The sequence below is a fragment of the Streptomyces sp. NRRL S-337 genome (genome assembly GCF_000720175.1).
Classification (GTDB): domain Bacteria; phylum Actinomycetota; class Actinomycetes; order Streptomycetales; family Streptomycetaceae; genus Streptomyces; species Streptomyces siderophoricus.
In genome coordinates, this window is sequence record NZ_JOIX01000036.1 from 1 (window position 1) to 56005 (window position 56005).

Annotated in this window: 54 protein-coding genes and 2 pseudogenes (1 of these 56 cut by a window edge); 18 read left to right on the forward strand and 38 right to left on the reverse strand. The window is 72.5% G+C overall.

Annotation, left to right across the window (positions count from 1 at the left end):
* The coding region (locus tag IG62_RS48940; protein ID WP_051798499.1) for an Ig-like domain-containing protein at nt 1–3441 on the reverse strand (3441 nt) is incomplete at its 3' end.
* Between the two features lie 244 nt (nt 3442–3685).
* Nucleotides 3686–4036: pseudogene (locus IG62_RS49905) on the reverse strand (Ig-like domain-containing protein); the annotation flags it as partial.
* A 26-nt stretch (nt 4037–4062) separates the two neighbouring features.
* Between IG62_RS49905 and IG62_RS47330 the strand changes: the two are divergent.
* Nucleotides 4063–4212: a hypothetical protein gene (locus IG62_RS47330; RefSeq protein WP_158795080.1), complete on the forward strand. Its 150-nt coding sequence runs from the start codon at nt 4063–4065 to the stop codon at nt 4210–4212.
* A gap of 23 nt (nt 4213–4235) precedes the next feature.
* On the opposite strand, the pseudogene IG62_RS50220 reads toward IG62_RS47330, so the two are convergent.
* Nucleotides 4236–4748, reverse strand: a pseudogene (locus IG62_RS50220) (Ig-like domain-containing protein); the annotation flags it as partial.
* A gap of 432 nt (nt 4749–5180) precedes the next feature.
* Here IG62_RS50220 and IG62_RS0123795 point away from each other — a divergent pair.
* On the forward strand, nt 5181–5726 hold the full coding sequence (locus IG62_RS0123795; protein WP_037839160.1) for a GNAT family N-acetyltransferase: 546 nt from the start codon (nt 5181–5183) through the stop codon (nt 5724–5726).
* 84 nt (nt 5727–5810) lie between these two features.
* Here IG62_RS0123795 and IG62_RS0123800 read toward each other — a convergent pair whose 3' ends face one another.
* Nucleotides 5811–6356: a hypothetical protein gene (locus tag IG62_RS0123800; RefSeq protein WP_030806820.1), complete on the reverse strand. Its 546-nt coding sequence runs from the start codon at nt 6354–6356 to the stop codon at nt 5811–5813.
* A 71-nt stretch (nt 6357–6427) separates the two neighbouring features.
* Complete coding sequence (locus IG62_RS0123805) at nt 6428–7852, reverse strand: PLP-dependent aminotransferase family protein (protein ID WP_030806822.1); 1425 nt, start codon at nt 7850–7852, stop codon at nt 6428–6430.
* A gap of 47 nt (nt 7853–7899) precedes the next feature.
* On the opposite strand from IG62_RS0123805, the gene IG62_RS0123810 reads away from it, so the two are divergent.
* Genes IG62_RS0123810 through IG62_RS0123820 form a run of 3 tightly spaced genes read left to right on the forward strand, consistent with a single transcriptional unit; the run spans nt 7900 to nt 9579 of the window.
* On the forward strand, nt 7900–8385 hold the full coding sequence (locus IG62_RS0123810; RefSeq protein ID WP_030806825.1) for a carboxymuconolactone decarboxylase family protein: 486 nt from the start codon (nt 7900–7902) through the stop codon (nt 8383–8385).
* Nucleotides 8386–8389: 4 nt separating this feature from the next.
* Entirely contained in the window at nt 8390–8839 is a 450-nt protein-coding gene (locus IG62_RS0123815) for a carboxymuconolactone decarboxylase family protein (protein WP_030806829.1), read from the forward strand.
* Nucleotides 8836–9579, forward strand: coding sequence for an isocitrate lyase/PEP mutase family protein (locus tag IG62_RS0123820; protein WP_030806832.1), 744 nt, complete (start codon nt 8836–8838; stop codon nt 9577–9579). Before IG62_RS0123815 ends, IG62_RS0123820 begins: the two co-directional genes overlap by 4 nt.
* Before the next feature lie 135 nt (nt 9580–9714).
* Here IG62_RS0123820 and IG62_RS0123825 read toward each other — a convergent pair whose 3' ends face one another.
* Nucleotides 9715–10245 carry a carboxymuconolactone decarboxylase family protein gene (locus IG62_RS0123825; RefSeq protein ID WP_051798500.1) on the reverse strand — a complete coding sequence of 177 codons (531 nt, stop codon included), beginning with the start codon at nt 10243–10245 and terminating at the stop codon, nt 9715–9717.
* A 46-nt stretch (nt 10246–10291) separates the two neighbouring features.
* Here IG62_RS0123825 and IG62_RS0123830 point away from each other — a divergent pair, with 46 nt between their 5' ends.
* Entirely contained in the window at nt 10292–11719 is a 1428-nt protein-coding gene (locus tag IG62_RS0123830) for a PLP-dependent aminotransferase family protein (protein WP_030806837.1), read from the forward strand.
* 29 nt (nt 11720–11748) lie between these two features.
* Here IG62_RS0123830 and IG62_RS0123835 read toward each other — a convergent pair whose 3' ends face one another.
* The 3 genes from IG62_RS0123835 to IG62_RS42185 all read right to left on the reverse strand — a co-directional run bounded on the left by IG62_RS0123835 (nt 11749) and on the right by IG62_RS42185 (nt 14184).
* Nucleotides 11749–12918, reverse strand: coding sequence for a trypsin-like serine peptidase (locus IG62_RS0123835; protein WP_030806840.1), 1170 nt, complete (start codon nt 12916–12918; stop codon nt 11749–11751).
* 322 nt (nt 12919–13240) lie between these two features.
* A complete protein-coding gene (locus IG62_RS0123840; protein WP_030806842.1) occupies nt 13241–13666 on the reverse strand; it encodes a hypothetical protein in 426 nt (141 codons plus the stop codon).
* A 236-nt stretch (nt 13667–13902) separates the two neighbouring features.
* Nucleotides 13903–14184 (reverse strand): response regulator transcription factor, encoded by a 282-nt coding sequence (locus IG62_RS42185; protein WP_267887910.1) that lies wholly within the window; start codon nt 14182–14184, stop codon nt 13903–13905.
* Nucleotides 14185–14672: 488 nt separating this feature from the next.
* On the opposite strand from IG62_RS42185, the gene IG62_RS0123850 reads away from it, so the two are divergent.
* Complete coding sequence (locus IG62_RS0123850; protein ID WP_030806849.1) at nt 14673–15407, forward strand: hypothetical protein; 735 nt, start codon at nt 14673–14675, stop codon at nt 15405–15407.
* A 21-nt stretch (nt 15408–15428) separates the two neighbouring features.
* On the opposite strand, the gene IG62_RS45030 is transcribed toward IG62_RS0123850, so the two are convergent.
* From IG62_RS45030 to IG62_RS0123880, 7 genes are all read right to left on the reverse strand, one after another.
* The gene (locus IG62_RS45030; protein ID WP_078872199.1) at nt 15429–15683 is read right to left on the reverse strand and encodes a hypothetical protein; all 255 of its coding nucleotides are present in this window, start codon (nt 15681–15683) and stop codon (nt 15429–15431) included.
* Between the two features lie 154 nt (nt 15684–15837).
* A complete protein-coding gene (locus IG62_RS0123855) occupies nt 15838–16830 on the reverse strand; it encodes an ABC transporter substrate-binding protein (protein WP_030806853.1) in 993 nt (330 codons plus the stop codon).
* Nucleotides 16831–16832: 2 nt separating this feature from the next.
* Entirely contained in the window at nt 16833–18836 is a 2004-nt protein-coding gene (locus IG62_RS0123860) for an ABC transporter permease (RefSeq protein WP_030806855.1), read from the reverse strand.
* A complete protein-coding gene (locus IG62_RS47335; RefSeq protein ID WP_158795081.1) occupies nt 18833–19006 on the reverse strand; it encodes a hypothetical protein in 174 nt (57 codons plus the stop codon). Before IG62_RS47335 ends, IG62_RS0123860 begins: the two co-directional genes overlap by 4 nt.
* Nucleotides 19006–20127, reverse strand: a complete 1122-nt coding sequence (locus IG62_RS0123870; RefSeq protein ID WP_030806857.1) for a quaternary amine ABC transporter ATP-binding protein — start codon at nt 20125–20127, stop codon at nt 19006–19008. The genes IG62_RS47335 and IG62_RS0123870 overlap by 1 nt, the downstream gene beginning before the upstream one ends.
* Entirely contained in the window at nt 20127–21668 is a 1542-nt protein-coding gene (locus tag IG62_RS0123875) for a GMC family oxidoreductase (RefSeq protein ID WP_030806860.1), read from the reverse strand. The genes IG62_RS0123870 and IG62_RS0123875 overlap by 1 nt, the downstream gene beginning before the upstream one ends.
* A gap of 84 nt (nt 21669–21752) precedes the next feature.
* Nucleotides 21753–23261 carry an aldehyde dehydrogenase family protein gene (locus tag IG62_RS0123880; RefSeq protein ID WP_030806863.1) on the reverse strand — a complete coding sequence of 503 codons (1509 nt, stop codon included), beginning with the start codon at nt 23259–23261 and terminating at the stop codon, nt 21753–21755.
* A 284-nt stretch (nt 23262–23545) separates the two neighbouring features.
* Here IG62_RS0123880 and IG62_RS0123885 point away from each other — a divergent pair, with 284 nt between their 5' ends.
* The 3 genes from IG62_RS0123885 (at nt 23546) to IG62_RS0123895 (ending at nt 25318) form a co-directional block, all read left to right on the forward strand.
* Nucleotides 23546–24346, forward strand: a complete 801-nt coding sequence (locus IG62_RS0123885; RefSeq protein ID WP_030806866.1) for a hypothetical protein — start codon at nt 23546–23548, stop codon at nt 24344–24346.
* Between the two features lie 113 nt (nt 24347–24459).
* Nucleotides 24460–25098 (forward strand): Uma2 family endonuclease, encoded by a 639-nt coding sequence (locus IG62_RS0123890; protein ID WP_051798501.1) that lies wholly within the window; start codon nt 24460–24462, stop codon nt 25096–25098.
* 10 nt (nt 25099–25108) lie between these two features.
* Entirely contained in the window at nt 25109–25318 is a 210-nt protein-coding gene (locus IG62_RS0123895; RefSeq protein ID WP_030806872.1) for a DUF5988 family protein, read from the forward strand.
* A gap of 34 nt (nt 25319–25352) precedes the next feature.
* Here the strand turns inward: IG62_RS0123895 and IG62_RS0123900 are convergent, their stop codons facing one another.
* From IG62_RS0123900 to IG62_RS0123920, 6 genes are all read right to left on the reverse strand, one after another.
* Nucleotides 25353–26273 carry a hypothetical protein gene (locus tag IG62_RS0123900; protein ID WP_030806875.1) on the reverse strand — a complete coding sequence of 307 codons (921 nt, stop codon included), beginning with the start codon at nt 26271–26273 and terminating at the stop codon, nt 25353–25355.
* Between the two features lie 2 nt (nt 26274–26275).
* Nucleotides 26276–26650, reverse strand: a complete 375-nt coding sequence (locus IG62_RS0123905; protein WP_030806877.1) for a hypothetical protein — start codon at nt 26648–26650, stop codon at nt 26276–26278.
* Nucleotides 26637–28424: a hypothetical protein gene (locus IG62_RS0123910; protein ID WP_078872200.1), complete on the reverse strand. Its 1788-nt coding sequence runs from the start codon at nt 28422–28424 to the stop codon at nt 26637–26639. The genes IG62_RS0123905 and IG62_RS0123910 overlap by 14 nt, the downstream gene beginning before the upstream one ends.
* A gap of 84 nt (nt 28425–28508) precedes the next feature.
* The gene (locus IG62_RS0123915) at nt 28509–28772 is read right to left on the reverse strand and encodes a DUF397 domain-containing protein (RefSeq protein WP_078872205.1); all 264 of its coding nucleotides are present in this window, start codon (nt 28770–28772) and stop codon (nt 28509–28511) included.
* A gap of 26 nt (nt 28773–28798) precedes the next feature.
* Nucleotides 28799–28942: a DUF397 domain-containing protein gene (locus tag IG62_RS48955; RefSeq protein WP_234326712.1), complete on the reverse strand. Its 144-nt coding sequence runs from the start codon at nt 28940–28942 to the stop codon at nt 28799–28801.
* Nucleotides 28884–29846, reverse strand: a complete 963-nt coding sequence (locus IG62_RS0123920; RefSeq protein ID WP_030806885.1) for a helix-turn-helix domain-containing protein — start codon at nt 29844–29846, stop codon at nt 28884–28886. The genes IG62_RS48955 and IG62_RS0123920 overlap by 59 nt, the downstream gene beginning before the upstream one ends.
* A gap of 160 nt (nt 29847–30006) precedes the next feature.
* Here IG62_RS0123920 and IG62_RS47340 point away from each other — a divergent pair, with 160 nt between their 5' ends.
* Both IG62_RS47340 and IG62_RS45040 read left to right on the forward strand, forming a co-directional pair.
* Nucleotides 30007–30243, forward strand: a complete 237-nt coding sequence (locus IG62_RS47340; protein WP_158795082.1) for a hypothetical protein — start codon at nt 30007–30009, stop codon at nt 30241–30243.
* Nucleotides 30240–30422 carry a hypothetical protein gene (locus tag IG62_RS45040; protein ID WP_078872206.1) on the forward strand — a complete coding sequence of 61 codons (183 nt, stop codon included), beginning with the start codon at nt 30240–30242 and terminating at the stop codon, nt 30420–30422. Before IG62_RS47340 ends, IG62_RS45040 begins: the two co-directional genes overlap by 4 nt.
* A 76-nt stretch (nt 30423–30498) precedes the next feature.
* Here IG62_RS45040 and IG62_RS0123930 read toward each other — a convergent pair whose 3' ends face one another.
* From IG62_RS0123930 to IG62_RS0123945, 4 genes are all read right to left on the reverse strand, one after another.
* On the reverse strand, nt 30499–31488 hold the full coding sequence (locus tag IG62_RS0123930; RefSeq protein ID WP_030806889.1) for a malate dehydrogenase: 990 nt from the start codon (nt 31486–31488) through the stop codon (nt 30499–30501).
* Between the two features lie 433 nt (nt 31489–31921).
* Entirely contained in the window at nt 31922–32524 is a 603-nt protein-coding gene (locus IG62_RS49630; protein WP_051798502.1) for a helix-turn-helix domain-containing protein, read from the reverse strand.
* 273 nt (nt 32525–32797) lie between these two features.
* Complete coding sequence (locus tag IG62_RS0123940) at nt 32798–33703, reverse strand: helix-turn-helix domain-containing protein (protein WP_051798503.1); 906 nt, start codon at nt 33701–33703, stop codon at nt 32798–32800.
* Complete coding sequence (locus IG62_RS0123945; RefSeq protein WP_030806898.1) at nt 33700–34635, reverse strand: peptidoglycan-binding protein; 936 nt, start codon at nt 34633–34635, stop codon at nt 33700–33702. Before IG62_RS0123945 ends, IG62_RS0123940 begins: the two co-directional genes overlap by 4 nt.
* 331 nt (nt 34636–34966) lie before the next feature.
* Here IG62_RS0123945 and IG62_RS0123950 point away from each other — a divergent pair, with 331 nt between their 5' ends.
* A complete protein-coding gene (locus IG62_RS0123950; RefSeq protein WP_030806902.1) occupies nt 34967–35374 on the forward strand; it encodes a peptidase inhibitor family I36 protein in 408 nt (135 codons plus the stop codon).
* Nucleotides 35375–35457: 83 nt separating this feature from the next.
* Here IG62_RS0123950 and IG62_RS0123955 read toward each other — a convergent pair whose 3' ends face one another.
* Complete coding sequence (locus IG62_RS0123955) at nt 35458–35886, reverse strand: DUF3017 domain-containing protein (RefSeq protein WP_030806905.1); 429 nt, start codon at nt 35884–35886, stop codon at nt 35458–35460.
* A gap of 95 nt (nt 35887–35981) precedes the next feature.
* A complete protein-coding gene (locus tag IG62_RS0123960) occupies nt 35982–36836 on the reverse strand; it encodes a bifunctional methylenetetrahydrofolate dehydrogenase/methenyltetrahydrofolate cyclohydrolase (protein ID WP_030413985.1) in 855 nt (284 codons plus the stop codon).
* A gap of 306 nt (nt 36837–37142) precedes the next feature.
* Between IG62_RS0123960 and IG62_RS0123965 the strand changes: the two genes are divergently transcribed.
* Nucleotides 37143–37871, forward strand: a complete 729-nt coding sequence (locus tag IG62_RS0123965; protein WP_030806909.1) for an RDD family protein — start codon at nt 37143–37145, stop codon at nt 37869–37871.
* A 122-nt stretch (nt 37872–37993) separates the two neighbouring features.
* Nucleotides 37994–38554, forward strand: coding sequence for a hypothetical protein (locus IG62_RS0123970; RefSeq protein ID WP_030806912.1), 561 nt, complete (start codon nt 37994–37996; stop codon nt 38552–38554).
* Nucleotides 38555–38621: 67 nt separating this feature from the next.
* Here the strand turns inward: IG62_RS0123970 and purH are convergent, their stop codons facing one another.
* Nucleotides 38622–40184 (reverse strand): bifunctional phosphoribosylaminoimidazolecarboxamide formyltransferase/IMP cyclohydrolase, encoded by a 1563-nt coding sequence (purH, locus tag IG62_RS0123975; RefSeq protein WP_030806915.1) that lies wholly within the window; start codon nt 40182–40184, stop codon nt 38622–38624.
* Nucleotides 40181–40846, reverse strand: a complete 666-nt coding sequence (gene purN, locus IG62_RS0123980) for a phosphoribosylglycinamide formyltransferase (RefSeq protein ID WP_030806917.1) — start codon at nt 40844–40846, stop codon at nt 40181–40183. The genes purH and purN overlap by 4 nt, the downstream gene beginning before the upstream one ends.
* A 260-nt stretch (nt 40847–41106) precedes the next feature.
* Here purN and IG62_RS0123985 point away from each other — a divergent pair, with 260 nt between their 5' ends.
* Nucleotides 41107–42015: a hypothetical protein gene (locus IG62_RS0123985; protein WP_030806920.1), complete on the forward strand. Its 909-nt coding sequence runs from the start codon at nt 41107–41109 to the stop codon at nt 42013–42015.
* Between the two features lie 29 nt (nt 42016–42044).
* Here the strand turns inward: IG62_RS0123985 and IG62_RS0123990 are convergent, their stop codons facing one another.
* Nucleotides 42045–43592, reverse strand: coding sequence for a DUF6350 family protein (locus tag IG62_RS0123990; RefSeq protein WP_030806923.1), 1548 nt, complete (start codon nt 43590–43592; stop codon nt 42045–42047).
* 108 nt (nt 43593–43700) lie between these two features.
* Between IG62_RS0123990 and IG62_RS43355 the strand changes: the two genes are divergently transcribed.
* A complete protein-coding gene (locus tag IG62_RS43355; RefSeq protein WP_051798505.1) occupies nt 43701–44549 on the forward strand; it encodes a hypothetical protein in 849 nt (282 codons plus the stop codon).
* Between the two features lie 146 nt (nt 44550–44695).
* On the opposite strand, the gene sucD is transcribed toward IG62_RS43355, so the two are convergent.
* The 7 genes from sucD to IG62_RS0124030 all read right to left on the reverse strand — a co-directional run bounded on the left by sucD (nt 44696) and on the right by IG62_RS0124030 (nt 54897).
* Nucleotides 44696–45580 (reverse strand): succinate--CoA ligase subunit alpha, encoded by an 885-nt coding sequence (sucD, locus tag IG62_RS0124000; protein ID WP_030413993.1) that lies wholly within the window; start codon nt 45578–45580, stop codon nt 44696–44698.
* A 23-nt stretch (nt 45581–45603) separates the two neighbouring features.
* Nucleotides 45604–46779, reverse strand: a complete 1176-nt coding sequence (gene sucC, locus IG62_RS0124005) for an ADP-forming succinate--CoA ligase subunit beta (protein WP_030806928.1) — start codon at nt 46777–46779, stop codon at nt 45604–45606.
* 632 nt (nt 46780–47411) lie between these two features.
* The gene (locus IG62_RS0124010) at nt 47412–48440 is read right to left on the reverse strand and encodes a hypothetical protein (protein ID WP_030806931.1); all 1029 of its coding nucleotides are present in this window, start codon (nt 48438–48440) and stop codon (nt 47412–47414) included.
* Between the two features lie 93 nt (nt 48441–48533).
* Nucleotides 48534–49619, reverse strand: a complete 1086-nt coding sequence (locus IG62_RS0124015) for a hypothetical protein (protein ID WP_158795083.1) — start codon at nt 49617–49619, stop codon at nt 48534–48536.
* Nucleotides 49620–49787: 168 nt separating this feature from the next.
* The gene (locus tag IG62_RS0124020; protein WP_051798510.1) at nt 49788–50921 is read right to left on the reverse strand and encodes a VWA domain-containing protein; all 1134 of its coding nucleotides are present in this window, start codon (nt 50919–50921) and stop codon (nt 49788–49790) included.
* Between the two features lie 251 nt (nt 50922–51172).
* A complete protein-coding gene (locus tag IG62_RS0124025; protein ID WP_030806939.1) occupies nt 51173–53758 on the reverse strand; it encodes a DUF5682 family protein in 2586 nt (861 codons plus the stop codon).
* Nucleotides 53755–54897: an ATP-binding protein gene (locus IG62_RS0124030; protein WP_030806942.1), complete on the reverse strand. Its 1143-nt coding sequence runs from the start codon at nt 54895–54897 to the stop codon at nt 53755–53757. The genes IG62_RS0124025 and IG62_RS0124030 overlap by 4 nt, the downstream gene beginning before the upstream one ends.
* A gap of 171 nt (nt 54898–55068) precedes the next feature.
* Here IG62_RS0124030 and IG62_RS0124035 point away from each other — a divergent pair, with 171 nt between their 5' ends.
* A protein-coding gene (locus tag IG62_RS0124035; RefSeq protein WP_037839164.1) for an SWIM zinc finger family protein crosses the window boundary here: on the forward strand, nt 55069–56005 show its 5' portion. It continues 446 nt past the right edge of the window; the window shows 937 of its 1383 coding nt (coding positions 1–937); the start codon lies at nt 55069–55071; its stop codon lies beyond the right edge, outside the window.

The following is a 56005-nucleotide window of genomic DNA, read 5'->3' on the forward strand; positions in this document are numbered from 1 at the left end:
CTCACCGAACACCGACGGGTCCGGAGACGTCGTGACCGACGTGGTCGTCGACGCCTGCGTCACCGTCTGCGTGTCCGTACCGCTGGAGCCGGTGAAGTTGCTGTCACCGCTGTACGTCGCCGTGACGGTGTGCGTACCGACCGGCACCGCGCTGGTCGTGACGCTCGCCGTGCCCCCGGAGAGGGTGCCGGTCAGGGTCGGGCCGCCCGTCACCACGAAGGTGACCGTGCCGGTGGGAGTGCCGGCGCCCGGGGACACCGGGGCGACCGTGGCCGTGAACGTCACCGGCTCACCGAACACCGACGGGTCCGGGGACGAGGTGACCGTCGTGGTCGTCGAGGCCTGGGTCACCGTCTGGGTGTCCGTACCGACGGAACCGGTGAAGTTGCCGTCACCGCTGTACGTCGCCGTGACGGAGTAAGTCCCGGCGGTCACCAGCCCGTTGGTGCTGACACTGGCCGTGCCACCACTCAGTGTCCCGGTCAGACTCACGGTCGTGACACCGTCGGTGGCGACGAACGTGACCGTGCCGGTCGGCGTCCCCGCGCCCGGCGACACCGGCGCCACGGTCGCCGTGAACGTCACCGTCTGCCCGACCACGGACGGATCCGGCGACGAGGAGACCGACGTGGTCGTCGATGCCTGGGTCACGGTTTGGGTGTCCGTACCGCTGGAGCCGCTGAAGTTCCCGTCACCGCTGTACGTCGCCGTGACGTTGCTGGTCCCGACCGGAATGGCACTGGTGGTGACACTTACCGTGCCTCCGGAGAGGGTGCCCGTGAGCGTCGGACCACCGGTGACCACGAAGGTGACCGTACCGGTCGGGGTACCCGCGCCCGGCGACACCGGGGCGACCGTGGCCGTCAAGGTCACCGGCTCACCGAACACCGAAGGGTCCGGAGATGTCGTGACGGACGTGGTCGTCGATGCCTGGGTCACCGTCTGGGTGTCCGTACCGACGGAACCGGTGAAGTTGCCGTCACCGCTGTAGGTCGCGGTGACCGAGTAAGTCCCGGCGGTCACCAGCCCGTTGGTGCTGACACTGGCCGTGCCACCACTCAGCGTCCCGGTCAGACTCACGGTCGTGACACCGTCGGTGGCGACGAACGTGACCGTACCGGTGGGCGTCCCCGCGCCCGGCGACACCGGCGCCACGGTCGCCGTGAACGTCACCGTCTGCCCGACCACGGACGGGTCCGGGGAGGAGGAGACCGACGTGGTCGTCGAGGCCGGGGTCACCGTCTGGGTGTCCGACCCGCTGGAACCGGTGAAGTTCCCGTCACCGCTGTACGTCGCCGTGACGTTGCTGGTGCCGACCGGAATGGCACTGGTGGTGACGCTGGCCGTACCGCCCGAGAGCGTCGCCGTCAGCGTCGGACCACCGGCGACCACGAAGGTGACCGTACCGGTCGGGGTACCCGCGCCCGGCGACACCGGGACGACGGTGGCCGTCAAGGTCACCGGCTGGCCGAAGACCGACGGGTCGGGAGAGGTGGTGACCGTCGTGGTCGTCGCCGACACGCCCACGGTCTGGGTGTCCGTGCCAACGGAACCGGTGAAGTTGCCGTCGCCACTGTATGTCGCGGTGACCGAGTAAGTCCCGGCGATCACCAGGCCGTTGGTGCTGACGCTGACCGTGCCGCCGCTCAGCGTGCCGGTCAGGCTCACGGTGGTCACGCCGTTGGTCACGAGGAAGGTGACCGTGCCGGTGGGGGTGCCCGCGCCGGGCGCGACGGGGGTGACCGTGGCCGTGAAGGTCACCGTCTGCCCGACCACGGACGGGTCCGGCGACGAGGAGACCGTCGTGGTCGTCGATGCCTGGGTCACCGTTTGGGTGTCCGACCCGCTGGAGCCGATGAAGTTACCGTCACCGCTGTACGTCGCCGTGACGGTGTGCGTACCGACCGGAATGGCACTGGTAGTGACACTCGCCGTACCGCCCGAGAGCGTCGCCGTCAGCGTCGGACCACCGGCGACCACGAACGTGACCGTACCTGTCGGGGTACCCGCGCCCGGCGACACCGGCGCGACCGTGGCCGTCAAGGTCACCGGCTGGCCGAAGACCGACGGGTCGGGGGATGAGGTGACCGTCGTGGTGGTGGAGGCCTGGGTGACGGTCTGGGTGTCCGTGCCGACCGATCCGGTGTAGTTGCCGTCACCGCTGTAGGTCGCGGTGACCGAGTAAGTCCCGGTGGTCACCAGGCCGTTGGTGCTGACACTGACCGTGCCGCCGCTCAGCGTGCCGGTCAGGCTCACGGTGGTCACGCCGTTGGTCACGAGGAAGGTGACCGTACCCGTCGGGGTGCCCGAACCCGGGGACACCGGGGTGACCGTGGCCGTGAAGGTCACCGTCTGCCCGACCACTGACGGGTCCGGGGAGGAGGAGACCGTCGTGCTTGTCGAGGCCGGGGTGACCGTCTGGGTGTCGGTGTCGCTGGAGCCGGTGAAGTTGGCGTCGCCCGCGTAGGTCGCGGTGACGGTGTAAACGCCCGTGGTCACCAGCCCGTTGGTGGTGACGGTCGCGACGCCGGCGCCGTCCAGGGTGCCGGTGAGGTTCACCGTGGTGACCCCGTTGGTGACGGTGAACGCGACGGTGCCGGTCGGGACGCCGCCGCCGGGGGCCACCGCGCCCACGAAGGCGGTGAAGGTGACCTGCTGTCCGGTCACGGAGGGGTCGGGGAAGGAGGTGACCGTGGTGGTGGTCGCTGCCTTGTTCACGGTCTGGGTGTCGGTGCCGCTGGAGCCGGTGAAGTTGGCGTCACCGCTGTAGGTCGCCGTGACGGTGTGCGTACCGACGGTCAGTGAGCTGGTCGTGACGGTCGCCGTACCCGCCACGACCAGCGCCGTCAGGGTGCCGCCCCCGCCGCCTCCGATGACGAAGGTGACCGTGCCTGTGGGTGTGCCCGCGCCCGGGGACACGGGCGCGACCGTGGCCGTGAAGGTGACCGTCTGCCCGGAGAGCGACGGGTCCGGGGACGAGGAGACGACCGTGGTCGTCGACGCCTGGGTCACCGTCTGGGTGTCCGACCCGCTGGTGCCCGCACCCGGGGGGACCGGCGCGACGGTGGCCGTGAAGCTGACCGGCTGGCCGACGACGGACGGGTCCGGGGACGAAGTGACCGTCGTGGTGGTCGACGCCTGGTTCACGGTCTGGGTGTCGGTGCCGCTGGAACCGGTGAAGTTGGCGTCACCGCTGTAGGTCGCCGTGACGGTGTGCGTACCGGCGGTCAGTGTGCTGGTCGTGACGGTCGCCGTACCCGCCACGACCGGCGCCGTCAGGGTGCCGCCCCCACCGCCCCCGATGACGAAGGTGACCGTGCCCGTCGGGGTGCCCGCGCCCGGGGACACGGGCGCGACCGTGGCGGTGAAGGTGACCGTCTGCCCGGAGAGCGACGGGTCCGGGGACGAGGAGACGACCGTGGTCGTCGACGCCTGGGTCACCGTCTGGGTGTCCGACCCGCTGCGGCGCCGTCAGCGTCGGGCCGCCCGAGATGACGAAGGTGACCGTCCCGGTCGGAGTGCCCGCACCCGGGGAGACCGGCGCCACGGTGGCTGTGAAGCTGACCGGCTGACCGACGACGGACGGGTCCGGAGACGAAGTGACCGTCGTGGTCGTCGAGGCCTTGTTGACGGTCTGCGTGTCGGTGCCGCTGGAGCCGTTGAAGTTGCCGTCGCCGCTGTAGGTGGCGGTGACCGTGTGCGAGCCGACACTGAGACTGCTGGTGGTCACGCTCGCCGTACCGCCCACCAACGGCGCCGTCAGCGTCGGTCCGCCCGAGATGACGAAGGTGACCGTCCCGGTCGGAGTGCCCGCACCCGGGGAGACCGGCGCCACGGTGGCCGTGAAGCTGACCGGCTGACCGACGACGGACGGATCCGGAGACGAAGTGACCGTCGTGGTCGTCGAAGCCTTGTTGACGAGCTGGGTATCGGTGCCGCTGGAGCCGTTGAAGTTGCCGTCGCCGCTGTAGGTGGCGGTGACCGTGTGCGAGCCGACGCCGAGGCTGCTGGTGGTCACGCTCGCCGTACCGCCCACCAACGGCGCCGTCAGCGTCGGACCGCGTGTGCGAGCCGACGCCGAGGCTGCTGGTGGTCACGCTCGCCGTACCGCCCACCAACGGCGCCGTCAGCGTCGGACCGGACGTGACCGTGGTGGTCGTCGACGCCGTGCCCTGGACGGTCTGGGTGTCGGTCCCGGAGGACGCCGCGTAGTTGGTGCTGCCGTTGTATGTGGCGGTGATGGGGTGGGTGCCGACGGTGAGGGTGTTGGTGGTGACGCTGGCGTTGCCGCCCACGAGCGGTGCCGTCAGGGTGCCGCCCCCGCCGCCTCCGATGACGAAGGTGACCGTGCCCGTCGGGGTGCCTCCGCCCGGCGCGACCGGCGCGACATGGGCGGTGAGGGTGACCGTCTGGCCGAAGAGCGAGGGGTCGGGGGACGAGGTGACCGTGGTGGTCGTGGAGGCCTGCACGACGGTGAGCGAGCCGAAACCGCTGGAGGGGGAGAAATTGACACTGCCGTTGTAGTTTGCCGTGACGGTGTGGAACCCGACGCTCACGTTGTTGACGGTGGCCGTCGCGGTGCCGCCGACGAGCGGCGCCGTCACGGTGGGCCCGCCGCTCACGGAGAAGGTGACGGTGCCGGTGGGTGTGCCCAGTCCGAGCGGGATCACGGTTGCGGTTAAGGTCACGGGTTGCCCGAAGACCGCCGGATTCGGCGCCGCGGACACCAACGTGAAGGTAAATGCCATGGTGCGGCCCTTCGATGGGTGTGTGGAGGGCGGCGGGCCGTTCGCCCCCACCTAGCCCGGAAGGCTGCGGTGAGCGACAACTTCCTGTACGCGGGGGTGGGCGGTCAGGGCAGCCGGCGTCCCGGACTGCCGCGTACCGGTGTCCTCCCCCGACAGGTGGCAAACCGCCGATCGATAGCATCAGTAGGCGCGCCGTTCACTCGTACGCGCCATAGCCGCTCCCCCGTTTCCCCCGGATAGCGCAGCGCTCGGCGGCCGCGCGTCACGCACGGCGCACTCCGCGGGCGTGGACGGTTCGTGGACCACACCGGGGGCACATGCGGTCGGTACATTTCGTTGCCGGGGCCGCCCCCGGGCAACGAGGCGGGCCCCTCAGTCGGAAAGCTTCGGAACGCTTCGGAAAGGTTCTGAGAGGTTCTGAGAGGTGACGCCATGACCGAAAGCACTCCCGTGCCCTCGCCCGGCGCGATACCGGGCGGCCTGACGCTGCGCCATCCCGTACCGTCGGACCACCCGCGCCTCCAGGTGGCGCTGGCCGACTGGTGGGGCGGCCTGGGCGGTGAAGCGGGCGCGCTGCAGCGGAAGTTGCTCGTGCCGCGTCTCTTCCTGCAGCACTTCGCGGGCACCAGCTTCCTCGTCGAGCGCCCGGACCGGACCCTGCACGCGTTCCTGATCGGCTTGCTGTCCCAGACGGATCCGCGGACCGCGTACATCCACTTCGTGGGAATCTGCCCGGACGGCAGACGGGACGGCCTCGGCAGGGCGCTCTACGAACGGTTCTTCGCGCTGGCCAGGGAGGCCGGCCGCAGTCAGGTCCGCTGCATCACCAGCCCCAACAACCGCGACTCCGTGGCGTACCACACCCGCCTGGGCTTCCGCCTGGAGCCGGGCGACCACCTCGACGAGCACGGCACACCGGTGCACGTGGATTACGACGGGCCGGGGCTGGACCGGGTCTCGTTCGTGCGGGAGCTGTAACGGGCACCGTCCGCCCGGGCGACGACCCACCTGCCCCGGCCGGTACCGGTCCGGGCCACCTGGGTGGCCCGGCGCAAGGACCGTTCAGAGGCGGGGCACTTCAAGGAGTTCGAGGCTCTCGATGACGAGGTCGGCGGCGTCCTTCTCCCCCACGCTCAGCAGCCAGTCGGCGAAGCGCCAGCCGTGCTCCTCCATGGGGCTGCGGTCGTAGGTGGGGGGTGTGGGGCCGAAGTTCTGCTGGAGCCAGGTGTGATACGCCCGGCGGGTGGTGCGGTACTCCTCGCGGTCGGGGGCGGGTTCGCCGGAATCCTCGTCTAGGAGGTCCCAGAAGAGCTCCCGGAGGTCGTGCGCGGTGATGTAGAGGTCACCTTCGTCACCGAGGAAGAGGACGGGGAGGGTGGGGAGGTCGGCGCGGTCGTCGCAGCGCCACAGGGCGTACCGGGAACCGGACGTGGTGGCCTGGGCGAAGGCGAGGACCCGGTCCTCGAACTCCGGGTTGTCCGGGTCGGTCCAGCCCACGCCGTGGTGGAACGGGCGCAGTTCGAAGCCTGGTGAGTAGAAATCCGTGCAGGTGTCGTCGAATGCCTTGAGCAGGTTCAGCTCGGGTATCGGCGAGTATGCGTCGCTCATGGGGTCAGGTCACCTGGGGCAGGGGTGGGTGGATGAGTGGGTGAGGAAGTGGGTGGGTGGGTGACGTGAGCCTATGCCTCCGGGGTCGGTGGCAGGGCTCTGATCAATGCCTCCAAGGCGCCGTTGAAGGCGTGCTCCGGTGGAGTGCCGTAAGCGACGACCAGGGCGTCTCGGGGGGTGTCGGGGGCGGTGGGGGCGTGGAAGCGGGTGAGGCCCTCCAGGGCGAGGCCCTGCCAGCGGGCGGCCTGGACGATGGACTGCTCGGTGCCGGGCGGGAGTTCGAGGACGGCGTGCAGGCCGGCGGCGATGCCGGAGGCGTGGACGTGCGGCGCCCGCTCGGCGAGGGCCGTGACGAGCTGGTCGCGGCGGCGCCGGTAGCGCAGCCGCATGCCGCGCAGGTGCCGGTCGTAGGCGCCGGAGGAGAGGAACTCGGCGAGGGTGAGCTGTTCCAGCTGGCCGGACGGCCATTCGCCGGCGCGTTTGACGGCCAGCAGCGGGTCGACGAGGCGGTCCGGCAGCACCATCCAGGCCAGCCGCAGGGCGGGGGCCAGGCTCTTGCTGGCGGTGCCCAGGTAGACGACGTGGTCGGGGTCGAGGCCCTGGAGGGCGCCGACGGGCTGCCGGTCGTAGCGGAACTCGCCGTCGTAGTCGTCCTCCAGGACGTAACCGCCGGTCGCCCGCGCCCAGTTGACGGCGGCGGCGCGGCGGTCGGGGTGCAGGGGGACGCCGGTGGGGAACTGGTGGGCGGGGGTGAGCAGCGCCGCGCGGACGTCGTCGAGCCCGGCCAGGTCCTCGGTGCGGGCGCCGTGCGCGTCGACGACGAGCGGGACGGTGCGCAGTCCGGCGCGGGTGATGACGTCGCGGTGGAAGTCCAGCCCGTACGACTCGACGGCCACCCGGCCGGTGCCCAGGGTGCGGGCGAGCAGCGCCAGGCCCTGCATGAAGCCGGTGCAGACGACGATCCGGTCGGGGTCGGCGCGGACCCCGCGGGCCCGGGCGAGGTAGTCGGCGAGGACGGTGCGCAGTTCGGGGCGGCCGGCCGGGTCGCCGTAGCCGAACGCCTCGCTGGGGGCGGCGGTCAGCGCACGGCGGGCGGCGGCGAGCCAGGCGGTGCGGGGGAAGGCGGAGACGTCCGGGGTGCCCGGGGTGAGGTCGAAGCGCGGCCGGCCGGGGCGGGTGGCCGGGCCGGGCGGGCGGCGGGCCCGGGCGGGGGCGGCCCCCAGCGGCTCGACGCGGTCGGCGACCCGGGTGCCGGAGCCCTGGCGGGCGCTCAGCCAGCCCTCCGCGACGAGCTCGGCGTAGGCGTCGGCGACGGTGTTGCGGGCGATGCCGAGGTCGGCGGCGAGCGAGCGGGAGGAGGGCAGCCGGGTGCCGGGGGTCAGCCGGCCGGTCCGTACGGCGTCCCGCAGGGCGCCGATCAGGGCGGCCCGCAGCCCGCCGGGGCCGGTGAGGTCCAGGTGCAGGTCGCGACCGAAAGTGGCCCAGGAATCCGCCATGGAAGTGGACCATACCGGTGTGCCATTGCGGACGTAGCGTCGTGGTCATGACGACGACATCGACGGAATCGACAGCATCGACGGGATCCCCCGGTCCCCGGATGCAGTGGGCCAAGCTCGCGCCCGAGGTCTACAAGGCCATGATCGCGCTGGACGCGGCGGCGAAGAAGGGCCTGGATCCGACGCTGGTCGAGCTGGTCAAGATCCGGGCGTCCCAGCTGAACAAGTGCGCGTTCTGCCTCGACATGCACATCAGGGACGCCCGCGGGGCCGGGGAGACCGAGGAGCGGATCTACCTGCTGAGCGCCTGGGCGGAGGCCGAGGAGTACTACACCGACAAGGAACGGGCGGCGCTGGCGCTGACCGAGGCCGTGACCGTTGTGACCGAGGGCTTTGTGCCGGACGAGGTGTACGAGCGGGCCGCGGCCCACTTCGAGGAGCCCGAGCTCGCCCAGCTCATCGCCCTGATCACCACCATCAACGCCTGGAACCGTTTCGGCGTGAGCACCCGCATGACCCCGGGGAGGGCCTGAACCGATGACCCAGCGGATGAAGTTCTGGGGCCGGCAGCCCGCGTTCTACCAGGCACAGCTGGCGCTCACCATGGCCGCCAAGAAGGGCCTGGGCGACCCGGTCCTGGCCGAGCTGGTGGTGCTGCGCGCCTCTCAGCTCAACCGGTGCGCGTTCTGCATCGACATGCATGTGAAGAACCTGCGGGAGGCCGGGGTGAGCCGGCAGCGGATCGATCTGCTGCCGGCGTGGGAGGAGGCGGGCGACCTCTACTCGGCGCGTGAACGGGCCGCGCTGGCGTTCGCCGAGGCCGTCACCGTGCTGACCGAAGGACACGTCCCGGACGAGGTGTACGAGCGGGCCGCGGCCCACTTCGACGAGCGTGAACTGGCCCATCTGCTCGCGGTGATCGTCGCGATCAACAACTGGAACCGGGTCAACGTCACGGTCCGCCAGCCGGCGGGGTCCGAGCTGTGAGCGCCGCCGCGACGCTGCGCGCGCTGCACCACGGCCCGCGGCTGCCGCTGGTCCTGCCCGGCCCGTGGGACGCGGCCGCCGCCCGGGTCTTCGCGGACGCCGGCTTCCCGGCGCTGGCCACCCCCAGCGCGGGCATCGCCGCCTCCCTGGGCCACGAGGACGGCCGGACGCCGCCGGCGGAGATGTTCGCCGCGATCGCCCGGATCGTGCGGGCCGTGGACGTGCCCGTCACGGCGGACGTGGAGGCCGGGTACGGGCTGTCCGCGAAGGAACTGGTCGGCCGGCTGCTGGACGCCGGGGCGGTCGGCTGCAACCTGGAGGACACCGACCATGCCACCGGGGCCCTGCGCGACGCCGAAGAGCAGGCAGCCTGGCTGGCGGAGGTGCGGGCCGAGGCCGGTGACGCGCTGGTGATCAACGCGCGGATCGACACGTATCTGCGCGGTGTCGAGGGCGAGCGGGAGACGGCGGAGACGGTGCGCCGCGGTCTGCTCTACGCGGCGGCGGGCGCCGACTGTGTCTACCCGATCCTCGCGCCGCCCGCGCTGCTGTCCGCGCTGGCCACCGCCGTCGGCCGCCCGGTGAACGCCCTCGCGGTGCCCGGCGGGCCCACCCCGGAGGAGCTGGGCGCGCTGGGCGCGGCCCGGATCACCTTCGGCGGCGGGCTGCAGCATGCGGCGATGGCGACGCTGGCGGAGGTGGCCGAGCGGCTGCGGGGCGGGCGGCCCGCGGAGGGCTAGCCGGCACGGACGGGACGCGGCCGCCCGGGGGACGCGGTGGGGCGGGTGTACAGGGGTCGCCCGCCCCGCCCCGCACGGCCCCACGTGCCCCCGCGCGTCCCCACGTCTCCCCGCGCGGCCCCATCTGTCCCCGCGTCAGCGTTCGTCGGTTCCGGGGACCTTGCCCGTACTGATCGCGATCCGGTTCCAGGTGTTGATGGTGAAGATCAACGCCAGCAGCCGGGCCAGCTCGTCCGTCGCGAAGTGCCGGGCGGCCCGCTCGTACACCGCGTCCGGCACCCCGCCGTGCGCGACCAGCGTGACGGCCTCGGTGAGTGCCAGCGCCGCCCGTTCCCGTGCGGTGAAGAAGTGCGCCGCCTCCTCCCAGACGGCGACCATGTGCAGCCGCTCCTCGCTCTCCCCGGCCTTACGAGCGTCGGTGGTGTGCATGTGCAGGCAGTAGGCGCACTTGTTGAGCTGCGAGGACCGGATCTGGACCAGTTCGACCAGGGCCGGGTCCAGCCCCTCGCGGGCCGCGGCGTCGAAGCCGATCAGCGCCCGGAAGGCCTTGGGGGCGGCCTTGGCGAAATCGACCCGGGGGACACGGACTTCGGGGGCTTCGGTGGTCGCGGGGGCTTCGGTGGCCGGTGCGGTGTTCGTCAGGTCATGCGCTGCGGTGTTCGTCATGCTTCGAATCTAGAAGCCGGGGCGACCGGCTGTAGGGTGCATTCCCATGCCGGAATCATGGGTCAATTCCGCCGAGGGCCTGGGCGCCGATCTGCATGTGGAACTGACCGGTCCGGGCGGCCGCCGCGCCGCCCTGCTGCGTGCGCTCCGCGAGGCCGTACGGTCCGGGCGGCTGGCCCCCGGCACCCGCCTGCCGCCGTACCGCTCGCTCGCCGCCGACCTCGGCCTGGCCCGCAACACCGTCGCCGACGCCTACGCCGAACTCGTCGCGGAGGGCTGGCTCACCGCGCGCCAGGGTTCCGGCACCCGCGTGGCACACCGGGCGCAGCCGCTGGCCCCCGCCCCGGCCCCGGCTCACCGCGCCCCGGCGGCCCGGCCCCGCCACAACCTCCTCCAGGGGCAGCCGGACGCGGCCGCGTTCCCCCGTACGGCATGGGTCGCCGCCGCCCGCCGGGCGCTGACCGCCGCCCCCGACGACGCCTTCGGGCCCGGTGATCCGCGCGGCCGCCCGGAGCTGCGCCGCGCGCTGACCGACTATCTGGCCCGTACCCGCGGTGTCCGCACCGACCCCGGCCGGATCGTCATCTGCTCCGGTTTCGCGCACGCCCTGCGGCTGCTGTTCCCCGTCGTCCTCGCCGGCCCGCTCGCCGTCGAGTCGTACGGCCTGCCGTTCCACCGGCAGCTCCTGGCCGCCGCCGGTACCGTCACCCGTCCCCTCGCCGTCGACGAACTCGGCGCGGACACCGGTCGGTTGGCGGAGCTGGACGAGGTGCGGGCGGTGCTGCTCACCCCGGCGCACCAGTTCCCCACCGGCGTCCCGCTGCACCCCGACCGCCGGGCCGCCGTCATCAACTGGGCGCGGATGAGCGGTGGTTACGTCATCGAGGACGACTACGACGGCGAGTTCCGCTACGACCGCCGGCCGGTCGGCGCCCTCCAGGGCCTGGACCCGGAGCGGGTGATCCACCTCGGCTCGGTCAGCAAGAGCCTGTCGCCCGCGGTGCGGCTGGGCTGGATGGTGCTGCCCGGCCGGCTGGTCGACGCCGTCCTCGCGGCCAAGGGCGAACGGGAGGCGTGGGCCGGGGTCACCGACCAGCTCACCCTCGCGGAGTTCCTGACGTGCGGCGGGTACGACCGGCACGTCCGCCGGATGCGGCAGCGCTACCGGCGGCGCCGGGACCAGCTGGTCGCCGCGGTGGCCGGCCATGCGCCGCAGCTGCGTGTCACCGGTATCGCCGCCGGGCTGCACGCCGTCCTCCAACTCCCCGACGGCTCGGGGGCGGCGGACGAGCGTGCCGCGCTGCGCGCCGCCCGGTGGCAGGGCCTGGCCCTCGACGGGCTGTCGGAGTACCGCCACCCGGACGCCCCGACTCAGCCCCGGCACGGCCTGGTCGTCGGCTACGCCACCCCGTCCGAGAGCGCCTTCCCGGCGGCCCTGGCGGCGCTGTGCCGGGCACTGCCGCCGGGGTCTTAGGGAGACCTCGCCCAAAAGGCGGGCCGGCTCTACTGGCCGGCGAACTTGCGGCTGATGCCGTCGAAGACCCGCTGCGCCTCGGGGCCCAGGTGCGGGCCGGCCAGCCAGGTGTGGGCGTTGGAGCTGATGGAGGTGTTGGAGACCAGGGTCAGCTTGCCGCCGCGGTTGACGAACCAGCCGCCGCCGGAGGTGCCGCCGGTCATCGTGCAGCCGATGCGGTGCATGGCGGGCGTGCCCTGCTGCATGACCAGCCGGCCGGGGCGGGCGGGGCAGTTCATCATCCGCGCGCCGTCGTACGGGGGCGCGGCCGGGTAGCCGAACGCGTCGAGGGAGCTGATGCCGTCGGCGGAGGGGGCGTTGAACCACACCTGGGCGGCGGCGCCCACCGTCTCCTGGAGCGACTTGGCGCCGCCGTTCTCCGGCTTCACGTGCAGCACCGCGAAGTCGTAGGCCGAGCCGCCGTTGCCGGTCTCCTCGCTGCCCATGTTGATCCACTCACCGGAGGTGGTGATCCAGTCCGCCCAGAAGCGGCCGTAGGGGGTGACCTGCTGGCCGGGGGTGTTGCCGACCTGGTTCATCGGGACGCCGTTGTCGTTGTACGACGGAACGAAGACGATGTTGCGCATCCAGCCGCCCTGCTTGCCGGAGTGCACGCAGTGGCCGGCGGTCCACACCAGGTTGGACCTGCCCGGGTGCGCCGGGTCCTCGACGATCGTGCCGGAGCAGACCATCGGGCCCTTGGGGCTGTCGAAGAAGATCTTGCCGACCGGCGCCATGTGCTGGTGGTACGGGCGGGCGACCTGCTCGGCGGTGACCGGCTGCGGCTCGGGGTCGGAGGCGGCGGATCCGCTGCCGGCGCCGGTGGCGTTCACCCCTATCTCCGGGGCGGCCTTGGCCTTGGCCAGCCGGTCGGCCTTCCAGTGGTCCTTGATGATCGGGTTGGCGAAGTCCGAGGCCTTGCGGGCCCAGTCGCCCCAGTCGTTCCAGCCGCCGTCCTTCCACTTCTTCAGGCCGTCGATGCTGGTGGGCATCCCCTTGGGCAGCTTCAGGCCCCCGTCGCCCGGGCCCTTCTGGTCGGCGGCGGCCGAACTGCCAGGGGCGGCGGCCTTGTCGTCGCTGGGGCCGCAGCCGGTGGCGGTGACCGCGAGCAGCGCGGCCACGGCGGCGGCCGCGGCGGTGGAACGGCGGATGGCTGGCATGGAAGCGGAAGTCCCCCCGGTACGTGGCGGCCGCGGCTCGCGGCGCCATGGTGTGGTGTGTCATGTCCCGTCTCGGACTGGGCCCTACTATGCCGCGCCGCAGGGGCCGGGGGACGGCCAGGTCCCGGGGGTCGGGGGACATAACGGGAGGGGTCGGCGCACGTCGGACGGCCCCGCACCGGCGGCAGCGGTGCGGGGCCGGATGCCACCCGCACTCCCCCCACAGGAGGCAGGCAGCGGTCGGGGGACGGAAGGCGGAGAGGCTCAGGACCTCGGGGGTCGGTCCTGAGCCTCTCCTGGAGGTGGGCCTGTGGGCGGGGCGTTACCGCAGGAGCTTGACGATCAGCTCCAGCACGTACTTGTCGACCTTCTCCAGGACGATCCGGACCGGGCTCGACGGCTTGAGGGTCTTCACCCACTTGCGGAAGGCGGCGACGCCCTTCTTCGCGGCGGCCCTGGCCTCCTTGTAGTGCTTGCCGAGCACCTTCTTGAGGAACTTCACGATCGCCTTGGCGCGGTCCTTGGCGCCCTTGCCCGAAATGCCCGGCACCTGGGCCTTGTCGAGGCCGGCCGCGTAGGTCACCGCGGTGAGGGTGTTCACGTCACCGGCCGAGCGAACCGCGCCCACCTGGACCGAGGAGACGACCGGGGTCCGGGAGTGCTGGACCGCACCGGCCATGGGTGCCGCGATACCCAGCGTGACCGCTGCGGCGAGGGCGGTGGCGGCCATCCGCATCGTCTTGCGCATGGAACTCCTCTTCTCTCTTTCGCGGCGCACCGGTTGTCGGTGATCGCCGGAAGGAGTCTTCCGTCGCCGTCCGGCATTCCGCTATTGCCTCTTCGGGCATCGGACGGATGGCCAACGGACGTGTGGTCATTGACCGAAGGGGAGCCGCACGCAGGGGAATTGAGGATTTCCGCCGGAGGCAAAGGAACCTCCTCGCCCATCCCTGGGGCGAGGAGGTTTCCGGCGGCCTGCCGGGATTACGAACGGTCCACCGGAATACTGCCGTCCGGCGGGCTGATGTCGTGATGATGGGCGTAGGCGAAGATGGCCGCTTCGATGCGGGTGGCCACCTCGATCTTGGTCATGAGATTGGCCAGGTGAGCCTTGACGGTGCGTTCGGTGATGCCGAGTTGCTGCCCGATCTCCCGGTTGGACGCGGCCTTTCCGATGAGGATGAGCACTTGGCGTTCACGCGGCGTCAGATGAGGGATTCTGGAGGGGTCTCCCGGTGTCGGGCGCGGGCTCGTGGGGTACGCCACGGCTATCCGCGCAGCCGATAGTTCACTTTTGTTGCACGTATGACTCTGAGACAAAGCAGTTCTACCTTCCCCGTATTCTGCTTATGAGTCTTGCTGGGCACGATCGATCCGCTTTCCCCCCGGTTGGTCGAGTCGGGGTTCCGGCGGCCGAACGTGGGCGTGCGGTCATCGTGCGCTGCGGTCCGCGGTCCGCCCCCGGCGGGTGGTTCCGGGAGGCGGGCGCGGTGACCGCCCGACGCGACCTCGGCCCGGCATGAGCGGCGTCACGGTCGGTAACTGCCCAGCAAAGCGAGGCCACATGGCCGGAAAGAGCACTTACCGCAGATCTTAAAGGGTTCCTAAACCGCCGGTACGAGTTTGGGAAGTGGATCTCCAGCAGCCCGGCCTGTCCCGGAGGGCACCGGCCAAAGGGTCAATACCGCCCGCGCGGCCCCGTTCGTACTCTCGGTCTCCCCTGCGTACCCCGGAACAGAGCAAGAGGAGATTCCATGAGCAACGGTTCCACCATGCGCCGGATCGGGTCGGCCGCCGTGGCCGGCGCGGCGGCGCTCGCGGTCCTGGCGCCCGCGGCCTCGGCCGCCGGCCGGCCGTCGGTGGCGGCCCCCGCGGCCGCCGCGGAGCAGTCGCTCGGGAGCAAGCTGACCGTCACGGGCTATCTGCAGTACCTGGCGTCCCGGAAGGCCCCCGAGGCGAAGCGGACCCTCAAGGCGTTCCGTGCGCTGCCGAAGGCCAAGCAGCAGAAGTTCGTCGGTTACCTCCAGAACCGCAAGGTCTACGAGGCGCTCACCGCGTCGCTGAAGGGCACCACCCGGCCCGGGGGCCTGCGCCGCGCCGTCCCGTACAACGCGGATGTGTCGTTCGTGAAGGAGGTGCGGGTCGAGGCCAAGGGGACCATTGCCGGGGTGAACACCCGCGTCAGCTTCGCCATGTCGGAGGAGATCTTCGGCATCCCGGTCACCGCCGAGAAGGTGTGGGTGCAGTATCTGGCCAGGGGCGGACGGGCCACCCACCTCAAGGGCGGCGGCGCCACGGTGAGCAATGCCAACGCGGCGGTGGACATCAAGGGCGGCGGCACGCCGCACCTGGTGCGTGGGGCGGCCACCGTCTCCGCCACCTGGAAGGCCACCCCGCGCTACGCCTCCTTCGGCAAGGCACTCAACAAGGTCCAGGCGCTCGACGCCGGTGTGCTGGGCTACTGGCGGGCGAGCCTGCACAACGCCTGAGCCGGTGCGGGCCGCCGCGCGTCACGGACGGGCGGCGGCCACCCGCGGGTCCCGGTAGGCGGCGGCACGCGGCTGCCGACCCGGTCCCCCCGGGCCACCCGGACCGCTCGATGCCCCATGGCGGAACTCCCCGAGCTGTTCCGCCGTGGGGTACCACTGCTTCTGGCAACGGCAGCACCACCAGCGCCAGTTGTCCCAGTCGGTACTGGTCTGGGTGGTGTCCTTCCACAACCAGGCGTCACAGTCGGTCGTGGGGCATTTCGGTGGAAGCGGCATGGTGGCATCCTCGGGCGTCCCCGCCCGTCCACCGGGCGGAACTCCCCGGCCGCCATCCGAACGGGTGAGCCCCACCCGGCCCACCACGCACGCGAAGGGGGTGCCGGCCCCACGGGCCCGCACCCCCTTCGTCCGGCGTCCGGCCGGGGACCGCCTACTTCTTCGGCAGCCAGCTCTTCCAGACGTCCGGGTGCTTGTCCACCCACCGCTTGGCCGCCTCATCGGCGGACAGGCCGCCCGAGGCGATGGATTCGGAGACCTCGTTCTGGTCGTCCTTGGTCCACTTGAAGTTCTTCAGGAACGCCGCGGCGCTGCCGCCGTTCTTGGCGAAGTTGGTGTTGAAGTACTTCTGGAGCGGGGTGGTGGGGTACGCGCAGTCGATGGACTGCGGGTCCTTGGTGCCCTTCTCCGCGCAGGCGTCGGTGTACTTGGGGAGCTTGACCTCCACCATCGGCACCTGGTTGAAGAGCCACTGCGGCTCGTACCAGTACGTCAGGAAGGGCTTCTTCTCCTTGGCGAACTGCTGGATCTGGGTGATCTGGGCCGCCTCGGAGCCGGCGAACACCACCTCGTAGTTGAGGTGGAGGTTCTTCACCAGCGCCTTGTCGTTGGTGACGTAGGACGGCGAACCGTCCATCAGCTGGCCCTTGTTGCCGCTCTCGGAGGTGCGCAGCTGGTTGGCGACCTTGTTGAGGTTGTGCCAGTCGGTGATCTCGGGGTGCTTGTCGGCCCAGTACTTGGGGACGTACCAGCCGATGTGGCCGGTGACACCGTTGCCGCCGCCCGCGGTGATCGTCTTCTTGTCCTTGACGTACCGCTTCTCCTGGTCCGGGTGGCCCCAGTCCTCCAGGATCGCGTCGACCCGGCCCTGGCTGAGGGCGTCCCAGGCGGGGATCTCGTCCACCTGGACGGTGTCGACGTGGTAGCCCAGCTGGTGCTCCAGCAGGTACTTGGCGACGGCCACGTTGGACTGCGCGCCGACCCAGGTCTGCACGGACAGCGTGACCGACTTCGAGCCCTTGGCCGCGGCGAACGGCGAGGTCTGCTTGGTCATGTCGGCCTTGCCGCAGGCGGACAGGGACAGCGAGAGCGCCACCGTGCCGGCGAGCGCGGCCGTACCGAGGAATGCTGTGCGCTTACGGGACATGGTCAGGCTCCCTTCCCCGTCGTACGGCGTTCCGTGGGCTGGGTGACCCGGTCGAGCATCAGGCCCAGGCACACGATGGCCACGCCCGCGACCAGGCCGAGGGCCAGGTCTCCGGTGGCCAGGCCGGTGACCACGTCGTAGCCGAGGGCACCGCCGCCGACCAGGCCGCCGATGATGACGACGGCGAGGACCAGGACCACGCCCTGGTTGACGGCGAGCAGCAGGGCCGGCCGGGCCAGCGGCAGCTGCACCTGGCGGAGCATCTGCCAGCGGGTGGCGCCCAGCGAGCGGGCCGACTCCATCGCGGCGGGGTCGACCTGGCGCAGGCCCTGGGTGGTGATGCGGATGACCGCGGGCAGCGCGTAGACGACCGCGGCCGCGGCGGCCGGGGCGCGGCCCACGGCGAACAGGGCGACGACCGGGATCAGGTACACGAACTGCGGCATGGTCTGCATGACGTCGAGCACCGGGCGCAGGATCGCCTCGAAGCGCTTGCTGCCGGACGCCAGGATGCCGGCGCCGAAGCCCAGCACCAGCGTCACGACCAGGGCGGCGAGCACCTGGGAGAGGGTGTTCATGGACGGCTTCCACACGCCCAGCACGCCGATGGCGGCCATCGCGAGGACGGCGGTCAGGGCGGTGCGCCAGGTGCCGATGAGCCAGGCCAGCGCGGCGACGATGAGCAGCGTGCCGTACCAGGGCAGCGCGGTCAGGCCGTCGCGCAGCGGGTTGAGCACCCAGTTGGTGAAGTGCGCGGCCCAGTCGGCGGTGCCGCCGATGACCGGGACGCCGGAGTAGAGGTGGTCGACCATCCACTCCTTGAAGTCGTTCACCGGGTGGGCGATGTCCACGAACCAGGCGCCGGGCCAGACCGCGGAGCCGGTCAGCCGGCCGGCCAGGGCCAGCAGCGCGGTGAGCGCGGTCACCCCGGTCCAGACCTGCCAGCCGCGCAGCCACGCCGGGCCGGCGGTGGTGGCGGTCGCGCCGATCCGGGCGCCGGCCGCGGCGGTGGTGCGGTCCATGACGATGGCCAGCAGCACGATCGGGATGGCGGCGGAGAGCGCGGCGCCGACGTCGACGGAGGCGAGCGCCTGGTAGACGCGGTCACCGAGGCCGGCCGCGCCGATCATCGAGGCGATCACGACCATGGACAGCGCCATCATGATCGTCTGGTTGACGCCGAGCAGCAGTTCCTTGCGGGCCAGCGGGAGGCGGGCGGTCAGCAGCCGCTGCCGTCCGGTGGCGCCGAGCGAGGAGACCGCCTCCAGTACGCCGGGGTCGGCGCCGCGCAGTCCGAGCGCGGTCAGCCGGGCCATCGGCGGGGCGGCGTAGATGACGGTGGCCAGCAGCGCGGCCGGCACACCGATGCCGAAGATCAGCACGACGGGCAGCAGGTAGGCGAAGGCCGGCAGCACCTGCATGGTGTCGAGGACCGGGCGGAGGATCCGGAACAGCCGCTCGGAGAGGCCGGCGGCCAGTCCGAGCAGCGCGCCGACGACGACCGAGGCGGCGACCGCCACGACCATCAGCGCCAGCGTCTGCATGGTCGGGACCCACATCCCGAGCACGCCGCTGACGAGGAGGGAGACCAGCGCGGTGGCGGCGATCCGCCAGCCGGCCACCCGCCAGGCGATCAGCGTGACGCCGGCGGTCACACCGGCCCAGCCGAGGGCGAGCAGCAGCAGGTAGACCGCGCGGACGGAGATGACCACGGCGTTGGAGAGGTGGCCGAGGAAGTAGACGAACAGCCAGTGGTTGTCGCGGTTGTCGATGATCCAGTCGCTGGTCTTCCCCAGCGGTCCGGACAGGTCGATGGTCAGCGCGGAGGGCCAGGCGGCGCCGGGCCAGGCGGCGTGCACCAGCGGGACCAGGACGGCCGCGGCGACGGCGAGCAGCAGGAGCTTGGCGAGGCCGCGGCGCTCCAGCAGGGCCTGCACCGGGCCGGCCTTGGGGGCGTCGGCGCCGAGGCCGCGCTGAACGGCGGGGGGAGCGGATGCAGTACTCATGCGCGGCCCCGCTTCACGGTGCCGGTCGGCACGCCCAGGGCGGCGGCGCGCTGGGCCTCGCGCCAGCGGCGCAGCAGGGCGGCCCGCAGCCGGGAACGGGGGGAGGCGACGGGGGCTCTGGAGCCGACGGCGCGGACGGCGCCGTGGCGGGGGGTGGCGGCGTACATCATCAGGCAGCCACCTCGCCGGGCCGGTCCTCGTCGATCCGGGCGACCACGTTGAGCAGGCAGGCGTGGTCGACGACGCCCAGGCAGCGGCCGCCGTCGACGACGCGGGCCGCGCCGCCGGAGCGGGCGACCGCCTCGATCGCGTCCGAGATCAGGGTGTCGGCGGTGAGCGCCGGGCCCTGGTCGGCCTCGCCGTCCTCGGCCGGGCGCATCGCGCGGCGGACGGTCAGCACCTGCTCGCGGGGGACGTCCCGGACGAAGTCGCGGACGTAGTCGTCGGCCGGGGAGCCGACGATCTCCTCGGGGGTGCCGAGCTGGACGATCTCGCCGTCGCGCATCAGGGCGATCCGGTCACCGATCCGCAGCGCCTCGGCGAGGTCGTGGGTGATGAAGACCATGGTGCGGCCCTCCTCGCGGTGCAGGCGGACGACCTCTTCCTGCATGTCGCGGCGGATGAGCGGGTCGAGCGCGCTGAACGGCTCGTCGAACAGCAGGACCTCGGGGTCGACGGCGAGTGCGCGGGCGAGCCCGACGCGCTGCTGCTGACCGCCGGAGAGCTGGCCGGGACGGCGCTTCTCCAGACCGGTCAGGCCCACCTTGTCGACCATCTCGTTGGCCTTCTCGCGCCGTTCGGCCTTGCCGACACCCTGGATCTCCAGGCCGTAGGCGACGTTGTCGACGACGGAGCGGTGCGGCAGCAGGCCGAAGTGCTGGAAGACCATGGCGGCGCGGCGGCGGCGCAGTTCGCGCAGCGCGGTGCGGTCCATGGCGCGGACGTCCTCGCCGTCCATCTCCAGGTCGCCGCTGGTCGGTTCGATCAGCCGGGTCAGGCACCGGACGAGGGTGGACTTGCCGGAGCCGGACAGGCCCATGACGACGAAGACCTCGCCCTTGTGGACGTCGAAGGAGACGTCGCGGACGGCGGCGGTGCAGCCGGTCTGCTCGCGCAGTTCCGTCACGCTCAGTCCGGCGACCGAGGCGTCGTCGGGAATCTTGTCGGCCTTCGGGCCGAAGACCTTCCACAGATGGCGGACGGAGAAGACGACCTCACGGCCGTCCTCGGCTGCGTCGGTGGCTGTGCGGGCAGCGGGTATCTCGGATGCGCCGGCGGCGGTGGTAGCCATCACGCATCACCTCCCTCGGTAGGAATCTTCTGGAGCAGTTCGGCGCACTTCTCCCCCACCATGAGCACGCCCAGCATCGGGTTGACGGCCGGCATCGTCGGGAAGACCGAGGCGTCGGCGATCCGGATGCCGTGCAGGCCGCGGATCTTCAACTCCGGGTCGACGACGGCGAGTTCATCGTTGGCGGCGCCCATCTTGCAGGTGCCGGCGGGGTGGTAGACGGTGTGCGCGGCCTTGCGCACCAGTTCGCTGATCTCCGCGTCGTCGGTCACGTCCGGACCGGGGAAGACCTCGCGCTTGAGCCACTTCTTGAACGGCTCGGCCTGGGCGATCTTGCGGGCCAGCTTGATCCCGTCGACGAGCGTCTGCCCGTCGTAGTCGTGCTCGTCCTCGAAGTACTTGAAGTCGAGGGCGGGCTTGACCTCGGGGTCCGCGGAGGTGAGGTACAGGCGGCCGCGGGAGCGGGACTTGGGGATGTTCGGGGTCATCGAGACGCCGTGTTCGGGGCGCTCGTAGCCCAGCCGCTCGGGGTTGTCGGTGAACGGGATCTGGTAGAAGTGGAACATCAGGTCGGGGCCCTTGTGCTCCGGGTCCCGCTTGACGAACAGACCCGCGTCCGAGTCCATCGCGGAGTTGCCCGGGATCGGCCCGTTGGTCTCCCAGACGATCACCGACTCGGGGTGGTCGATCAGGTTCTCGCCGACGCCCGGCAGGTCGTGCACGACGGGGATGCCGAGCGCCTCCAGGTCCTTCTTCGGCCCGATGCCGGAGTGCATCAGCAGCCGCGGGGTGTCGACGGCGCCGGCGCACACCAGCACCTCGCGGGCGGCCTCGACGTAGACCTCCGCGCCGTCCTTCGTGCGGACGTGGACGCCCTTGGCGGTGGTGCCGTCCAGTTCCAGCTTGTGCGCCCAGGTCTCCAGCATCAGCGTGAGGTTCGGCCGGTCGCCGGCCTCCATGTGCGGGTGCAGATAGGCGACCGAGGCGGACGACCGCTTGTTGTTCTCGGGGTGGTAGGAGAGGTCGAAGAAGCCGACGCCCTCGTCGAACGGCTTGTCGTTGAACCCGACGACCTCCGGCACGCCGAGGGCGCTCTTGGTCGCCTCGATCCAGTCGGTGGCGATCTGGTTCTGGTCCTTCTTCGCCACCCGCACGATGTTGTTGCGGAGCTTGCCGAAGTAGGGGTCCATCTCCTTCGCGCCCCATCCGGTGGCGCCGGCCGCCTCCCACTCGTCCCAGTCGGACGGCAGCGGCTTGAAGGAGATCAGGGTGTTGTGCGACGAGCAGCCGCCGAGGACCTTGGCCCGGCTGTGCAGGATGTGCGAGTTGCCGCGGGGCTGCTCGGTGGTCGTGTACTCGTAGTCCAGCTCGCCGCCGAGGAGGCCGAGCCACTTGCGCAGCGTCAGCACGTCCTCGCGGTCGATGTCGGACGGGCCGCCCTCGATGACGGCGACGGTGACGTCCGGGTCCTCGGTGAGGCGGGAGGCGATGACGGAGCCGGCGGTACCACCGCCGACCACGACATAGTCGTACACGGGCATGGAGGGTGCTCCTTCTTGCAAAGACCTTGGGGGGTGCGGGGGTTGGGGGATCGGGGCGGGCGGCCGCTGGTCAGCGGCGGTCGCTCAGCCCGCGAACCACCGCACCGGCGCAGGCCGGAGGTTCTCGTAAATGTGCTTGCTCTCGCGGTACTCGTCCAGACCCGTGGGGCCGAGTTCCCGGCCGATGCCGGACTTGCCGAAGCCGCCCCACTCCGCCTGCGGGAGGTAGGGGTGGTAGTCGTTGATCCAGACGGTGCCGTGCCGCAGCCGCGCGGCGACCCGGCGGGCGCGCGCGGTGTCGGCGGAGAAGACCGCGCCGGCCAGCCCGTACTCGGTGTCGTTGGCGAGCGCGACGGCCTCGTCCTCGGTGGTGAAGGTCTCCACCGTCAGGATCGGCCCGAAGGTCTCCTCGCGGACGACCTTCATCTCGCGGTGGCAGCCGTCCAGCACGGTCGGCGCGTAGAAGTAGCCGGTGGCCGGACGGACCGCGGACGGCTCGGGCCGGGCCCCGCCGCACCGCAGCTGGGCACCCTCGGCCAGCGCGGAGGCGACGTACGCCTCGACCTTGTCGAGCTGCTGCTGGGAGACGAGCGGGCCGCACTCGACGCCGTCCTCGGTGCCCCGGCCGAGCTTGATCTTCTCGGCGCGGCGGGCGAGTTCGGCGACGAAGCGGTCGCGCACCGACTCCTCGATGATCAGCCGGGCACCTGCGGAGCAGACCTGGCCGCTGTGGATGAACGCGGCGTTGAGCGCCTGGTCGACGGCGGTGTCGAAGCCCTCGTCCGTGGCGCAGGCGTCGGCGAAGACCACGTTGGGGTTCTTGCCGCCGAGCTCCAGCGCGATCTTCTTGGCGCCGGACACCGCGGCCGCACCGGCCTTCGTGCCGCTGACCAGGCCACCGGTGAAGGAGAACAGGTCGACGTCCGGGTGCTCGGCCAGCCGCTGGCCGACCGGAAGGCCCGCGCCGGTGACGATGTTGGCGACCCCGGCCGGCAGCCCGGCCTCGACCAGCAGCTTGACCAGGTGCACGGTCGACAGCGGGGTGACCTCGCTGGGCTTGATCACAAAAGTGTTGCCGGCCGCGAGGGCCGGCGCGATCTTCCAACTGGCCTGCAGCAGCGGGTAGTTCCAGGGCGTGATCAGCGCACAGACGCCGACCGGCTCGTGCACGACCACGCTGTGCACCTCGGCCGAACCGGCGTCGACGACCCGGCCGCCGCTCTCGTTCATCACCACGTCGGCGAAGTACCGGAAGGCGTTGGTGACGTCGTCGACGTCGACCCGGCCCTCCTCCAGGGTCTTGCCGGTGTCCCGGCTCTCGATGAGCGCAATCTCCTCGCGGTCGCGCTGCAGCAGGTCGGCGACCCGGCGCAGCAGCGCCGAACGCTCGGCGACCGGCGTACGGGGCCAGGCACCCGCGCCGCCGTCGAAGGCCCGGGCGGCGGCCGCGACCGCGGCGTCCGCGTCCTCGGCACCGCCCTCGGCCACCACCTGGAGGGTCGTCGCGTCGGCGGGGTCGAGGACCTCGCGGGTGGCCCCGGACGCGGCGGCCCGCCACACCCCGTCTACGTGAATGGTCTCGCTTGCCGACACGATTTCTTCTGCCTTCCGGTTTCCGGTCTGTTCCCACTGGTGCAACCACTGGCGTCACCAGCAACGGGGACCCCTCCCCGGAAGCGCCCGACCTATGCCCAAACATTCATGGAAAGTGAGCCGACTCACTCGGTGTGCAGCGGAATGTCCTAGAACGTACCCTGAATAGCCGTATGTCCAAGCGGGGAGATCACGCCGCACGACCCGCCGGCAGCGGGTGGCCCGTGCGGCCGTCCCTCACACCGCCCCTCCGCCCTCCGCCCCCTCCGCCCGGAGGTATCGAGATGACCACCAGACGGCGTGCCGTCACCGCCACCGCCCTGGGCTGCGGAGCGGCCCTGCTCGCCGGGGCCGCCTGTACGGCCGCCGCGGCGGCCGGCGATCCCGACGGCGAGGGCGACCTCGCGGGAAAATCGGCCCAGCAGATCTCCGACGAGGCCCTGCACCAGCTCGTCTCCGCGAAATCCCTGCGACTGCGCACCGAGACCACCGCCGATCCCACCAAGCTCGACATCACCCTGGACAAGGCCGGCAACTGCGCCGGCGCGATCAGCAAGGGCGACCTCGGCCGCGTGGAGATCATCAAGCGCGGCAACCAGGTGTGGATGAAGCCGGACGCCGCGTTCTGGAAGAGCCAGCTGCCCGGCGAGGAGGGTGCCCGGGCGGCCGCCAAGTACCGCGACACCTTCCTGCACGGCACCGCCGACCACGACGCCTTCCTGCAGAACCTCGCCACGGCCTGCGATCTCACCGCCTTCCAGAAGTCCGCCGCCAGCCCCGGCGAGCCGCCCCCCTCCGGCGAGCCCACCCCCACCGCCAAGCTCACCAAGGGCCGCCCCACGACCCACGAGGGCGCCCCCGTCCTCCCCGTCGTCAAACACACCGACGGCGTCACCGAGACCCTCTACGTGGCCATCAAGGGCACCCACTACCCCCTCAAGCTCACCGCCCAGGCCGACGACCAGACGGGCACCGTCCTCCTGAGCAACTACGGCAAGCCCGTGCCCGACAAGACCCCCGCCCCGGGCGACACGGTCGACATCTCGGCACTGGAGGACCTGCTGCAGGGGACGCACACCGCATGAGGGGCATGAAGGGCACGAGTGGCATATGCCGCTACAGCGCGTAACCGACTCCGGTCCCTATCGTTGAACCGTGCGGCTGCCCGTACGACGTGGCAGCGGGGAGGAGCGGCACGATGACCATCAGCCTTGAGCGGACCGAAGCGATCGCGACCGACGGGATGGAGATGGCAGAGCAAGAAGAGCCGACCTTGGACGAGCTGTTCGAGCGGCTGGAGAACTCCGTCCCCGAGGGCTACAAGTTCGAGATCGTCGGGGGAACCATCATCATGTCGCCGCAGCGTGCCGCCCACTGGGAAACCATCGCCGACATCTACGAACAGCTGCGCACCCGCTATCCGAGGAAGCGCGTGATGTCCGACGTGCGCGTCGACTTCCCGGGCAAGCTGAACGGGTTCGCCTCCGACGTGCTCGCGATCGCCGAGGGCTCGGCCAAGGACGCGAACGACCGCTGGCACTACCAGGACATCGAGTTCGTCGCCGAGGTCGTTTCCGCGAGTACCGCGGGGAACGACTACGGCGCGAAGAAGAAGGCGTACGCCGAGGCCGGCATCCCGGTCTATGTGATCGCCGACCCCTACATCGGTCTCTGCCGCGTCTTCACCCAGCCGCAGAACGGCGAATACAAGGGTGACCTCACGGTGCCGTACGGCGAGCCGATCGACCTCACCGGCACGGTCGTGGACCTCACCCTCACCACCGACGAATTCCCCCGCCAGGGATCCGCGGCGCGCGAGACGTCGCCGGCGGAGTGAGAATGCAGGCATGGCGCAGACAGCGGTGAAAGCAGTGCTTGAGGGTGGTCCCGCGGAGCTGCCCGAGCGGATCGTGCCGGTCGATCCGCCCGGGGGCGAGCTGAAGATCCGCTTCCGCGGCGGCTACGAACACTTCCGGCCCACCACCCGCCAGCAGCACACCTCCGAGGGCGCGCTGCCGGTGTACGAGTGGTGGGAGCGCACCGAGATCGCCGAGTAGGCAGGCCGGGCGAGCAGGCGGGGCGGGCGCGCCGTCAGCCTTCCGGGGCGAACGCCTGGAGGGCGATGCGCTGGGTCTCCTGCTGGAGCGGCCAGTCGGCCTCGGTGCCCAGGACGAGGACCGCGAACTGCCGGCCGTCGTCGGTGGTGAAGGCACAGTCGACGACCTTGACGCGGGTACCGAGCCGTTCGCTGTCATAGGCGTAGACCAGCTGCGCGGCGTCCGTGCCGGGCGCCCGGCCCTCGAAGTCGCCGAGGCTGATCTCCTCGTAGCCGGGGTTGCCGGCCAGCCCCTTCGACGCCTGTTCCAGTGCCGCGCGCGGACCGATGTCCGGTTCGGTGATCTCGAAGATCTGCATCAGTCCGCGGTCGTCCGGCGCGGTGTAGAACACCCCCGTCTTGCGCTCGCTGCGCTGCCAGCCGTCCGGCACCGCCGTGGTGAACCCCTTGTCGTCGTGGACCAGGCGGTAGCCGGCGGGCACGGAGGGGGAGGAGGCCGCGTCCGTGGGCGGCGTGCTGTCGGTGCTGGGCGGGGTGGTGGCGGTAGCGGTAGCGGTGGGGGTGTGCGGGGCGGAGGCCCGGGTGCGGGCGGCGGGCGGCGCGTCGCCGTCACGGCCCCACAGCAGATAGGCGCCACCGGCCCCGGCACCGATCACCGCCACGGCCACCCCGGCGATCAGGGCGGTGGTGCGGCGGCGAGGCCCGGGGCCAGGGCCGGGACCGGGAGCGGGTACGTCCCCCGGACGGAAACCGGGGTCGGGACCGGGAGCGGGTACGTCCCCCGGCCGGGCCCCGGGATCGGGTAACCACCCGGAAGGCGGCTGCGGTGGTGTGCCCACGCTCGGGGCGAAGTCCGGCCGGGGCGGCATCGGGCCGCTGTACGGGGCGGGCGTGGGCCTGCCGTCCTCCCAGCTCTGGGTCTCGTCGTTCCAGCGGGCCGGCCCGCTGCGTTGCATCGTCAGCCTCCCACCAGGGCCGCGACCGCCTGGGTCACCGCGGCCCCGGACGCCAGCAGCCCGACCACCGCGCCGGCATCGGTCAGCGCCGCACGCAGCCGGGCCAGCCGCCCGGGCCCGGCCGCCCCGGTGTCGGCGATCTCCTCCTCGGTCCCGGCGAGTTCCGTATCCAGGGCGGTCACCTCGGAACTCTGTACCACCCGGGCCAGATCGCCCCGCAACTCCCTTACTGCACGCAGGAGTTCCTCCTGCGCCGGATCGGCGGCCGGGGCGCCCCCGCCTTCGTTCTGCGTCACGGTGTTGTGGTCGCCGATGGCGAAGGCGCCCCGGACGCTGCCGATGTGGATGCCGTTGCCGCGCGCGTCAGCCGTTGCCACTCTTCTTCCTTCCCTTCGGGGCGGTGCCACCCGTGGTGGTGTTCTGGGTGATCGTGTTGTTGTCGCCGATGCCGACGGCCCCCTGGGCGGACTCCACGTAGACGCCGCCCTCGGCGACGTGCACGATGCGCTGCTCGAACTCGTCGGTCTGGTAACCGGCCTCGCGCAGCGCGGTGGTCACCCCGGCCGTCACCCGCTGCTGCACGGTCTTCAGGTAGCGCGCCACGTCCATGTCCTGGAACAGCGACGCCTCGCCGTACGAGCCCAGTTCGCGCACGGAGACGCCGGGGCCCTCCGGGAGCGCGGCGCCGTGCCCGGCGGTGGCCAGCCGCCATGCCGAGCGCAGCCCGCGCGCCAGGGTGAGCAGCGCGTTGCCGGCCGAGCGCGGCGTCTGGACCAGCGCCCAGACCGCCTTGCCGAAGTGGTGGTGGTGCCGGTACTGGTGGGCGAGCCGGTCGGCGTCCTGGAAGAGCTGTCGCAGCGGCCACAGCACATGCGGCGCGACCTCCAGCATCAGCATCCCGCCCTGGGTGTGGACCCGGACGAAGACCGTGGTGACGATGCCCTCGTTCCAGCCGCCGACCCGGATCCGCAGGAAGTGCCGCCGGGTCTCGCCGCCCTCCTCGACCGCGGCTGCCCGGTGCTGTGCGAACGCCTCCGGCCCGTAGGGCGCCGCGGCCCGGTCGGGCAGCCCTTCGACCGGCAGGAAGACGCACTCGTCGATCTCCAGGGCGCGCAGCCGGTCCCGAACCGCGGCCGCCGCCTGCGGTGATCCGTGCGGCGACGGCACCCGCAGCGCCTCCACCAGCGGCACGATCCGGGCCAGGATCGCGGCGTTGTCCAGCGGCTCGGTCTCCCGGTCCGGGTGCGGGACCAGCTCCACCGACAGCGACCAGGTCTTGTACGGGTACCCGGCGCCGCAGAACGGGTTGGCGGCGCGGTACATCACCAGCGGCCCGTGCTGCTCGATCCGCACCCGGTCCCGCAACCGCCGGAACCGGACGCCCTCGGCCCGCTCCGCCGGATCGGACATCACGTCCGGGAACCGCTCCTTGGACAGCTCCCGGGCCAGCGCACGGGCGAACTGCCCACGCTGCAGCCCGACCAGGACGGCCAGCGCGACCGGCAGCAGCAGCGTGACCCAGAACGGGACGGCCAGGAGGGCCGAAGAAGCGCCGTAGTCGCTGCCGCTGTCGTACGAGGAGCCGTACGAGGACTCGTACGAGGAGCCGGACCAGCCGTCGCTCCCGCCGCTGTCCGACTGGAAGAGGGACAGCAGGCCCGGGATCAGCCGGCCGATCGACGGCGTCCAGAGGCTGACCGCGAACGCCGCGGCCACCATCCCCACGAGGAAGAAGAGCAGGGAGAGCCGGCCGTACCAGCGGAGCGCGAAGGACGCCGAGCGGGCCAGCCACTGCGGCAGGGGCGCCCGGCGGACCAGGCGGGACAGCCCGATGAGGACGACGGGGAGGACGTAGAACGTCACCAGCCCGCCGGACAGCGGGATCGCCACGATCCACAACCCGAGGATCGCCGCCGCCCAGCCCAGCTCCAGGCGCCGGGCGTGCAGTGCGTGGGCGAGCACCCGGGCCGCGTCGATCCCTAACGAGGGCGCGGCGAACCGCTCTTCATGGACGTAGAGTTCGTCGATCACCGCGTCCCGGAACCCCTCGTCCAGGTACGTCCCGGCGCACAACAACCGGGTGGCCTCACTGGCACCGGGCGGGACGGGTTCGAGCGGGGCGGGCTTCGTCAGCTGCGCGGGTACGTTCATCCGGACATCGGCCTCCCCCAAAAGCCTTGCGGAAGCCGCAGCATAGGCCAGGGAAGCACTCCGTGTCAGGGAGTTAACGCAAGGTCACGACAGGGTCATTTTCTTGACGGCAGTCACAAAGGACGACCAGTCCCCCACCGGGAAGAACAGCACGGGCCCTTCAGCGTTCTTGCTGTCCCGGACGGGGACGACGCCGGGGATACCGGGGGCTACTTCGATGCAGTTGCCGCCGTTGGCGTCGCTGTGGGTGCTCTTGATCCAGGTCGCCACTTCGAGGCAGTTGCCGCCGTTTGCGCCGCTGTAGGTGCTCTTGGTCCAGGTCGCCGCGCTGAAATCGATCTCGTCCATGCTGTCCATCCCCTTCCGGCCGGCCGTCACCTGGTCACGGAGAAGGCCCCGTCCTTGACGGCGTTGATGAACGACGCCCACTCGCCCAACGAGAAGAGCAGCACGTGGCCTTCAGCGTTCTTGCTGTCCCGGACGGGAACGACGTCGGGGATACCGGGGGCTACTTCGATGCAGTTGCCGCCGTCGTCGTGGCTGTAGCTGCTCTTGATCCAGGTGTCCGGGCTGAGTTCGGGTCTGCTCATCGTGCTCGTACCCCTCCATCGCGTCGCTGATCAGAGCGGCGGACTCCCGGGCTGACGCTGCGTCTGCCCTGAGCACATCATAGGTCTGGCCATGGCGCGCATAGGCGGACGGATCGTTGCTGAAGTGGCCACAGTCCAACGATTCCGAGTAGAGCCAACGCTCCCCTCCTGGCAGCACGATCAACGCCATGGAAGCCTTTGGCCGCCGCAGCTCGGCACGGCTGGCCGGAGCAAGCTGAATACGGATGTTGGGGTGCTCGCCGACGCTCAACAGATGCGCGCACTGGTCACGCATGACCGCCGAATCCCCCACGATGTTCCGCAGACAGCTCTCATCCAGGACGGCGATATACAACGGACCGTCGGCGGACAGAAAACGCTGCTGTCGGCTCAGTCGCGCTCGGACCCGTTCCTCCACCATCTCGGCGCTCGTGATGCGGCGGGCGAACAGCGCTTGGGCATAGGCCGGGGTCTGCAGCAGCCCCGGAATCACCTGCTCCTGGTACTCGTACAGCTGGACGGCTTCAGCATCCATCTCAGCCCTGCGCTCGAACCAGTCCGGATGCTGCACCTCCGGATACCAGTCGATCCGCCCCCACAACCGCAGCAACACCCCGCCCGTGCCGAGTAGTTCGTCGCACGTATCGGCGAAGGTGTCGTGCGGTACGCGCTCGCCCGCCTCAACGCGTGCGACATGCGAGCGGTCGCACGGGACCTTGCGTGCCAAGGCTTCCTGGGTGAGCCCGGCCGCCTCCCGGTGATGCTTCAGCACCTCGCCGAACACAGCGGCCGTCGTGGCCGCCGTTCCCCCCGTGGCATTGCGTCGGTTCACGAATCCCCCTTCGTGACAGTTGGGAATTGTCACGCGCTCAGCGTTGTGACCGTCGGTCTCGCTAGGCAACGATGAACACACCCAGAGTAACGAACGGCGAACCCCCGCGACGTTGGCAGACGTCCGGGGGCGTGGCCTTCAACCCAGAGAGATTGATGACATGCACCACGTTATCCGGGTCTTCGAGCCCCTGCTACGGCTGTTACTGCCCGGGAGCGGGCGTCACCGGCCCGCGGAGGCGCCGACGGTGGCACCACCATCCGTCGTTCCGCTCCGATGGGTGCCCGTACGGCACACGGAGCTGCTGCGGGGTGAGGACTCCGCCCTCGTCCGCCCGTATCTGATCGCGCACGAGCGGCGGCAGTACGCGCGCCGCATGCCGGAGGTGGTGTGGTGACAGGCGGCGCGGGACAGGGCGTTCAACTGGGCGTGCCGGTGCGGGACCCCGCGCCCGTCGCCGGGTGCGATGTGTGCGGGGCGCTGGCCCGGCAGCGGGTGGCGGCGTATGCCGTCGGGGACCGGTCGAAGGTGTCGGACTGCAATGTCGAGATCCGGCGGCATCCTCACCGGGCGTAGGCCACGACGGCCCCAACGGCCGGAGCCCGCACGGTCGTTGGGGACCGTGCGGGCTCCGGCGGGAGAGCGAAGGGACTCAGATGAGGCCGAGACCGCGGACCGCCTCGCGCTCCTCCGTCAGCTCCTTGACGGAGGCGTCGATGCGGGTGCGGGAGAACTCGTTGATGTCCAGGCCCTGAACGATCTCGTACGTGCCGTCCTTGGTGGTGACCGGGAAGGAGGAGATCAGGCCCTCCGGGACGCCGTAGGAGCCGTCCGACGGGATGCCCATCGAGGTCCAGTCGCCGTCGGCGGTGCCGTTGACCCAGGTGTGGACGTGGTCGATGGCGGCGTTCGCGGCGGAGGCGGCCGACGAGGCACCGCGGGCCTCGATGATCGCGGCGCCGCGCTTGGCGACGGTCGGGATGAAGGTGTCGGCCAGCCACTTCTCGTCGTTGACGGTCTCGGCGGCGTTCTTGCCGGCGACCGTGGCGTGGAAGATGTCGGGGTACTGGGTGGCGGAGTGGTTGCCCCAGATCGTCAGGCGCTTGATCTCGGAGACCGGGGTGCCGGTCTTCTGCGCGAGCTGGGAGACGGCCCGGTTGTGGTCGAGACGGGTCATCGCGGTGAAGCGCTCGCGCGGTACGTCCGGCGCGGCGGCCTGGGCGATCAGCGCGTTGGTGTTGGCGGGGTTGCCGACGACCAGGACCTTGATGTCGTCCGCGGCGTGGTCGTTGATGGCCTTGCCCTGCGGCTTGAAGATGCCGCCGTTGGCCTCCAGGAGGTCACCGCGCTCCATGCCCTTGGTGCGGGGGCGGGCGCCGACCAGCAGGGCGACGTTCGCACCGTCGAAGGCCACGTTCGGGTCGTCGGAGATGTCGATGCCCTGGAGGAGCGGGAAGGCGCAGTCGTCCAGTTCCATGGCGGTGCCCTCGGCGGCCTTCAGCCCCTGCGGGATCTCCAGGAGGCGCAGCTTGACCGGCACGTCCGCGCCGAGCAGATGACCGGAAGCGATGCGGAAGAGGAGTGCGTAACCGATCTGGCCGGCTGCGCCGGTGACGGTGACATTGACGGGAGTGCGGGTCATGGCGATCTCCTGCGCGGTGTTTTCCGGGGGCAAGCCCCTGGACCACCAGGGGTGGCGGTGGGTGTCCCTGCCCAGCTATCGAGGTCTCTTGGTATCGAGAGACCCGGCCGTCAGGCTATCGGACCCCTGCCCGGTGCCGGTGACGGGTCGGTGTGGCACGCCTCACCGGGTGTACCGGGGCGCCCGGACGGCGGCCCGCCCGGCCTCTGACCGGCCCGCCCGCACGGATCGTGGCGGCGGCCGCCCGCTCAAGGAGGGGGGAGGCGGGCGGCCGCCGGGCTGTGCCACACCCGTGGGGGGATAACCGGCGCCTGCCCGGGATAACCGGGCGCATGCCCCCCTTTTTTCAGCGAGCTCCCCGCGGACGTCGATTCCCGGCCAGCGGCGGCGTCCCGGGCCGCCGCGGCCCACCCCGCCGTCCGGGGTCCGGCCGTCAGCGTCCGGGAGCCAGCAGGAGCACGGCGGCGAGGGCCATCAGCAGGGCGCCGAGCGCGCCGACCGCCAGCATCAGCGCCCGCAGGCGACGGGCCCGCCGGTCGGCGGGCGCACCGGGCCCGGGCGAGGGCCCCGGGGCGACCGCCGCCGCCCGGCCCGGTCCGTCGGCCCCCGCGGACCATTCCGCCCCGTGCTCATCCCTCCGTTCCTCGTCCCGGGCAGGCAGCTGCGCGACCTGCGTACGGACCGCGCCCGGCGCCGCCGCGGCCTCCCGTACGGCCCACGCCGGAGCGGCCCGTATCGCCTCCCTCCGTACGTCGTGCCGCAGCTCGGCCCGGCTCCAGGCGCGTTCGGCCGGTTCCCACCGCATGACGAGGTGTCCCGGGTCGGTGCCGGTCGCCTCGGCGAGCGCGACGACGGCGCGGCGCGGCGGCAGCAGCCGCCCGTCCAGATAGCGCTCCCACGACGTCTTGCTGTAACCGGTGCGGTCCGCGACGGCGGCCACACTCAGCCGGCTCCGGTCCACCAGACCGCGCAGCCGTTCCGTGAACTCCCCTACCGCCGGATCGAGTTCTCGCGGCAGTGCCTTCCAGCGAGGCATGGCTTCCCCCTGTTTCGCCCACTCAGCGCCGCACCACGGCGCTACTCCCCCGGACCCGCCCTATTCACCCCCAGGAGGGACACCGCCATCCAGTGGAATGTCCCTTTCCCGCTGGGCGCACGGGAGCATTCGGGCAGTCGTCGTGCCCTCGTCGTGCCTCCCGGACGCGCCCCGCACCGCCGTCCGCACCCGCGCCTCCGGCGGTCCACGGCTCCGGCGGTCCGCCGGCACCGGCGGCCTGCGGCTCCGGCGGCCTGCGCTCCGGCGGTCCGCTCAGTGCGCGAAACACTCGCGGGGGCCGCCGCCCGCGGGGTAGAGGCAGAGCCGGACGCCCCGCGGGCCGCGGGCCGCCGCCATCGGCGTGACGAGGTAGCCCTCGGCGTCGAACCGGTCCCTGACCCGCACCGACCGCGGCAGCGAGCCCGGTGCGGTGACCTCGATGCGGTCCCCGATCCGGCCGTCACGGAGTCGCCCCCAGGCCGCCTCGCACGCCGTGCCGTACCGCACCTGGATGTGCTCCCCGCGGGCGGTGGTGGCCTCGACGACCGTGTCCACCATGCCCTCGCCGCCGCAGAACATCGACTGCGGGTCCTTGCCGTCGCAGGACCGTCCGCGGCAGCCGGTCACCGCCGAGGAGCTGGGCGTGGCGCTCGCGGCCGGGCCACCGCGGGCCTCCCCCGCCCGCTCCCCCGCCAGGAACGTCACCGCCACGACCAGCGCCAACACCCCGGCACCGGCCCCGGCCACCACGGCCACCACCCGCCGGTACCTCCTCGGGGGCGGCAGCTGCTCCGGCTGTTGTGGCTGTTGCTGCTGTTGTGGCTGTGCGGGGTGAGTCTCCGCCGCAGGGCCCGGCTCGACCGTGGCGTCCCGCGCGGCCGCGGCCTCCGCCCGGTCCGCGGCGGGCGCCGCCCGTCCGCTCCAGGCCGCGTCCGCCAGTTCCCACAGCGCCAGCAGCCGCCCGGCCGGCTCGCCCGCCAGCCGGCACAGCGCCTCCACGGCGGCCCGCGGCGGCAGCTTCTTGCCGTTGAGATAGCGCTCCCAGGAGGACTTGCTGTACGGGGTGCGGGCCGCGAGCGCGGCCAGGCTCAGCCCCGTACGGCCGCGTAACTCCCTCATCCCCGCGGCCAGTCGGGAGCTCTCGACACCCTCGCACAGCCCGCTGCCGGGGCCGCTCACCGGCGCAGCACCTTCCAGGTGTCGGGGCCCACGATCCCGTCCGTGGGCAGCCCGGCGGCGGCCTGCAGCCGCTTGACGGCGCGCATGGTGTGCTCCCCGACAATGCCGTCCACGGGTCCCGGGTCGTAGCCCCGGTGGTTCAGCAGGCACTGCGCCTCGACCACCTCCCAGCCGGTCGCGCCGCTGCCCAGGATCGCCGTGGTGCTGCGGCTGCGGTCGGCGGTCAACACACCTGCGGCGCGCCGGACATGGCAGCGGAAGGTCTCCCCCACGCGGTGGCTGAACGCGGGTGTGGCGGCGGCGGTCCGGCCGGCCGTCGCCGTGCCGCTCCCGCGTCCGCCGCCACCGTCGTCCTGCCAGGGCCGGACGGCCAGCAGCACCACCGCGGCCACCGCGACCACGACCAGCCCGCCGAGCAGGGCGAGCGGCCCGCGCCGCAGCCACGAACGACCGGGCGGCGCCACAACGGGCGCGGGGGCGGCGGAAGTTGAAGGGGCGGGTGCCGGGGTGGCAGGTGCCGGCGTGGCCGGTGCCGGGGTGGCCGGTGCCGGGGTGGCGGGTTCGTCCTCCGCGGGCGGGGCGGCCTCGTCCCGCTCCGCCGCCCCCGGGGAGCGGGACTGCCCCGCCCGCTCCGAAGGTCCGACAGGCCGGGCCCCCGCCCGTTCCGCGCCCCACGCCTGCGCCGCGACCTCGTGCAGCGCCAGCAGCCGGGTCGGGTCGGCGCCGCAGACCCGCGCCAGCGCCACCACCGCCTCCCGCGGCGGCAGCTTCTTGCCGTTGAGATAGCGCTCCCAGGAAGACTTGCTGTAGGCGGTCTTGGCGGCGAGCGAGGCCAGGCTCAGCCCGCTGTGGTCCTTCAGTCTCCGCAGCTGTACGACGAGCTGCCGCACCCGATGGTCGAGCGTTTCGGGCAGCCCTTTCCAACGCGACATGTTCCACCCCATACGCGTTTGCATTTCCCCCGAGGCCAGCAGCCCCCTACACGCCGATGATGGCCCGGATGCACCCTCCGGTTGCCCTTTTTACGGTTTCCGCACGGTATCCGGACATCCGTACCGCCCCCTTCCCCTCGCCCCGCCGTCCCACCGCGGCGTCCGCGGACCCGGTGTCCCCGCAGGTCAGCGGCTGGGACGTCCCAGGGGGTCCCCATCGGTCCGGAGTCTGTGGCGGCGGTGCGGCGCGGGGCGCACAGTCGGTGACGCACCACGGCGGCGCGGTCCACCCCGCGCCGCCTCCTGATCACCTACGGGGAGGAACCCGACCATGAACGCTCGCAAGCGCTTCGCCCTCACCGCGGCCGCCGCGGCCGTCACCGGAGGGCTCGCGCTGGCCCCGGCCGTCAGTGCCAGCGCCGCCCCCGCCCCCGCGAAGCAGGGCTCGGCCACCGTCCTGCGGGCCCCGAGCAACTGCCCCCGCGGCTACCTGTGCGTCTACCCCCAGGCCAACTACAAGGGGACGCCGAAGAAGGTCGCGGGCAACAACCGCGACCTGCGGCGCTACGGCGGCGCCTTCAACTACCCGCTGTCGGCGTACAACAACGGCACCCGCTGCAACGTGACGGTCTGGGAGAAGCCCAAGTTCCGCGGCCACCACGCGAAGCTCAACCGCGGCACCGGCTGGAAGTTCATCGGCGCCAACCTCATGACCATCTACTCGAACAAGTGGTGCTGACGCCCTGAAGCACACGGCGGCGGCCCGTCCTTCCACGGGGGAAGGGGCGGGCCGCCGTCGTGCCGTGCGTCGCGGGCGCCGCGTCAGCGCACGGTGAAGTGCACGATGTCGTCCAGGAACGGGACGTGGATCCACGGCTTGGGCTGCACCATCATCGACAGCACCACGATCACGAAGCCGAGCACGCCGTACGTCGCCAGGTCCGTGAAGCGGGAGCGCACCGCGAGCATGCCCACCGACGGCAGCGCCCAGCGCAGCGCGGCGCCGCCCAGCAGGGACAGCCCGACGACCAGGCTGCCGATGCGGAACGCGTCGAGCGCGACCAGCAGCAGCCCGAGGGCGACCCCGCCCATGACCGTGAGCAGCGGCCACTGCCGGGCGGGCGCGGAGTGCTCGCCGGAAGCGGCCCGTCCGCCGCCCTCCGGCCGGGCCGTGTCGCGGGTCAGCGTCGGGAAGCGGCGCGAGGAGCGCTGCGGCTCGGAGGCGCCGTCCGAATGCGCTTCGGCTGGCATGGCTGGAGGTCCCTTCGGTTTCTGGTCCGGCGGTCCGCCCGGCCGTCCGCGGCCGGGCGTCACCTCTTCGAGGGTACGGGCAAGCAACGGGCGGCTCAGCCGGCCGCGCGCTCGGCCGCCTCGACGACGTTGACCAGCAGCTGGGCGCGGGTCATCGGGCCGACGCCGCCGGGGTTGGGGGCGACCCAGCCGGCCACCTCGGCCACGCCGGGGTGCACATCGCCGACGATCTTGCCCTGCTCGTCCCGGCTGACGCCGACGTCCAGGACGGCCGCGCCGGGCTTGACGTCCTCCGGCTTGATGATGTGCGGCACACCGGCCGCCGCGACGATGATGTCGGCCTGCCGCAGGTGCGCGGACAGGTCGCGGGTGCCGGTGTGGCACTGGGTCACGGTCGCGTTCTCGGACTTGCGGGTGAGCACCAGCGGCATCGGGCGGCCGATGGTGATGCCCCGGCCGACCACGACGACGTGGGCGCCCTTGATCTCGACGTCGTGGCGGCGCAGCAGCTGGACGATGCCGTACGGGGTGCACGGCAGCGGGCCCTCGATGCCGAGCACCAGCCGGCCCAGGCTCATCGGGTGCAGCCCGTCGGCGTCCTTGGCCGGGTCCATCAGTTCCAGGACGCGGTTGGCGTCGATGCCCTTGGGGAGCGGGAGTTGGACGATGTAGCCGGTGCAGGCCGGGTCCTCGTTCAGCTCCCGGACGACCGCCTCGATCTCCTCCTGGGTGGCGGTCTCCGGCAGTTCGCGCTGGATCGAGGCGATGCCGACCTGTGCGCAGTCACGGTGCTTGCCGTTGACGTACCAGCGGCTGCCGGGGTCGTCGCCGACCAGGAGGGTGCCCAGGCCGGGCTGGACGCCCTTGGCCTTCAGGGCCTCGACGCGGGCGGCGAGCTCGGACTTGATAGCGGCTGCGGTGGCCTTGCCATCCAGAATCTGGGCAGTCATGTCTCCATCCTCCCGGATGAGGGCGGTCACCTTCCACTCAGGGCGCGCGCCGGGGCCGCGCAGCCGGTCGCGCGGCGGCCCGCCCCGGGCCCCATCAGCCCCTGCAGAAACCGGACATGATATGGCCGGAAGTGATCATTGCACTTGGACAACGGCTCCGCTATCTGACTGGACAGAGTCAACGCCCACCTAGAAGGATTGACGCCGCAGTGCCGCAGGCATCGTCGGGGGCGGGCCAGTGAAACCTGTTTTTCCTCCGAGTCACGCTGCGTCGTCCCCCACTGACCCAACGGAGGAAAACACCACATGAGTTTCGGCGACCCGAACAACCCGTACGGCCAGCCCCCGCAGGCCCCGCAGGCGCCCTACGGGCAGCAGCCCCCGGTGCCCCCGCAGGGCGGCCCCGGCTACGGCTACCCGCAGCAGCCGCAGGCCCCGCAGCAGCCGTACGGCTACCCCCAGCAGCAGGCCGCGCCGCAGCAGCCGTACGGCGGCTACCCGCAGCAGGCCGGCTACGGCATGCCGGGCATGCCGCAGGGTTACGCGAGCTGGGGCGCGCGCGTGGGCGCCTACCTCATCGACTACCTGATCGTGGGTCTGCTCCCGACGATCCTGTACTTCGTCGCGCTGGCCATGTCCGCCAGCGCCGCGACGGTCACGCCGGACACCTCGTCCTGCCCGCCGGGCGACATCCAGTGCATCAGCGACGCCTACAACAAGGCCGCGGACACCGCCACTCCGGTCGGCTCGTTCGTGCTCATCGCGATCGCCGGTCTGATCGGCCTGGCCGCCGGTCTGTTCGTGCTCGCCAAGGAAGGCAGCACCGGCCAGACCCCGGGCAAGAAGGCCCTGGGCATCCGCCTCGTCAAGGAGGCCACCGGCCAGCCGATCGGCTTCGGCATGGCCTTCGTCCGGAAGCTCTGCCACATCCTCGACGGGTTCTGCTGCCTGGGCTACCTGTGGCCGCTCTGGGACGAGAAGTCGCAGACGTTCGCGGACAAGATCGCCGGCACGGTGGTCGTCAAGTCCCAGTAACGCACCGGCATTCCGGCCGGGGCACCGCCCCGACGGACGTGCGCCACTCCCCGAAGGCCCCCTCGCAACAGCGCGAACGGGGCCTTCGCGGCTCCGTTCAAGTCGCCTGAAGGACACCGCTCGTGAGCTACCCCAACCCCAACCCCTACGGCCCGCCTCCGGGCCAGCAGCCCGGCTACGGCTATCCCCAGCAGCCGCCGCAGCCCTCGCCGTACGGCCCCTACCCGGGCGGCCCGATGCCCGGCATGCAGCCGCAGTACCCGACGGTGATGCCCGGCGGGGTCAAGGCCGCCCGGGTGATGCTGTTCGTGCTGGCCGGGCTGAACCTCATCGGCCTGGTCCTCGCCGTGGCCGGACTGGGCGGCGTCAGCAAGGCGTCGCACAACGCCTCGGCGTACACCACCAGTGACGACATCACGGCGATGAACATCGGCAAGGGCCTGCTGATCGCGGTCATCGTGGTCATCGTGATCTTCACCGTCACCGCGATCACCCTGGCCCTGCAGTTCGCCAACGGCGGTTCCGGCGTCCGCATCGGCACGATCGTCTTCGGCGTGGGCAACATCATCCTGAGCCTGCTCACCTTCCCGCTCGGCCTGGTCCACACCGTGCTGGGCATCCTGGTGCTGGTCTTCGTCTCCAAGGACGAGGGCAACGCCTGGTTCAACCGGCCGCGTTACTGACCGCACCGCACACACGGCGGAGGGCCGCACCCCGGCTGGGGTGCGGCCCTCCGGCCGTTTCGGCCGCTCAGTGGAAGAAGTGCCGGGCGCCGGTGAAGTACATCGTCACGCCGGCCTTCTTGGCGGCCTCGACGACCAGCTCGTCGCGGATCGAACCGCCCGGCTGAACGATCGCCCGGACGCCGGCCGCGATGAGGATCTCCGGGCCGTCGGGGAACGGGAAGAAGGCGTCGGAGGCCGCGTACGAGCCCCGGGCGCGCTCCTCACCGGCCCGCTCGACGGCCAGCTTGCAGGAGTCGACGCGGTTGACCTGGCCCATGCCGACGCCCACCGAGGCGCCGTCCTTGGCGAGCAGGATCGCGTTGGACTTCACCGCGCGGCAGGCCTTCCAGGCGAACGCCAGCTCGGCCAGCTGCTCGGGCGCCAGCGCCTCGCCGGCCGCCAGCGTCCAGTTGGCCGGGTCGTCGCCGTCGGCCTGGAGGCGGTCGGTGACCTGCAGCAGCGCACCGCCGTCGATCTGCTTGACCTCGACCGGGGCGGCCGGGGCACCCTCGGCGCGGAGCACCCGGATGTTCTTCTTCCGGGCGAGGATCTCGACCGCGCCGTCGTCGTAGCCGGGCGCCACGATGACCTCGGTGAAGATCTCGGCGACCTGCTCGGCCATCGCCACCGACACCGGGCGGTTGACGGCGATCACGCCGCCGTACGCGGAGACCGGGTCGCAGGCGTGCGCCCTGCGGTGCGCCTCGGCGACGTCCGCGCCGATCGCGATGCCGCACGGGTTGGCGTGCTTGATGATCGCCACACAGGGCTCGGCGTGGTCGTACGCGGCCCGGCGCGCGGCGTCGGTGTCCGTGTAGTTGTTGTACGACATCTCCTTGCCGTGCAGCTGCTCGGCCTCGGCCAGCCCGCCCTCGCCGGTCACGTACAGCGCGGCGCCCTGGTGCGGGTTCTCGCCGTAGCGCAGCACGTTCTTGCGCGCGTACGTCGCGCCGAGGAAGTCGGGGAAGCCGCTGTCGTCGGCGGCCGCGTAGTCGTCCGCGAACCAGCCCGCCACGGCCACGTCGTACGCGGCGGTGTGCTGGAAGGCCTCCGCGGCCAGCCGCTTGCGGGCGGTCAGGTCGAAGCCGCCGTCACGGACCGCGGCGAGCACGTCGGCGTACCGGGCCGGGCTGGTGACGACCGCGACCGAGGGGTGGTTCTTGGCGGCGGCCCGGACCATCGAGGGGCCGCCGATGTCGATCTGCTCGACGCACTCGTCGGGGGTGGCACCGGAGGCGACGGTCTCCCGGAACGGGTAGAGGTTCACGATCACCAGGTCGAACGGCTCCACGCCCAGCTCCGCCAGCTGCTGCCGGTGGGCGTCCAGGCGCAGGTCGGCCAGGATGCCGGCGTGCACCTTCGGGTGCAGGGTCTTGACCCGGCCGTCGAGGCACTCGGGGAAGCCCGTCAGCTCCTCGACCTTGGTGACCGGCACCCCGGCGGCGGCGATCTTCCCGGCCGTCGACCCGGTCGAGACGAGCTCGACGCCCGCCGCGTGCAGGCCCTGGGCCAGCTCCTCCAGCCCGGACTTGTCGTAGACGCTGACCAGCGCGCGGCGGATGGGCCGCTTCGTACCTTCGGCGGTCACGAGATACGTACCTTTCGTCCCTCAATGCGGTAGCCGTGCCGGGCCAGATGCCCCACGACCTCGACGAGCAGCGATCGCTCGACTTCCTTGATGCGCTCATGCAGCGCGGCTTCATCGTCCTCGTCCCGGATCTCGACCACGCTCTGCGCGATGATCGGGCCGGTGTCGACCCCGTCGTCGACGAAGTGGACGGTGCATCCGGTGACCTTCGCGCCGTACGCGAGCGCATCGCGCACGCCGTGGGCACCGGGAAAACTCGGCAGCAGCGCCGGGTGGGTGTTGACGATCCGGCCGCCGAACCGGGTCAGGAACTCCTTGCCCAGGATCTTCATGAAGCCGGCCGACACCACCAGGTCCGGCTCGTACGCGGCGGTCGCCGCGGTCAGCGCGGCATCCCACTGCGCGCGGCTGTCGTGCTCCTTGACCCGGCAGACGAAGGTCGGCAGGCCCGCCTTCTCGGCCCGCTCCAGGCCCGCGATGCCACCGCGGTCCGCGCCCACGGCCACGATCTCGGCGCCGTACTCCTCGGCTCCGCGGGCGGCGATGGCGTCCAGCAGGGCCTGCAGGTTCGTACCGGAACCGGAGACGAGCACGACGATGCGCGCCGGACGGGCGGGCCCGGCGGGTCGGGCGGGCGGGGCGGGGGGCGGGGACGAAGCCACGGCGGGGCTCTTTCTCGATCTCGCGTGCGGTGAGCTCACATGCTTTGTGTGGTCGTACAAGGCCGCGGGTACCGCAGATCCGGGGAACCCTACGAAGGCGCCGACCGTCAGCAACGATACCGGCACACCGAGCGGCCCCCGCGGGACGGGGGCGGGGACGGGAGGTAGCGTCGGGCGTGAGACTGCACGCAGTTCGTGGTATCCGGCCGCCGGTCGCGAAGGCCCGCGTACGGACGAGACAAGGGGAAGACACACTCCAGATGACGGACCGACGCCGCCGCGCGGCCCTCCTGCTCCCTCCCCCGGCCACCGCTGGGGGGCACCCCCGGCCCACCACCGCCCCCGGGGTGGTGCTGCTGCCGCGCGGCCGCATGACGTCGTCCTCCGGCCCCTCCTCGCCGGGCCCCGACCGCGACAACCCGTTCGCGCCGCCACCGGCCGGCACCCCCGACCAGGAATGGCGGCCCCGGCACCCGGCCCCGTACGCCCAGGGCCAGGATCAGGCTCAGGGCCAGGATCAGGGAGAGGTGCAGGGGCAGGACGGCGGCGACCGGCCGCAGCCGGGACCGGACGAGCCGGCGCCGAGCTGGGGCAGCCAGTGGAGCTCCCGGCAGCCGGGCCGGCAGAGCGGCGGCTTCGGCACCCGCCCGGGCAACCGCAACAACCAGCCCGGCGGCGGCCCCGGCGGCCCCGGCAACCTCCGCTGGGACCCCACCGACCCGGCCCAGCGCCGGGCCCGCTACGCCCTGCTGGCCGGCATGTGGGCGTTCTTCTTCGTACTCTTCAGCCTCTCCGAGGTCGCCCTGCTGCTCGGCGCGCTGGCGATCTACTGGGGCATCAGCGCGCTGCGCGCCAAGCCGGACCCGGCGAAGGCCACCGCGGCGGCGACCACCGCCGCCATGGAGGGCCGCCCCGCCCCCCACCGGCCGCCCGCCCAGGGCTCGCGCCCCGGCGCCCCGGCCACCACCCGGCCGCAGGTCACCGCCGCCGTCGGGGGCCTGGTGACCGCCTCGCTCGCGCTGATGCTGGTGGCCGCGACGTTCACCGTCCAGATCGTCTACCGCGACTACTTCACCTGCGTGAACGACGCCCTGACGCAGTCGTCCGGCAAGTCCTGCGAGAAGCTCCTGCCGAAGCAGCTGCGGCCGCTGCTGAGCGTGGAGGAGTAACCAGCGACCACGGCGATCGGCCCGGTCGCTCAGCCCCCGGGAGCCGCGGCGGCCGCCGCCTTGCCGTCAGCCGCCGCCTCCCCGTCGGCCGTCTCCTCCCCGTCGGCCGTCTCCTTGCCCTCGGCCGCCGGCTTTCCCTCTGCCGGCGCCTTCCGGTCCTTCGTCGTCTCCCCGTCCGTGGTCGCCTCCCCGCCCGTTGCCGCCTCCCCGTCGGTCGTCGCTTCCACGCCGTCCGCCGGTGCCGCTCCCCGGGCGCGCCGGAGCTGCCAGGAGCGCAGGGCGAGGGCGCCGGGGACGCCGGTGAGGGCGGTCCAGGCGGCCGCCGCGAGGCCGGTGCGCCAGCCGCTCGGGCCGAACGCGGCGAGCGCGCCGTGCCCCAGTGCCCCGCCGGCCAGGCCCGCCAGCACCGCCGCGCCGACGCCGCACAGCAGGGCCGCGAACGCCGCGACACCGGCCGTCCGCCGCCACGGCCAGGGCGCCGGCCAGGACTTCGACCAGGGCCCGTCCGCGGAACCAGAGTCGGTCGCCATACGGGCCACCGAACGGGCGAGCCAGATCCCGGCGGCCACCGGCAGCACGGCCACCGCCCAGGTCAGCGGCGTTCCCGGGCCCACCTCCGGCACCCCGCCGAGCAGCGGCAACCGGGGAACCGGGGGGTGCGCCGAGGCGCCCAGCGGGCCGATCGCGCTGCCCGCGCCCAGCGTGAACCCCGGCCCCAGCCCGTAGGCGGCGCCCCAGACCGCCGCGTTCGGGAGCAGCAGCAGACACAGCAGCAGCACCGTGGCACGGCTCGCCCAGTCCGGTGCGAGCGTCAGCAGGTCGTGGCGCACCCGGCCGCCGTGCACCGCGAGCCCGACGAGGGTGAGCAGGGCGCCGCCCACCAGCAGCGCCACGAGGCCCGCGCCGGCGGCCCGGCGGGCGGCGGCGAGGCGGTTGCCGCCGAGGGCGGTCCGCAGTCGGCGCGGCACCCTCGCAAGGACCCGTCGGACGCCCTCGGGCAGCAGGGCGGCGCCGCCGTGCCCCAGGACCCGCCAGGTGGTGACGGCCATCGTGGTGACCGCGGTGCCCGGGACGTACAGCAGCGCGCTGAGCGGGTCGGCCGCCAGCCGGCCGACCGAGGCGTAGCCCAGGGCAGCGCCCGCGACCAGCAGATACCCGGTGAGCAGCGCGCCGAGCAGGGTCCGCGGCGCGGTCGGGCCGGCCGCCGGACCGGGGTCGTCCGCGGTGGCCAGGGTGTGCCGGGCGGCCCGGTGGAGCAGCCACACCGGCAGGACGGCGAGCAGCAGCGGAGTGAGCGCCACCGGTGCCGGAACGGCCGAGTGCGGCACGTCCCGCACGAGACCCCCGCCGTGCGCCAGCAGCCACAGGTCCGCGGCGAGGTGCAGCGCCCGGGACAGGCTGGTGTCGGGGTAGGGGGCGGCGACCCACAGCAGCAGCACCGCGACGGTCAGCGCGCCGAGGCCGAGGCCGGCGGCGGTCACCCCGCCGAGGAAGGCGGCGCCGAGCGCGGAGGAGGGCCGGGTCGCGGTCCGGCCGGACGGGGACCATGCGGGGCCGCTGCCGAGGTACTCGCTCACGCCGCCATGCTGCCAAGAAAGCGAATTTCCACCACGTACCGGCGAAATGATCGCCGTGTCGCACGTGTCGCGACTGATGCCGGTTTGCCGCTTTCCACACTGCTGTGCATGACCGCGCACGCCTCCCCGCCCCCTGCCGGGCGGTCCCCCGCCGCCACCGCCTTCGACGCGCTGCACACCCGCCACGCCGCCGCCCTGACCCGGCAGGCGTACCTGCTCACCGGGCAGCCGCGGCTCGCCCGGCGGGCCGTGCGGCACGGCTTCCAGCTGGCCTGGCAGCGGTGGCCGGAGGTCGCGGTGGCCCCGGATCCGGCAGCCTGGGTGCGGGCCGCGGTGTACGACCACGCGCTACGGCCGTGGCACCGCCTGGCGCCGGGAGGACGGACAGCCGGCTGCGCGGAGCTCCCGGACGACGCGGACCCTGCGCTGCGGGAGGCGATCACCACGCTGCCCGCCCCGTACCGGCGGGTGCTGCTGCACGACGGCCTCGGGCTCGGCCTCCACGCGACCGCCGCCGAGGTCGAGGCCACCACCCGGGCCGCGGCCGGAAGGCTCACCCACGCCCGGGACCTGCTCGCCGCCCGGCTGCCCGAGCTGGGTCTCGCCGGGCAGCCGCCGACGCGGCAGGGCGCGATCCTGCGGGACCGGCTGGCCGCCCTCCTCGCCGGCCCGGCGGACGACGGACCCGCCACCGGGGAGCCGCCGCCGACCGGTGCACAGGTACGGGCCGGCGGCGAGCGCAGCGCCCGCCGGACGACCCGGGCCGCGTTCGGGCTGACCGGACTGTTCGCGCTGGTCACCCTGTCCGTCGCGGTCGCCACGCCGGACCACTACGCCGGGCCGCCGGTACCGCCCGTCGCGCAGGCACCGGCCACCCGGCATCCCGGGTCCGACACGAACCGGGCCGTGCACCGCACCCATCCGGACCAGGCCCGGCTCCTGCCCGAGGTGCGCTGACCGGCCCCCGGAAACGGGCGCGGGCCCGCACCCACCAGGGGTACGGGCCCGCGTCCGGTTTCACGGCGAGCACTGCGCCGCAGGACGGGTCCGGCGGTGCCGACGCCGCGCAGGCCGGCAGAAACGTCTGCCGGGCTCGGCCGAGGTCAGCCGACGAGGATCTCGCGGGCCAGCCGCGCGGTCTCCGACGGGGTCTTGCCGACCTTGACGCCGGCGGCCTCCAGGGCCTCCTTCTTCGCCTGGGCGGTGCCGGAGGAGCCGGAGACGATGGCGCCGGCGTGGCCCATGGTCTTGCCCTCGGGCGCGGTGAAGCCCGCGACGTAGCCGACGACCGGCTTGGTGACGTTGGCCTTGATGAAGTCGGCCGCACGCTCCTCGGCGTCGCCGCCGATCTCGCCGATCATCACGATCAGGTCGGTCTCCGGGTCGGCCTCGAACGCGGCGAGCGCGTCGATGTGCGTGGTGCCGATGACCGGGTCACCGCCGATGCCGACGGCCGACGAGAAGCCGATGTCGCGCAGCTCGTACATCATCTGGTAGGTCAGCGTGCCGGACTTCGACACCAGGCCGATGCGGCCGGGCTTGGTGATGTCGCCCGGGATGATGCCGGCGTTGGACTGGCCGGGGGTGATCAGGCCGGGGCAGTTCGGGCCGATGATGCGGGTCTTGTTGCCCTTGGCCTTCGCGTACGCCCAGAAGGCAGCGGAGTCGTGGACCGCGATGCCCTCGGTGATCACGACGGCCAGCGGGATCTCGGCGTCGATCGCCTCGACGACGGCGGCCTTGGCGAAGGCCGGCGGGACGAAGAGCACGGAGACGTCGGCGCCCGTCTTCTCCATCGCTTCCTTGACGGAGCCGAAGACCGGGACCTCGGTGCCGTCGAAGTCGACGGAGGTGCCGGCCTTGCGCGGGTTGACACCGCCGACGATGTTGGTGCCGTCACCGAGCATCAGCTTGGTGTGCTTCATGCCAGTGGCACCGGTCATGCCCTGGACGATGACCTTGCTTTCCTTGGTGAGGAAGATAGCCATGGTTGTTAGTGTCCTCGTCCCTCTTACTTAGCGGCCAGCTCGGCGGCCTTGTCGGCCGCGCCGTCCATGGTGTCCACGCGCTGCACCAGCGGGTGGTTGGCCTCCGACAGGATCTGGCGGCCCAGCTCCGCGTTGTTGCCGTCGAGGCGCACGACCAGGGGCTTGGTGACCTCTTCGCCCTTGGACTTGAGCAGCTCCAGGGCCTGCACGATGCCCTTGGCGACCTCGTCACAGGCGGTGATGCCACCGAAGACGTTGACGAACACGGACTTCACGTCCGGGTCGCCGAGGATGATCTCCAGGCCGTTCGCCATGACCTCGGCGGAGGCACCGCCGCCGATGTCGAGGAAGTTGGCGGGCTTGACGTTGTTGTGCTTCTCGCCGGCGTAGGCGACGACGTCCAGGGTGCTCATGACGAGACCCGCGCCGTTGCCGATGATGCCGACCTGGCCGTCGAGCTTGACGTAGTTCAGACCCTTGGCCTTGGCGGCAGCCTCGAGCGGGTTGGCTGCGTCCTTGTCCTCCAGGGCCTCGTGCTCCGGCTGGCGGAACTCGGCGTTGGCGTCCAGGGACACCTTGCCGTCGAGGGCGATGACGTCACCGCTGGCGACCTTGGCGAGCGGGTTGACCTCGACGAGGAGCGCGTCCTCGGCGATGAAGGTCTTCCACAGGGTCACCATGACCTCGGCGACCTTCTCGGCGACCTCGGCCGGGAACTGCGCCTGCGCGACGATCTCGCGGGCCTTCTCGATGGAGACGCCCTCGTTGGCGTCGACCGGGACCTTGGCGAGCTTCTCGGGGGTCGTCGCGGCGACCTCCTCGATGTCCATGCCACCGGCGACCGAGGCCATGGCCAGGAAGGTGCGGTTGGTGCGGTCGAGGAGGTACGAGACGTAGTACTCCTCGGCGATCTCCGGCGCGGTCTCGGCGATCATCACCTTGTGGACCGTGTGGCCCTTGATGTCCATGCCGAGGATGTCCGTCGCGCGGGCGACGGCCTCGTCCGGGGTCGCGGCCAGCTTGACGCCACCGGCCTTGCCGCGGCCGCCGACCTTCACCTGCGCCTTGACGACGGACTTGCCGCCCAGCCGCTCGGTCGCCTCGCGGGCCGCCTCAGGCGTGTCGATGACTTCACCGGCCAGCACCGGTACACCGTGCTTGGCGAAGAGGTCCCTCGCCTGGTACTCGAACAGGTCCACGCGCGTCCGTCCCTTGTCTTCTCAGAATCGCCGTAGTGATCGCGGTTCGTTGTCTGCGATGGGCGTGCCGCGAAGGGCAACGTGACGGCGCTGTCACAGGGGAGGCGTATACACGGTGTCCGGATACGCGGCATGTCCGTCTCGCAGGTTATCGCCGCAGGACTTGAGGTCCTAAATCGCAGATCACACTCCAGCGGTGATTACGGTCACAGATCCTTTGGCCACGCTCGGTCCCCACCCGGTTTTCGACATGTGGATCATGGAACGAGACCGTTCCGCGGCCGGACTCCCCCGCGCTCTCAACTCCCTGCTCTGCTCGGCGAGTTGGCGGCTCAGGCGGGAGGAAGGTACCACCGGAGACCGGGCGGCCGGAGCTTCGTCGCCCTCACGGCCCTCCTCCCCTTTTTCTCGTTTTTATCGATTTCCGCGATTTCACGGTGCGCTCACCCGCCCGTACCGGTGTTTATGCCGAAGCTTCCCGCCCCCGGAACACACGGAAGCCGGGCGGTCCTCCCCCACAGAGGACCGCCCGGCTGTTCCGGGGTGCTCCGGTGCTGTTCCGGTGGTGTTCCGGTGCTGCTCCGGTGCCCGGCCGCCGCCGCGGCCGGAACCGGTGAATCGCCCTACCGGCCTCAGACGCCCTGAACCGGGAGGACCGGCAGCGCCGGGAGCGCCGGGATGCCGGCGGCATCGGTCAGGTCACCGGGCACGGCCGGGACGGCCTGCGCCGGGGCCGCGCCCCGCACACCGGCGACGGCCTGGGTCGCGGTGGCCCTGCCATCGGTCACGACGACGGTGACCAGGCCCTCGGCGAACGGGGTGGCGGCCGCGCCCGTACCCCGCGCGAACAGCTGCGCACGGCCACCGGCCATGGTCGCGAACGGAACGGTCCGGCCGGCCGCGTCATCGGCGAGCCGGCCCGCGCCACCGGCCGCGCCCTGGGCGACCGGCACGACCTTGACGACGACCCGGCGGGCGACCGGCGGCAGCACATCGGCGGCGGCCCCGTCGACGACCGGGCGGGCGGTGGCGAGCCCGGCCCGGGCCTGCTGCGTCAGCTGCTCGGGACGGGTGCCGGCACCGGCCTGCCCGGCCAGCAGGTTGTCGGCGGACCCGGGGGCCCTGGACAGCGACGGGGCGGCAGGCAGCGTGCCGTCCGCGAAGCCGCGGGCCGCACCGAGGCCCGCGGCACCGGCGGTCTTCTCGACGGCCTTCAGGGCCTTCTTCGCCTGCTTGGCCTTCGTGGCCTGCTTGGCCTGCTTGGCCTTCGTGACCTGCTCGGTCTGCTTGGTGGGCTGCGCGTCGGCGGCCTTGGTCAGCAGTCCGGTGCCGGGCGTGGGCAGCCCCTGGGTGGGCACCCCGCCGCCGAGGACGCCGGTGGCCTGGCCCGCCACGTCGCCCACGGTCTTCTGCGCGGTGCCGGTGGCGGTGCGGATGGCGGTGCGGGTGGCAGTGCCGGTGGTGGTGCCTGCGGTCTTGGTCGCCGTACCGGTCACGTCGCCGGTGGGCAGCTGCTGGGCGGCGCCGGTCACCGCGCCGGTGGCGGGCAGTTCCGGGGTGCCGACGGGCAGTTCGGCCGCGTTGGCGGCGACCGACCCCAAGGCCCACAGGCCGGTGGCGGCAGCGGCGACGACGACCGCACGACGGATGTTCGTACGCATGGAAGTGAAGTCCTTTGAATTCAGGAGGGTGTGAAGGGCAGACCTGTCCCGCCCCCGCGCGGCAGGTCCGGTCGAGACGCGGAGCGGTCTGCCCTAGCCCGGGAATTCGAGGATTTCTTCGGCCCGGCGGCGCGTCGGGGCACCGTCGGCCGTGCGGACGCCACCGGGCAGCAGCCGGAAGCGCGGTGTGTCCGCCGGTGCGGCGGCGTGCTGGTCCCCGCCGCGGGGACCCTGCTGATCGCCGGCGGAGTGCGGGGCAGGCGCCGTCGGGCCCTGCGGGAGCTGCTGCTCCGGCAGGCCGGGGCGGTCCGCGTCGCGCTGACCGGAGACGGCGGACGGCAGGTCCGGGGCGGCCTGCTGGGCCTCCCCCTGGATGCAGTGCGCCGGCGGGACGACGGCGAAGCCGCCGGCCGGAGCCGCGATCCGCGCATGCGACGGCCGGTCGCCGCCGGTCACACCACCACCGGTCACACCATCACCGTGCGGCAAGCCGCCGCCGTGGCCGGGCCGGCCCGGGTGCTCGACGGACGGCAGCTGTACGGGCAGCGCACCGCCGAACGCGTCGCCGATCTCGCCCACGGCACCGGTCACCGGGCGGGTGACCGGCCCGGTCTGCTCGGCGGCGGGCCGTACGGCGTAGGCGAGTTCGTTGCCGGCGGTGTCCGTGGGCTCGGTGACCCGGGCGCCGGCTGTGGCGCCCTCCTGCTCGACGGCCGTACCGGAGCCGGCCGAGCGGTGCGCCCAGCACTCCTGGTCCACGCGCTCGGCCGCCCCGTACCGGGTGGCGGCCCGGTACGGGGTCCGGTCCGCGGGCGACCGGTCCGTGCTGGTCCGATCTGCGGCGGTCCGGTCAGTGGTGCCCGCGCTCCGGTCCGTGGCGGTCCGGTCCGTGGCGGTCCGGTCTGCGGTGGTCCGCTCGCGGGCGGTCGACGCCTGCGTGCGCGTCTGTGTGTGCGTGGGCGCCTGCATGTGCGCCCGCGTGTGCGTCTGCTTCTGCGCCGGGGACGTGGTCCCGGACGGGGTCGGCGAGCCGGCACGGTCGTCGGCATGGGCGCCGGGTCCGAAGGCGAAGCCGAGTACGGCGAAGCCCACCAGGAAGAGCCCCGCCACCAGCGCGCGCCGCACGGCCACCGTGCGCGACAGGCGCACAGGTCCGGGCAGAGCGAACGCAGCAGACAAGGAGGGGCCTCCCATACGGACACCGGGCTGGAGGTACCGCCCAGCGGTAGCTTGGGGAAGGGACACCCGGGCATAAGCCTCGGGGTCACCCACATCGCGGGCGATCGAGCGATGTCCTGATCCTTGCACGAATCGCCAGGTGCCCTGCAACTCCTTCCGGCGCGCCTGTCACCGTTGCTCCGTCATGTCCGGTATGGGCAGCGGGCGTTTCTCCAACGCAGCCGCCATCACGTCCGGAAACCGATCGGGCGTACAGGCGAACGCCGGCGCGCCCAGGGCCGCGAGAGCCGCGGCGTGCTCCCGGTCGTAGGCCGGCGCGCCCTCGTCGGACAGCGCGAGCAGCGTCACGAACTGCACCCCGGACGCCTTCATCGCGGCGACCCGCTTCAGCATCTCGTCCCGGATGCCGCCCTCGTAGAGGTCGCTGATGAGGACGACGACGGTCTCGGCGGGGCGGGTGATGCGGGACTGGCAGTAGGCGAGCGCGCGGTTGATGTCCGTACCGCCGCCGAGCTGGGTGCCGAAGAGGACGTCGACCGGGTCGTCCAGCTGGTCCGTCAGGTCGACCACGGCGGTGTCGAAGACGACCAGCCGGGTGTCCAGCACCCGCATCGATGCCAGCACCGCCCCGAACACCGAGGCGTAGACGACCGAGGCGGCCATCGAACCGGACTGGTCGATGCAGAGCACCACGTCCTTCTTCACGGACTGCGCGGCCCGGCCGTAGCCGATCAGCCGCTCGGGCACGACCGTGCGGTACTCGGGGAGGTAGTTCTTGAGGTTGGCGCGGATCGTGCGGTCCCAGTCGATGTCGCGGTGGCGCGGGCGGGTGATCCGGGCGGAGCGGTCCAGCGCGCCGGTGAGGGTGGCGCGGGTGCGGGTCGCGAGCTTCTTCTCCAGTTGCTCGACGACCTTGCGGACGACGGCCCGTGCGGTCTCCCTGGTCGTCTCCGGCATGACCTTGTTGAGGGAGAGCAGGGTGCCCACCAGATGGACGTCCGCCTCGACCGCCTCCAGCATCTCCGGCTCCAGGAGGAGCGCTGAGAGCCCCAGCCGGTCGATGGCGTCCCGCTGCATCACCTGCACCACGGAGGACGGGAAGTACGTCCGGATGTCGCCGAGCCAGCGGGCCACCCCGGGTGCCGAGGCGCCGAGCCCGGCCGTGCGCCGGCTGCCGTCCGCGGCCCGGCCGCCGGGAGCCTTCTCACGGCCGTAGAGCGAGGCCAGCGCCCCGTCCATCGCGGCATCCCGCCCCCGCAGCTCATGTCCCGTACCGTCCGCGCCGCCGCCCCCGAGTACCAGCCGCCAACGACGGAGGCGTTCGGCTTCGGGGGTGGGGGTGGGGGCGGGAGCAGGAGCGGAGGGTGAGGCCGCGGTGGCTGCCGGAGTGGCTGGCGGAGTGGTTGCCGAGGTGACTGCGGCGGTGGCTGCCGGGGTGGCTGGTGGGGAGGTTGCGGCGGTGGTTGCCGGGGAGGTTGCCGAGGTGACTGCGGCGGTGGTTGCCGAAGTGGGGGCTGGTGCGGTTCCGGCCTGGAAGCCGGGAAGTCGGGTGGTCAACTCATGGCTCCTGTCAGGCGGTTGACAGCGTTGTGCGCGTCGGGGTGCTCCTCGTCGAAGCCGTGTTGCTCGATGCCGAGCAGCAGGCGGAGGGTGGGCAGGACGGCGGCGGCACGGTCCCGGTCCAGGCCGGGCCCGAAGCCGGGCGCGGCCGCGGCGTCGGTAGCGGGTCCGGTGGGGCCGGGCGAAGGTGCCGTGGGGCCGCGGCGGATCAGTTCACCCAGCGTGCGCCGCACCCCGGCCTCGTACTCGGCGAACGTGCGGCGCAGCAGCGGGAGTACGTCCGTGAACGCGGTGTCCGGCACGCCGGTCAGCCAGCGGTCGACCAGGGCGAGCAGTCGTTCGTCGTGGACCAGCAGCATGCCGCCGTCCCCGCCGGACCCGCTCCCCAGGAACCCTTCGAGCCAGCCGGCGGCGTCGGTGGGCGGGGTGCCGGGCGACAGGGCGAGCCCCATCAGCCGCTCGGCCCCGTCGGCGCCCAACCCCCCGTCGTCCAACAGGAGTCGGGCCGCCCGCCCACGGATCAGCCCGGGAACCGCCTCCCGCCCGCTGACCGCCCGCAACACCCCGGCCCAGCGCGCCCGCAGGCCGCCATCCTCCCCGCTCGCGAGTTCCGGCCGCAGCCGCGCCTCCGGCGCAGAGCTCGGCCCAGACGCGGCGTGCGACTCGGGCACGGAGTGCGGCTCAGGCGCAGAGCTCGGCTCACAGGTGGCGTGCGGCTCGGACGTGGCGTGCGGCTGGGCGAGCAGGGCGATCGCACGGTGCGTGGCGTCGAGGTGGTCGCGCATCCCCGCGGCGGCGTCGGCGTCCAGGCCGAGGCAGGCCGGTGGCAGGCCGACGAAGACCCGCTCGGCCAGGCCGAGGGCGACCTCGCGGAGCGCCCCGGCGTCCGTGCCGCGCACATCGCCGTAGCGCACCGACCGGACGAGGGCGGGCAGCGCCTGGGCGAGATGGCCCACGTCCGTGTCGAGCGCCGCACGGTCCGACAGCGCCCGCATCACGACCGGCAGGGCGTCCGGGAGCCCGGCGAGCAGACAGCGCTCGGCGAGCGCGGTCACCTCGGCGAGCGTGGCCGCCCCCGACGCCTCGGAGGCGGCCTTGGCGGTGGCGGCGGCGCGCACGGTCGTGCCCCAGATGCCGGCCTCGGCAACCCGCACGGCCAGTTCTGGTTCCCAGCGCAGCCGCCAGGTCTCCCGGAAGGTGCCGGTGCTGCCGCGGGAGTGGACCGGCTCGCCCCAGGGGATGCCGAGCAGCCGCAGTCGGTGCAGCAGCCGGCTGCGGCCGCCGTCGGTCTCCTTGCGCAGGTCGAGCTCCAGCTCCCTTTCCAGCGCCTCCGGTTTGAGCCGCAGGGTGCGCTGGCTGCGGGCCAGGTCCCGCTGGAGCGGTACCGCCGGGGCGTCCTCCGGGACCTCGCCCAGCACCTCGCCGACCACCAGCCGGTCGTGGATCAGCGCGGAGGGCGCGTCGGAGCCGTCGCCCATCACGGCCCGGACCGCGTCGTCCAGTTCGGTCAGCCCGGCCAGCGGCCGGCCACGCACCGTGGCCAGCCCCTCCGCGAGCCGCACCGCCTCGATGACGTGTGCGGACGAGACCGCGTAGTCCTCCTCGCGGAGCAGCCCGGCAACCTTGGTCAGCCAGCGTTCGACGGGGCGGTCGGGTGCGCTGAAGAGGTGGCCGTACCAGCCGGGCGAGGCGATGCCGGCGCCGTAGCCGCTGCGCCGGGAGAGCCGCCGGTGCGTCCAGGGGCCCCAGGTCACCGCAGTCCTCACCTTGGGCAGGCCCTTGAGCAGCCGGCGGTCGGCGGTCACCGTGGTGCGGCGGCGCAGCGCGGGGACGTGCCAGGCCCCGCACACCACGGCGACCTCGTCGCCGAACTCCCTTCGCGCCGAGTGGAGTTGGAGGCGCATATGGGCTTCGCGCACCGGGTCACGGTCATGGCCGCCGTCGCCGTACGTCTCGCGCAGCGCGCCCATCGCCTCGGCCAGCGCCGCGAACGGGGCCAGCGCGTCCGCGTCAGGGCGTCCCGGGCGGGCGGCACCGGTCCCGGCGCGGTGCTCGACCACGTCCTCCCACCAGCGCTCGGGGTCGTCGTACCCGGCGGCCTCGGCGAGCATCCGGATCGGATCGACCCGCACCTGGTCCTGGTCCTGGTCGCGGCCCTCCTCCCCCGACGGGTCGCGCTCTACGTCCCGTCGGTCTTCACCGTCGGTCTCGTCTGTCTCATCCGTCATGGCAAGGGTGTGCGCCGCGGGCAGGTCGATGAATCGGACCGGGACGCCGTGTTCCAGCGCCCAGCGCATCGCCACCCACTCCGGGGAGAACTCGGCCAGCGGCCAGAACGCGGCGCGGCCGGGATCGTCCTGCACATGGGCGAGCAGGGCCACCGGCGGCCGCATGCCGTCCCGTGCGGCCAGCGGCACCAGGTCGTCGGCCTCCGGCGGGCCCTCGATCAGCACCGCGGCGGGCGCGCACTGCTCCAGGGCGGCCCGCACCGCGCGCGCCGATCCGGGGCCGTGGTGCCGCACCCCCAGCAGGAACGGGCCGCGGCCGTCCGGCGGGGCTCCCGTGCCGTACGTGCTCATGCGCTCACCTCCCGGCAGGCGCGGTAGAAGTCCTTCCAGCCGTCGCGCTCGCGCACGACCGTTTCGAGGTACTCCTGCCAGACGACGCGGTCGGCGGCCGGGTCGCGGACCACCGCGCCCAGGATGCCCGCGGCCACGTCGCCGGCGCGCAGCACACCGTCGCCGAAGTGGGTGGCGAGCGCCAAGCCGTTCGTCACCACCGAGATGGCCTCGGCCGTGGAGAGCGTGCCGGACGGGGACTTGAGCTTGGTCCGGCCGTCGGTGGTGAGGCCGTCGCGCAGCTCGCGGAAGACCGTGACGACCCGGCGGATCTCCTCCAGGCCCTCCGGTGCGGGCGGCAGCTCCAGCGAACGCCCTATCTGGCCGACCCGGCGCGAGACGATGTCCACCTCGTCGTCCGGTGTCGCGGGCAGCGGCAGGACGACGGTGTTGAAGCGGCGGCGCAGCGCGCTGGAGAGTTCGTTGACCCCGCGGTCGCGGTCGTTGGCCGTGGCGATCAGGTTGAAGCCGCGGACGGCCTGCACCTCCTGGCCCAGCTCGGGGATGGGCAGGGTCTTCTCCGACAGGACCGTGATGAGCGTGTCCTGGACGTCGGCGGGGATCCGGGTGAGCTCCTCCACCCGTGCCGTCATGCCCTGCGCCATCGCGCGCATCACCGGGCTGGGCACCAGCGCCTCCCGGCTGGGGCCGTGGGCGAGCAGCCGGGCGTAGTTCCAGCCGTAGCGGATCGCCTCTTCCGGGGTGCCGGCGGTGCCCTGCACGAGCAGGGTGGAATCGCCGCTGACCGCCGCCGCCAGATGCTCCGACACCCAGGTCTTGGCGGTGCCGGGCACACCGAGCAGGAGCAGCGCGCGGTCGGTCGCGAGGGTCGTCACGGCGACCTCGATGATCCGGCGCGGGCCGACGTATTTGGGTGTGATGACCGTGCCGTCGGTGAGCGTGCCGCCGAGCAGGTACGTGGCGACCGCCCACGGCGAGAGCCGCCAGCGCGCCGGCCGCGGCCGGTCGTCGGCCGCGGCGAGGGCCTTGAGTTCGTCGGCGAAACTGTCCTCGGCGTGCGGGCGCAGCGCTTGGTCGTCCCCGGCCCCCTCCGCCGTCGTGTGCGTGTCGTCCGTCGTGTCGTTGATGAGCTCGGACATGGGTCCCCCTCGTCGCAAGAATCCGCGGCCGGCGCCCGGGAAAAATCCCTCCGGCCGCTTGCGGTTTCCAGCCTGCACCACACCACTGACAACGCCCCGAAAACCACCTCTGACCTGCGAGTTCGCCGCGCGGGAAGGGCATTGTCAGTGGGCCGTCGTAGCGTCGGAGACATGAATCCGCAGGGGGAACGCTGGACGACGGATCAGGTGCTGGCACTGGCGCCTGACGAGGCATCACGCAAGGCGGGCGGCAAGCTCGCGGCGCCCGGCCCGTGGTCGGAGACCGGCGCGGACGGCAGCGCGGTGTGGGGGCTGTGCAAGGGCAGCGGGAAGAAGCCGTACCAAGCGGTCGTGGACGTCGAGGGCCCGGCCTTCAAGTGCAGTTGCCCGAGCCGCAAGTTCCCGTGCAAGCACGCGCTGGGACTGCTGCTGCTCTGGGCGGGGGACGAGGGTGCGGTGGCGGCCGGCGAGCCGCCGCAGTGGGCCGGTGAGTGGCTGGCCGCGCGCCGGGAGCGCGTGGAGCGGCCGGCGGCCGGGCCGCCCGGCGCCGCCTCGCGCGGGCCCGCCGATCCGGAGGCCGCCCGGCGCCGGGCGGAGCGCCGGATGCAGCGGATCGGCGCGGGCGCCACGGAGTTGGAGCAGCGGCTGGCGGATCTGCTGCAGTCCGGCCTGGCCACGGCCGGCCGGGAGGGTGGCGGCACGCCGGGCGACGGCGGCGGGGGACGCTCGTGGGAGGAGACGGCCGCGCGGATGGTCGACGCCCAGGCGCCCGGTCTCGCCTCCCGGGTGCGGGAGTTGGGCTCGGTGGTGGCGTCCGGCGCGGACTGGCCGGCCCGGCTGCTGGAGGAGTGCGCGCTGCTGCACCTCCTCGATCGGGGCTTCCTCGGCATCGACCGGCTGCCGGCCCCACTGGCGGCCACGGTCCGCGCGCGCGTCGGGCTGACCACGGACGCGGCGGACCTGCTGACCGGCCCCGATGCGGCGCCGGTCCGGGACCGGTGGCTGGTGCTGGCCCAGCAGGACAGCGACGACGGCAGGCTGACCACCCGCCGGATCTTCCTGCGCGGCGAGCGCACCGGCCGGATGGCGCTGCATCTGTCGTTCGCCG

Excerpts from the sequence above, each read along its gene's own strand:
- IG62_RS0123825 (WP_051798500.1), bottom strand. The coding sequence starts at position 10,245 with ATGACGAACACCGCAGCGCATGACCTGACGAACACCGCACCGGCCACC.
- IG62_RS0123805 (WP_030806822.1), bottom strand. The coding sequence starts at position 7,852 with ATGGCGGATTCCTGGGCCACTTTCGGTCGCGACCTGCACCTGGACCTC.
- IG62_RS0123840 (WP_030806842.1), bottom strand. The coding sequence starts at position 13,666 with ATGCGCAAGACGATGCGGATGGCCGCCACCGCCCTCGCCGCAGCGGTC.
- IG62_RS0123875 (WP_030806860.1), bottom strand. The coding sequence starts at position 21,668 with ATGCCCGTGTACGACTATGTCGTGGTCGGCGGTGGTACCGCCGGCTCC.
- IG62_RS0123835 (WP_030806840.1), bottom strand. The coding sequence starts at position 12,918 with ATGCCAGCCATCCGCCGTTCCACCGCCGCGGCCGCCGCCGTGGCCGCG.
- IG62_RS0123960 (WP_030413985.1), bottom strand. The coding sequence starts at position 36,836 with ATGACTGCCCAGATTCTGGATGGCAAGGCCACCGCAGCCGCTATCAAG.
- IG62_RS49630 (WP_051798502.1), bottom strand. The coding sequence starts at position 32,524 with ATGCCTCGCTGGAAGGCACTGCCGCGAGAACTCGATCCGGCGGTAGGG.
- IG62_RS0123910 (WP_078872200.1), bottom strand. The coding sequence starts at position 28,424 with ATGAACGTACCCGCGCAGCTGACGAAGCCCGCCCCGCTCGAACCCGTC.
- IG62_RS0123895 (WP_030806872.1), top strand. The coding sequence starts at position 25,109 with ATGGCGCAGACAGCGGTGAAAGCAGTGCTTGAGGGTGGTCCCGCGGAG.
- IG62_RS0123965 (WP_030806909.1), top strand. The coding sequence starts at position 37,143 with ATGAGTTTCGGCGACCCGAACAACCCGTACGGCCAGCCCCCGCAGGCC.
- IG62_RS43355 (WP_051798505.1), top strand. The coding sequence starts at position 43,701 with ATGACCGCGCACGCCTCCCCGCCCCCTGCCGGGCGGTCCCCCGCCGCC.
- IG62_RS47335 (WP_158795081.1), bottom strand. The coding sequence starts at position 19,006 with ATGATGTACGCCGCCACCCCCCGCCACGGCGCCGTCCGCGCCGTCGGC.
- IG62_RS0123955 (WP_030806905.1), bottom strand. The coding sequence starts at position 35,886 with ATGCCAGCCGAAGCGCATTCGGACGGCGCCTCCGAGCCGCAGCGCTCC.
- IG62_RS0123870 (WP_030806857.1), bottom strand. The coding sequence starts at position 20,127 with ATGGCTACCACCGCCGCCGGCGCATCCGAGATACCCGCTGCCCGCACA.
- IG62_RS0123855 (WP_030806853.1), bottom strand. The coding sequence starts at position 16,830 with ATGTCCCGTAAGCGCACAGCATTCCTCGGTACGGCCGCGCTCGCCGGC.
- IG62_RS0123885 (WP_030806866.1), top strand. The coding sequence starts at position 23,546 with ATGACCACCAGACGGCGTGCCGTCACCGCCACCGCCCTGGGCTGCGGA.
- IG62_RS0123890 (WP_051798501.1), top strand. The coding sequence starts at position 24,460 with ATGACCATCAGCCTTGAGCGGACCGAAGCGATCGCGACCGACGGGATG.
- IG62_RS0123915 (WP_078872205.1), bottom strand. The coding sequence starts at position 28,772 with ATGGACGAGATCGATTTCAGCGCGGCGACCTGGACCAAGAGCACCTAC.
- IG62_RS47340 (WP_158795082.1), top strand. The coding sequence starts at position 30,007 with ATGCACCACGTTATCCGGGTCTTCGAGCCCCTGCTACGGCTGTTACTG.
- IG62_RS0123815 (WP_030806829.1), top strand. The coding sequence starts at position 8,390 with ATGACCCAGCGGATGAAGTTCTGGGGCCGGCAGCCCGCGTTCTACCAG.
- IG62_RS0123830 (WP_030806837.1), top strand. The coding sequence starts at position 10,292 with ATGCCGGAATCATGGGTCAATTCCGCCGAGGGCCTGGGCGCCGATCTG.
- IG62_RS0123810 (WP_030806825.1), top strand. The coding sequence starts at position 7,900 with ATGACGACGACATCGACGGAATCGACAGCATCGACGGGATCCCCCGGT.
- IG62_RS0123985 (WP_030806920.1), top strand. The coding sequence starts at position 41,107 with ATGACGGACCGACGCCGCCGCGCGGCCCTCCTGCTCCCTCCCCCGGCC.
- IG62_RS0124010 (WP_030806931.1), bottom strand. The coding sequence starts at position 48,440 with ATGCGTACGAACATCCGTCGTGCGGTCGTCGTCGCCGCTGCCGCCACC.
- IG62_RS0123945 (WP_030806898.1), bottom strand. The coding sequence starts at position 34,635 with ATGTCGCGTTGGAAAGGGCTGCCCGAAACGCTCGACCATCGGGTGCGG.
- IG62_RS45030 (WP_078872199.1), bottom strand. The coding sequence starts at position 15,683 with ATGCCGCTTCCACCGAAATGCCCCACGACCGACTGTGACGCCTGGTTG.
- IG62_RS0123850 (WP_030806849.1), top strand. The coding sequence starts at position 14,673 with ATGAGCAACGGTTCCACCATGCGCCGGATCGGGTCGGCCGCCGTGGCC.
- IG62_RS0124025 (WP_030806939.1), bottom strand. The coding sequence starts at position 53,758 with ATGAGCACGTACGGCACGGGAGCCCCGCCGGACGGCCGCGGCCCGTTC.
- IG62_RS0123900 (WP_030806875.1), bottom strand. The coding sequence starts at position 26,273 with ATGCAACGCAGCGGGCCGGCCCGCTGGAACGACGAGACCCAGAGCTGG.
- IG62_RS0124030 (WP_030806942.1), bottom strand. The coding sequence starts at position 54,897 with ATGTCCGAGCTCATCAACGACACGACGGACGACACGCACACGACGGCG.
- IG62_RS0123860 (WP_030806855.1), bottom strand. The coding sequence starts at position 18,836 with ATGAGTACTGCATCCGCTCCCCCCGCCGTTCAGCGCGGCCTCGGCGCC.
- IG62_RS0123930 (WP_030806889.1), bottom strand. The coding sequence starts at position 31,488 with ATGACCCGCACTCCCGTCAATGTCACCGTCACCGGCGCAGCCGGCCAG.
- IG62_RS0123800 (WP_030806820.1), bottom strand. The coding sequence starts at position 6,356 with ATGAGCGACGCATACTCGCCGATACCCGAGCTGAACCTGCTCAAGGCA.
- IG62_RS0123950 (WP_030806902.1), top strand. The coding sequence starts at position 34,967 with ATGAACGCTCGCAAGCGCTTCGCCCTCACCGCGGCCGCCGCGGCCGTC.
- IG62_RS0123795 (WP_037839160.1), top strand. The coding sequence starts at position 5,181 with ATGACCGAAAGCACTCCCGTGCCCTCGCCCGGCGCGATACCGGGCGGC.
- sucD (WP_030413993.1), bottom strand. The coding sequence starts at position 45,580 with ATGGCTATCTTCCTCACCAAGGAAAGCAAGGTCATCGTCCAGGGCATG.